General features: G+C 55.8%; 32 protein-coding genes and 1 pseudogene. 15 read left to right on the top strand and 18 right to left on the bottom strand.

The window, feature by feature from the left end; all coding sequences use genetic code 11:
- Positions 1–267 precede the first annotated feature (267 nt).
- From G497_RS0108655 to G497_RS0108590, 11 genes are all read right to left on the bottom strand, one after another.
- Positions 268–1,374 (bottom strand): pyridoxal-phosphate-dependent aminotransferase family protein, encoded by a 1,107-nt coding sequence (locus G497_RS0108655; RefSeq protein ID WP_027187850.1) that lies wholly within the window; start codon positions 1,372–1,374, stop codon positions 268–270.
- A 345-nt stretch (positions 1,375–1,719) separates the two neighbouring features.
- A complete protein-coding gene (locus G497_RS19175; protein WP_051257986.1) occupies positions 1,720–2,541 on the bottom strand; it encodes a L,D-transpeptidase family protein in 822 nt (273 codons plus the stop codon).
- A 62-nt stretch (positions 2,542–2,603) separates the two neighbouring features.
- A complete protein-coding gene (gene mutY, locus G497_RS0108635; RefSeq protein WP_051257985.1) occupies positions 2,604–3,755 on the bottom strand; it encodes an A/G-specific adenine glycosylase in 1,152 nt (383 codons plus the stop codon).
- Between the two features lie 169 nt (positions 3,756–3,924).
- Positions 3,925–4,821: a glycosyltransferase gene (locus G497_RS19170; protein WP_027187846.1), complete on the bottom strand. Its 897-nt coding sequence runs from the start codon at positions 4,819–4,821 to the stop codon at positions 3,925–3,927.
- A 38-nt stretch (positions 4,822–4,859) separates the two neighbouring features.
- Positions 4,860–5,810, bottom strand: a complete 951-nt coding sequence (locus G497_RS0108625; protein WP_027187845.1) for an NAD-dependent epimerase/dehydratase family protein — start codon at positions 5,808–5,810, stop codon at positions 4,860–4,862.
- 151 nt (positions 5,811–5,961) lie between these two features.
- Positions 5,962–6,432: a hypothetical protein gene (locus G497_RS20130; protein ID WP_156908013.1), complete on the bottom strand. Its 471-nt coding sequence runs from the start codon at positions 6,430–6,432 to the stop codon at positions 5,962–5,964.
- Between the two features lie 220 nt (positions 6,433–6,652).
- Positions 6,653–8,014, bottom strand: coding sequence for a phosphohexomutase domain-containing protein (locus G497_RS0108615; protein WP_027187843.1), 1,362 nt, complete (start codon positions 8,012–8,014; stop codon positions 6,653–6,655).
- Positions 8,004–9,437: a mannose-1-phosphate guanylyltransferase/mannose-6-phosphate isomerase gene (locus G497_RS0108610; RefSeq protein ID WP_027187842.1), complete on the bottom strand. Its 1,434-nt coding sequence runs from the start codon at positions 9,435–9,437 to the stop codon at positions 8,004–8,006. Before G497_RS0108610 ends, G497_RS0108615 begins: the two co-directional genes overlap by 11 nt.
- A 163-nt stretch (positions 9,438–9,600) precedes the next feature.
- Positions 9,601–12,297, bottom strand: coding sequence for a carbamoyltransferase HypF (locus G497_RS17440; protein WP_051257984.1), 2,697 nt, complete (start codon positions 12,295–12,297; stop codon positions 9,601–9,603).
- A 101-nt stretch (positions 12,298–12,398) separates the two neighbouring features.
- The gene (locus G497_RS0108595) at positions 12,399–13,325 is read right to left on the bottom strand and encodes a dihydroorotate dehydrogenase (protein WP_027187841.1); all 927 of its coding nucleotides are present in this window, start codon (positions 13,323–13,325) and stop codon (positions 12,399–12,401) included.
- 10 nt (positions 13,326–13,335) lie between these two features.
- A complete protein-coding gene (locus G497_RS0108590; protein ID WP_027187840.1) occupies positions 13,336–14,172 on the bottom strand; it encodes an iron-sulfur cluster-binding protein in 837 nt (278 codons plus the stop codon).
- Between the two features lie 238 nt (positions 14,173–14,410).
- Between G497_RS0108590 and G497_RS0108580 the strand changes: the two genes are divergently transcribed.
- From G497_RS0108580 to G497_RS0108555, 6 genes and pseudogenes are all read left to right on the top strand, one after another.
- Positions 14,411–16,675 carry a peptidase U32 family protein gene (locus G497_RS0108580; protein WP_245576369.1) on the top strand — a complete coding sequence of 755 codons (2,265 nt, stop codon included), beginning with the start codon at positions 14,411–14,413 and terminating at the stop codon, positions 16,673–16,675.
- A gap of 234 nt (positions 16,676–16,909) precedes the next feature.
- Positions 16,910–18,994, top strand: a complete 2,085-nt coding sequence (locus G497_RS0108575) for a methyl-accepting chemotaxis protein (RefSeq protein ID WP_027187837.1) — start codon at positions 16,910–16,912, stop codon at positions 18,992–18,994.
- Positions 18,995–19,145: 151 nt separating this feature from the next.
- Positions 19,146–19,316 (top strand): annotated as a pseudogene (locus tag G497_RS20615) (IS1595 family transposase); the annotation flags it as partial.
- A 135-nt stretch (positions 19,317–19,451) separates the two neighbouring features.
- Positions 19,452–19,826, top strand: coding sequence for a hypothetical protein (locus G497_RS0108565; protein ID WP_027187836.1), 375 nt, complete (start codon positions 19,452–19,454; stop codon positions 19,824–19,826).
- Between the two features lie 119 nt (positions 19,827–19,945).
- Positions 19,946–21,166 (top strand): transporter, encoded by a 1,221-nt coding sequence (locus G497_RS0108560; protein WP_169726989.1) that lies wholly within the window; start codon positions 19,946–19,948, stop codon positions 21,164–21,166.
- Positions 21,167–21,169: 3 nt separating this feature from the next.
- Positions 21,170–21,874, top strand: a complete 705-nt coding sequence (locus G497_RS0108555) for a C39 family peptidase (RefSeq protein ID WP_084516144.1) — start codon at positions 21,170–21,172, stop codon at positions 21,872–21,874.
- Between the two features lie 30 nt (positions 21,875–21,904).
- Here G497_RS0108555 and G497_RS0108550 read toward each other — a convergent pair whose 3' ends face one another.
- Positions 21,905–22,585, bottom strand: coding sequence for a hypothetical protein (locus G497_RS0108550; protein WP_027187833.1), 681 nt, complete (start codon positions 22,583–22,585; stop codon positions 21,905–21,907).
- A 249-nt stretch (positions 22,586–22,834) separates the two neighbouring features.
- Here G497_RS0108550 and G497_RS0108545 point away from each other — a divergent pair, with 249 nt between their 5' ends.
- Positions 22,835–23,131 carry a hypothetical protein gene (locus G497_RS0108545; protein ID WP_027187832.1) on the top strand — a complete coding sequence of 99 codons (297 nt, stop codon included), beginning with the start codon at positions 22,835–22,837 and terminating at the stop codon, positions 23,129–23,131.
- Positions 23,132–23,370: 239 nt separating this feature from the next.
- Here the strand turns inward: G497_RS0108545 and G497_RS0108540 are convergent, their stop codons facing one another.
- The 5 genes from G497_RS0108540 to G497_RS0108515 all read right to left on the bottom strand — a co-directional run bounded on the left by G497_RS0108540 (position 23,371) and on the right by G497_RS0108515 (position 29,893).
- On the bottom strand, positions 23,371–24,264 hold the full coding sequence (locus tag G497_RS0108540) for a tRNA (adenine-N1)-methyltransferase (RefSeq protein ID WP_027187831.1): 894 nt from the start codon (positions 24,262–24,264) through the stop codon (positions 23,371–23,373).
- Positions 24,265–24,813: 549 nt separating this feature from the next.
- Positions 24,814–26,481, bottom strand: coding sequence for a dihydroxy-acid dehydratase (gene ilvD, locus G497_RS0108530; RefSeq protein ID WP_027187830.1), 1,668 nt, complete (start codon positions 26,479–26,481; stop codon positions 24,814–24,816).
- 297 nt (positions 26,482–26,778) lie between these two features.
- Entirely contained in the window at positions 26,779–27,687 is a 909-nt protein-coding gene (locus tag G497_RS0108525; RefSeq protein WP_027187829.1) for a cell division protein FtsX, read from the bottom strand.
- Positions 27,684–28,436, bottom strand: a complete 753-nt coding sequence (gene ftsE, locus G497_RS17435; protein ID WP_084516142.1) for a cell division ATP-binding protein FtsE — start codon at positions 28,434–28,436, stop codon at positions 27,684–27,686. Before ftsE ends, G497_RS0108525 begins: the two co-directional genes overlap by 4 nt.
- Before the next feature lie 191 nt (positions 28,437–28,627).
- Positions 28,628–29,893, bottom strand: a complete 1,266-nt coding sequence (locus G497_RS0108515; protein WP_051257983.1) for a uracil-xanthine permease family protein — start codon at positions 29,891–29,893, stop codon at positions 28,628–28,630.
- Between the two features lie 600 nt (positions 29,894–30,493).
- Here G497_RS0108515 and flgF point away from each other — a divergent pair.
- From flgF to G497_RS0108485, 4 genes are all read left to right on the top strand, one after another.
- Complete coding sequence (gene flgF, locus G497_RS0108505; protein ID WP_027187826.1) at positions 30,494–31,273, top strand: flagellar basal-body rod protein FlgF; 780 nt, start codon at positions 30,494–30,496, stop codon at positions 31,271–31,273.
- Positions 31,274–31,504: 231 nt separating this feature from the next.
- Positions 31,505–32,293, top strand: coding sequence for a flagellar basal-body rod protein FlgG (flgG, locus tag G497_RS0108495; RefSeq protein ID WP_027187824.1), 789 nt, complete (start codon positions 31,505–31,507; stop codon positions 32,291–32,293).
- A gap of 55 nt (positions 32,294–32,348) precedes the next feature.
- Positions 32,349–33,368, top strand: coding sequence for a flagellar basal body P-ring formation chaperone FlgA (gene flgA / locus G497_RS17430; RefSeq protein ID WP_084516140.1), 1,020 nt, complete (start codon positions 32,349–32,351; stop codon positions 33,366–33,368).
- A 211-nt stretch (positions 33,369–33,579) separates the two neighbouring features.
- Entirely contained in the window at positions 33,580–34,296 is a 717-nt protein-coding gene (locus tag G497_RS0108485; RefSeq protein WP_027187823.1) for a flagellar basal body L-ring protein FlgH, read from the top strand.
- A gap of 236 nt (positions 34,297–34,532) precedes the next feature.
- Here the strand turns inward: G497_RS0108485 and G497_RS0108475 are convergent, their stop codons facing one another.
- Positions 34,533–35,156 carry a peroxiredoxin gene (locus G497_RS0108475; protein WP_027187822.1) on the bottom strand — a complete coding sequence of 208 codons (624 nt, stop codon included), beginning with the start codon at positions 35,154–35,156 and terminating at the stop codon, positions 34,533–34,535.
- Between the two features lie 296 nt (positions 35,157–35,452).
- Here G497_RS0108475 and G497_RS0108470 point away from each other — a divergent pair, with 296 nt between their 5' ends.
- The 4 genes from G497_RS0108470 (at position 35,453) to G497_RS0108455 (ending at position 40,374) form a co-directional block, all read left to right on the top strand.
- Entirely contained in the window at positions 35,453–36,436 is a 984-nt protein-coding gene (locus G497_RS0108470; RefSeq protein WP_027187821.1) for a KpsF/GutQ family sugar-phosphate isomerase, read from the top strand.
- Positions 36,437–36,492: 56 nt separating this feature from the next.
- Entirely contained in the window at positions 36,493–37,434 is a 942-nt protein-coding gene (locus G497_RS19165) for an acyl-CoA thioesterase (RefSeq protein ID WP_051257982.1), read from the top strand.
- Positions 37,435–37,664: 230 nt separating this feature from the next.
- On the top strand, positions 37,665–39,188 hold the full coding sequence (gene der, locus G497_RS0108460) for a ribosome biogenesis GTPase Der (protein ID WP_027187820.1): 1,524 nt from the start codon (positions 37,665–37,667) through the stop codon (positions 39,186–39,188).
- Between the two features lie 166 nt (positions 39,189–39,354).
- Positions 39,355–40,374, top strand: coding sequence for an asparaginase (locus G497_RS0108455; protein ID WP_027187819.1), 1,020 nt, complete (start codon positions 39,355–39,357; stop codon positions 40,372–40,374).
- The last annotated feature ends 472 nt before the right edge of the window (positions 40,375–40,846 follow it).

Below are 40,846 nucleotides of genomic sequence, written 5' to 3'. Positions count from 1 at the left end.
CTTCGGCTCCCGCCCTGCGGGCGGTTCCCAATTCCGCTTTCCTGCGGAATTGTCACTCCTGCTTCAAAAAAAGCTCGCGCCTTGCCAAACGAAATAACTGCGCGTTTCCAAAATGCTATGTAATCAGTGCTTCCCTTGGTGCTTGCCACGCCAGAATGGGGCAGAAGCAGGTTCCCTTCACGGTGCATGTGTTTGCCTGCACCGTGAAGGCCTGAAACAATAGGTTACCCCGTAATTACAGCGTGTTGTGTGTGCACTTTGGGAGCATTACAAGGTGCTGGCAATAATGCCCAGCGCCTGTTCCATCAGCGCATCATCTGCCTGTGTGCCCATGTGCCCAAGGCGGAACACTTTGCTTTGGTACGCGCCCACGGTGTCTGTAATAACAAGGCCTTTGGCCCGCAGTTCTTTCTGCCAGGCAGGCCATGTTTTCCCTTTGGGCAGGAATGCGGCGGTGACAGTGGGGGAAGCGATAGCCCCGGCCTGCGGGAACAGGCTGATGCCAAGCTCTTCAAGCCCTGCGCGGCAGCGGGCTGCCACCCGTGCATGGCGGGCGAATACGTTTTCCGGCCCTTCCGCCAGCAGGGCATTTACCGCTGCATGGGTGGCGGCGGTGCCGCTCCAGTCTGGCGTGTATGGGAAGGCCCCGGTGGTGCCTACGTTTTCAAACGGGCGCAGGGCGTCGTACCCCTGGTAGCCCACGGTGCGGGCAATTTCCCAGGCCGCAGGGCTAACGCCCACGGCAGTGACACTGGCTGGGGCGGAAAGGCATTTTTGCCCGCCAGTGAGCAGAAAATCAATGTTCCAGGCGTCCATGTGCACAGGGGTGCCCCCTACGCTGGAAACCGCATCCACATACAACAGGGGCACACCCAGGCGCTTTTTCAGCGCGCCCAGTTCTTCCAGGGGGTTCAGGGTGCCGCAGGGCGTTTCACAATGCACCACGGAAATCATTTTGGGCTTGTGCTTGAGTATGGCCTGTTCAATCTGCTCCATATAGCCGGGCAGGTTGATGGTGCTTTGCTCCGGAAAGGCCACCATTTGGGGGATGCCGCCAACGCTTTGCACCATGCCTTCCATCCAGTACCCAAAGGGGCCAGTGCCAATGCACAGCACTGTTTCACCGGGGCGGATAGCACTTTTCAGCGCTCCCCACAGGGCTACCATGGGTTCGCCTGTCATAAGGCACACCTGGTTGCTGGTGCCCAGCAGGCGGGCAATGCCCTGGCACGTTTCGTTGTACAGGGGCAGGTAGGATTCTTCCAGAAAGCCGGAACCATAGTCTTTGGCAAGGGCTGCCAGGGCTGCGGGGTGCAGGCTGGTGGGGCCGGGAACCATGGGGACAAGGGCGTAAGGATTGGGGCAGAGTGGCATTGGGTTTTCCTTATTTGGGAAAGCGCTGAGTTTTCCGTTTGGCGGCGTTGCTGCACTCGTTTTGCGAGGGGGCAGGGCCAAAGAGCCCACCCCCCCGCAAAACAAGCTTGCGCCTTGCCAAACGAAAAAACTCAGCGCTTTCCGCGTTTCGTTGCATTGGCTAGGTGTGTTTGCCTATAAAACCTGACACAGGCAGAACAAAAAAGGACTTATGCACAGGATTGCTGAGGATTTTTTTGCTTCTGCCAAGGAAGGGAAGTTCTGTGCGGGGCGATGTGTATATGGACATACATGAGCGTCGTACAGAACGAACCTGACGCAGGCAGAACAAAAAAAGACCAGCAATCACTTTTCGAGGTGCACGGGAACGCCCAGGGGGGTGCGCTCAAACAGTTCGTCAATCTCTTCATTACTCAGGGCAATGCCGCCGTCTGTCCAGTCGGAAGCGCGGTGGGCAAGGCCGAGAAAGGCGGTGTCTTTGGTCAGGCCGTGTATGCCCACAGGCCCGGCAATGGGGCGGCCTTCTACCTGGGCATTGAGCAGGTCTTGGGCGTTGGGAAAAGAAAGTTCCAGGGTTTTGTGGTAGGGGCTGGCATCCTCTTTACGCCGAATGGCATAAATGCCTTCAGGCGTTTTTTTATCCCCAGGGACTTTGCGCTGGCCTTGCGGGTTTTGGCTCAGGGCCACCGGGTATACCCGCAGCACTTTTTCGCGGTAATAGGCATACAGGCGGTGTTCCTTTTTTTTCAACACCAGCCTGTCAAAGGTGGCTTTGGGGGCCAGGGGGCCGTTGGGGTAGGCCTCTGCTTCTGTGAGCGGTTGCAGCCGTTGGGCCACGTCTTTAGGCAGGTTCGCGGGCAATTTTTTGGGGGGCTGGGCCACGGCTGCGGGGGGTGTGCTTTGCGGGGGCAGGCCCGGTGCCCTGGTTGGCACGGGTGCCACAGGTGCCGCAGGGGGCACAGGCAGGCTTTCCGGCGTATTTCTGGCCTGTGTGGTTGCTGCTGGCGTGGTGGTTGCCTGTGTGTTTAGGGCAGGTTGTGGGGTAGGGGGTTGTTTATCCCACAACCACAGCGCAAACCACATGGCACCAGCCAACAGGCAAAAGGCAGCCACCAATTTGGTGCTGCGGCGGCGGGCGGGAAAACGGGTGCGCGGGTAGCGGGCCATAGGGAATTGTTCTCGGTTATTGCGTTATGCTTTTTATGGAAACGCTGAGTTATTCCGTAATTTCACAGTGCTTCTGTACCAGCGTTATGCAGTGCTTGTATGATATGTGTCTTCTTTGTGTCCAGCAGTTTTCTGTGCCCGGCAGGAAAGGCCAGGGCATCCATTTCTTCCAGGGTGGCCCAGCGGCATTCTGTGGCGGCGTGCAGGGCCGTGGCAAGGAAGCCCTGTGGGTTGCCGGGCAGGGTGCATACAAAGGCGTGCAGGGTAATGCGGTAGCGGGTGTAAGCATGGCGCACCGTGCCCAGGGGGTGCAGTATTTGCGGGGTGTAGTCAGTTTCTTCGCTAAATTCGCGTAGCACGCCCTGTTCCGGGGTTTCCCCTTCTTCCAGGCTGCCACCGGGAAATTCCCACAGCCCAGCCCATGCGCCGTGGTCCAGGCGTTTTTGCACAAACACCCGGCCCCGGTGCACCAGCACCCCGGTCACAATTTGCAGGGGCACATACACCATTTTAGCCCCGGTAATGGGGCGTTCAAACGTAAGGTCCAGGTAGCTGGCTTGGCAAAACCTTTCCAGGGGGCAAGCGCTGCATTTAGCGCGTTTGCCGCATACCAGTGCCCCAAGTTCCATAAGGGCCTGGTTAAAGTGCCGGGCTTGCCCTTGTGGAATGGCGTTCTGGGCGGTTTGCCAGAAAAAGGCTTGGGCTTCTTTACTTTTGGCTGGGGCGTCTACATCAAACAGGCGGGCAAACACCCGCTCTACGTTGGCGTCCACCGCAGGCACGGGCAGGTTGTGGGCAATGGAACACACCGCCCCGGCGGTGTAGCGCCCAACCCCTGGCAAGGCAACCATGCCTTCTGGTGTGCTTGGCAACACCCCCCCAAGGTTATGTTGTACGTGGCGGGCGGCGGCGTGCAGGTTTTTGGCGCGGGAATAGTAGCCAAGGCCTTCCCATGCTTTCAGTACGTCGTCCAAAGGGGCGCTGGCAAGGCTTGCCAGGGTGGGGAAGCGCTGCATCCATTGCGCAAAATAGGCAACGCCCCGCTCCATTTGGGTTTGCTGGAGCATGATTTCTGAAATCCATACCCGGTAGGCGTCCGGCGCTTCCCGCCAGGGCAGGGGGCGCTGGTGCGCGTTGTACCATTCCAGCAGGGCCGTGGCAAAGGGCAGGCACTCTTCTGGCGTGGGAATGTGGGGGTAGGCGGGTAGTAACATATGCGGCACAAGAAACGCTGATTTATTCCGTTTGGCGGCGTTACTTCACTTTTTTTGAAACAGTCGAGGACGGAAGAGTCCACTCCTGTTTCAAAAAAAGCTCGTGCCTTGCCAAACGAAATAACTGAGCGTTTCCAAAACTCCATTTAGTAAATGTATTCATAGGTGGCTATTTCTTAGTATGTCTTTGGCGTTCAAGCATAATCCGTTCCCATAGGATGGGGTTGGTGAACAGCCGCACGGGGGCCAGGCGCACAGCCTGCCACAAAATGCTGCGGCCTTGCGCATTCTGGTGCAGGGCAAAGTGGGCAAAGGCCAGTCGCACAAGGCCAGCTTGGCGGGCGGCACGGGAAAGGCCGGGCAGGGCCAGGGTGGCCTTGGCAAGGCGCAGGGTATCTTCTGCCCGTGCTTTTTTTTGGGCCGGGTCTTTGGTGGCTTGGGCCGGGTGCACCCGAATGGAAGCCAAAGGCTGGGGCAGGCTGGCAACCCGGCTGCCTGCCTGAATCATGGCAAGCCACAGGGCCAGGTCTTGGGCATAGGGACTGGTGGTGGGGTAGCCGCCAACGGCCTTGGCCTTTGCCGTGCGGAACATGCAGGCCGCGTGGGCAAACTGGTTGTAAAGGGGCAGGCGGTTGCACAGGGCTTCATGTTCCGGGGGGAACTGCTGGCTGCCTGTGCGTTCCCCTTGGGCGTTAATGGTCACAATATCGCTGCCCACAAGGTCTACACCGGGGTTTTGCTGCATGAAGTCGCGCTGCAATTCCAGGCGGCGGGGTGCGGCAATGTCGTCGGCATCAATAATGGCTACCAGTTCGGTGGTGACCATGCTCAGGGCCATATTCAGCACCTCAGTGCGGCTTATGGTGGCGGGCAGGCGTACAAGGTGCAGGCGTGGGTCGGTAACGGTTTCCAGCCATTGGCCGCTGCCGTCAGTGGAGCCATTGTCCAGCACCAGAAAGGTAAAGTCGTGCATGGTTTGGCCCAAAATGCTGTGCACGGCTTCCTGCAAATAGGGCATGCCATTGTACACAGTGAGCAGCACGGTTAACGAGGGAGAGGAGTTCATAACAAAAGCCTTGGGTGAAAGTAGAAAATGCGGCGTTATTATTTGCCGTTGCACAGGGCAAGAATGGCCCGAATTGCTTGTTCCATGCTGCCTGTGGGGGTAAAGCCTGTGGCCTTGTGCAGGGCCGTTGCCCGCACCTGAAGGCGTGGGCAGGGGCTTGGGGCTGTTTTGTAGTGAATGGGCACAGGCGTGCCCAGCATTTGCTGGGCTGTGCTGGCAATCAGTTCGGCCACTTCGCCGAGGGAAACGGTGCGCTGCGCGGCAGCAACAAACGTTTGGCCTGCCAAATCGCGCCGGGGCAGGAGCAGCTCAAAGCACCGGGCAATGTCCCCCAGCCATAAAAAGTCGCGCTCAATGGCTGGGTTGGCGTTGAGGGTAAGGCTGCCTTGTTCCACGGCCTGTTTGCACAGGTCATTAATAATCAGGTGCCATTTGTCGAAACCAGGGGAAACAGGTGCGCCATAGCCGTTGGTCAGGCGCACGGTAATGCATGGCATTCCGGCGGTATGCCCGAACATGCGGCAGTACTGCTCTGCAAACAGGTGGGTGAGGGCATAGTCGTTTTTGGGGTCTGGCGGGGTGAATTCGGTAATTTCCCCTTCACTTTTGCCGTACACATGGAACGTGCTGCAATACACCACCACGGGCAGGGGCGCTGCCCCTTGGGCTTTGTGGGCAAGTACCAGTGCCTCTAATACATTGCGCGTGCCAAGGGCATTGGCCAGCAGGGCTTCACGCGGGTAGCCCGGCAGGAATGCCTCATTCAGGCTGGCGGCATGTACAATGCCATGCAGCCCTTGTGGCAGCACCGCGGCGATTTCTTCCGGGCTTTGCCCGGCAAGGTCTGCCTGCACCAGTGTATACGGCACGCCAAGGTCGGGCTTGCCTGCCTTGCGCGACATGGCGAAGACCGTGTGCCCGGCTTGGGCCAGGTGGCGCACAGCCCAGGAGCCCACGTACCCCAGGCCGCCTGTAACAAGGTAATTCATGCGGTTTCCTTATCTAACCTTGTTTGAAAAAAGTGAGCAGGTTGCCATATCAAAAAATGAGTGAACAAACCATTCAAGGTAAATGGGCTTCCCCTAAAACATGTACGGCGGCTCGATGGGCCACCGGACATGGAGAAATGTCTACTTTCGGTTAGGCTTTTCCCGTCTCAATTTCTTTTTTAAGTGTTTTGATGGCGTTAATTTCTTTTATCCGTTTAAATATTTCCCATGGGCCAATAATAAAGCCTGCCAGAATGGCAAGCATCAGCTTTATTCCCGCGTATATTATGAAGCCAGCACCTGAAGTCAGGATGATAGGTGTAGGAATGCGGTTCAGGAATTGCCAGCCCCAATAGGCCCCGGCTAACATTAACCCGAGCACAATACCGCCACTTTTGTTCACCTCAGCATGGTAAGCCACAAGAGCCGCCACACCAAGAAAGATAAACACAGTAACAGCAAGATCAATATATAATCTTTGCGCTACAGAGGCATTATGCGCGAGCAAGCACGGTTCACAATGAGGGGGTACAAACCTGTTTACGCAAGAAGAGCAGAGAGCTTTACCACAGTGTTGGCAACTTCCCGCTGCGGGTGTGCCAGGGTGATTAATGCATTCCATAGGTTCCTCGGGGCGACGTGTTAGATGTAGAGGCAATGAGGTCAGCCCATTCAAAGGCTTGGGTCTTGGCACGATGCAATAACCCTTCAAAGAAGCGCAGCTTGAAGGAACAAATTAACGTAACAGGTATTATTTTACAAGCCCACTATCTAATGCACTATAGGGCTAAAATTTTGAGGAAAGGGGTTTTCCCCCTTCCCCGCAAGTCTTCCCTTCTTTCTTATTCAATAAGCGCCAAAATGGCTTTGGTTTTTTCTTCCAGCAGGGCGGGGTTGGCGCGTGTTTCCACGTTGAGTCGCAGCAGCGGTTCTGTGTTAGACATACGTATGTTGCAGCGCCAGTCGGGGAACTCCATGGAAACGCCGTCCACAAAGGTGGTGGCAATGGCGTCTTTTTCAAACGCGGCGCGCACCTTTTGGATGGCGGCTTCGGCGTTTTCCACCTTGCGGTTAATTTCGCCGCTCACGGGGTAGCGGGCCATGCGTTTGCCCACCAGTTGGGAAAGGGGCAGGCCTGTGCGGCTCATAAGCTGGTACACCAGCAGCCATACAATCATGCCGCTGTCGCAAAAGGCAAAGTTCTTGAAGTAATGGTGGGCGCTCATTTCCCCGCCGTACAGGGCATTTTCCTGGCGCATGCGGTCTTTCATGAAGGCGTGGCCCGTGCGGGTTTCAATGGGTGTTCCGCCAGCGGCAGTAACCACCTCACGGGTGTTCCAGGTAAGGCGCGGGTCGTGCAGAATGCTGGCACCGGGGTGGGTGGCAAGCAGCGCTTCTGCCAGCAGGCCCACCACATAATAGCCTTCCACAAATTCGCCGTGCTCGTCAAAAAAGAAACAGCGGTCAAAGTCGCCGTCCCAGGCAATGCCCAGGCTGGCCTTGTTTTCCAGCACGGCCTTGCGGGTAAGTTCACGGTTTTCCGGCAGCAGGGGGTTGGGCACGCCGTGGGGGAAGGTGCCGTCTGGCTCTGCATAAATGGGCACAATGGTGCAGGGCAGGTGCTTGGCCAGCTCTGCCACCACTGGCCCGGCACAGCCGTTGCCAGGGTTGGCTACAATGGTGAGGGGGGCAAGGTTTTTGACCCCTTGTGGCCCAAGGTATTCCAGCAAATGAGCAATGTAGGCTTCCCGGTAACTTTCATGACGGCTGGCGCCCCTGCGTTCAGCTATCGGCAAGTTACTGGTAAGTATGCGTTGCTCCAGCTTTTGCAGGCCATTGCCGGAGTGAATGGGGGTGGCCCCTTTGCCCACCAGCTTCAGGCCGTTCCAGTCTTTGGGGTTGTGGCTGGCGGTTACCATAATGCCGCCATCAAAACCCTGGCTGAAGGTGGCAAAATATACTTCTTCCGTGCCGCACTGCCCAAGGTCTACCACGTCCACCCCGCCGTCTTGCAGGGCAGCAATAAGCACCTTGGCAAAGTCTGGGCTGGAAAGGCGAATGTCGTAGCCAACGCATACGGTTTTGGGGGCAAATTCCGCAGCATAGGCAAGGCCAATGTGGCGCACCAGTTCAAGGTTCAGGTCTTGGGGCACCCTGCCGCGAATGTCGTATGCCTTGAAGCAGGCAAGTCCTTTAGCGTCCATAAATATCCTCCAGGCGAACAATGTCGTCTTCACCCAAATAGCTGCCGGTTTGAATTTCAATAATTTCCAGGGGCAACTTGCCCTGGTTGGAAAGCCGATGTACTGCCCCAATGGGAATGTAGGTAGATTCGTCTTCTTTCAGCAACAGTTCCTGGGTGTTTACGGTAACCGTGGCGGTGCCGCGCACAACAACCCAGTGTTCTGCCCTGTGGTAGTGCTTTTGCAGGGAAAGGTGCTGCCCTGGCAACACAACAATACGCTTTACCTGAAAACGGTCGCCCATGATGAGCGATTCATAACTGCCCCAGGGACGGTACACGCGGGCGTGGTTTTCCGCTTCCGGGCGTTTGTGCTTTTTCAAAAGCTGCACCATGGCTTTTACTTCCTGGTCGCGCCCGCGCTGGGCCACCATAACGGCGTCCGGTGTTTCCACCACCACCAGGCCGGAAAGGCCAATGCCTGCCACCAGGCGGGACTGGGAAAACACAAAGCTTTCCTTGCAGTCGTGCAGCAGCACGTCCCCTTCTGTGGCATTTTCGTTCTCATCGTGGGGGGCGGTTTCATACAGGCTTCCCCAGGAGCCAAGGTCGCTCCACTGGGTGTGCAGGGGCACCACGCAGGCGTGGCTGGTGTGTTCAAACACGGCGTAGTCAATGGAATCGGCAGGGCAGGCAGCGAATTCCTCGGCATCTACCCGCAAAAAGTCCATGTCTGTGCTGCGGGCGGCAAAGGCTTTGGTGCATGCTTCATAAATGGCAGGGGCAAAGCGTTCCAGTTCCTGCAGGTAGCGTTCCGGGGTGAACAAGAACATGCCGCTGTTCCATAAATACCCGCCCTGGGCCAGAAACTGGCGGGCGCGGTCTTCTTGCGGCTTTTCCACAAATTGGGCCACCTTGAACAGGTTTTCCCCCAGGGCTGGGCCTTGCTGAATGTAGCCGTACCCGGTTTCCGGTGCTGTGGGCACTACCCCGAAGGTAATAAGAGCCCCTTCCCGCGCAGCAGGCATGGCAGCGCTAATGGCTTGGGCCAGGCTTTCAGGCTGGGAAATGTTGTGGTCTGCGGGCAGCACCAGCATGACACTGCCGGAATTTAGCAGTTGCAATGCGGCCAGGGCAATAGCCGGGGCCGTGTTTTTGCCCACGGGCTCCAGCAGCAGGTTTCCCTTCAAGCCGTTGGCGGGGTGGGCACTTTCCGCTGGCAGTTCTGCCAGTGCTTCCTGCAACTGGCTGGCAGCAAGAAAGCGGTGGTTGTGGTTGCACACCACCAGGGGGGAAAGGGCACCGGGCATGGCCGCGGCACGGGTAACAGCCTGCTTGAACAGGGTGGAACCGCGCAAGGGCATGAACTGCTTGGGCAAGTCTTTGCGGGAAGCGGGCCACAAGCGGGTGCCGTCGCCGCCGCACAGAATAACGGGTTGGAGCATGGTTGTCCTCACGTGAGTATAGCAATAGGAAATAGTGTATTATGATATGCCATTTCAGGGGGAAAAGCAATTTGTGCGGGGGGGGGCACGTGGTGGCGGGTTCCAAGTTGGCAGCGGCTAGGGGCTTTGCTGGGCACAGCCATGGCTTGCAGCCGCATGGGGCCTATGCGCTGTGAGCCTGCCCACGCCTGCACAGGGCATAAAACGCCTGCCCAAGGGCAATGCTGCCGTCGTTGGGGGGAAGCTGGGTGTGGTAGAGCGGGGTAAGCCCCTGGGTGCGAAGCTGGCTGCATAGCAGGCGAAGCAAGGTGGCGTTTTGCAAACATCCCCCCGCAAGCCCCACATGCTGCACACTGTGCTGCTTTGCCAGAGTACCAGCCACACTAGCAAGGCCATGGGCCAGTTGGCTATGGAACAGTGCTGCCACCTGGGCTGGCGTGCTTCCCTGCTCCAGGGCCTGCACACAGGAATGGAACAGGGCGCGGGTATTGAAGCGGGGAACATCGTGGGCATGGGCCGGGGGAAGCAGCAGGGGGGCCACGGTATGGGGGAACGGCGAGCTATGAATGGTGTTTTCATTTATTGGGGGACGCTGTCCCCCAGTTCCTGCAAAGGGCGTGACGCCCCTTGACCCTCTCTTTGCGGACTCCACGGGTATAGTCTTTAACTGTACTTCCTCTTCCGGCCATTGCGCTTCTTCCAGCCGAATGGCCGCCTGCCCTTCATAGGTAACGTGCAGGCACAGGCCGAGCAAGGCTGCCACGGCATCAAACCATCTGCCCAGGCTGGAACTGGTGGGGCATTGGATATTCTTTTGCAGCATGGCCCCCAGCAGGCGCAGGGCCGCAGGCGTAGCGGCGGGGAAAGTCCTAGGGCCAAGACCTTCAGCTACAGGCAGGCACCAGGGCAAGGGATAGCCCCCGGTGGTGTGGGTGGCTTCCGGGCAGGCAAGGCAGCCTAGGTCCAGGAGCAGGGCATGGGCAATGCGCCAGGGTTCGCGTATGGCGGCTTCCCCGCCGGGCAGGGCCAAGGGGGTAAGGCTTGCCAGCCGGGTACAAACACCATTGGCAGGGTGGCACAGCAGCATTTCCCCGCCCCACAGGGTGCCGTCGTCACTATAGCCTGTGCCATCAAGGGTAAGGGCCAAGGCCGGGGCACTGTGTCCGTTTTCTGCCAGCACGGCAAAGGCATGGGCCGTGTGGTGCTGCACCCGCAGCAGGGGCACGCCGTGCTCTGCGCTCCAACCTTCCATGTGGGCAGAACTGGCATAGCCGGGGTGGGCGTCTGCCACGGCAAGGGTGGGGGTAACCCCCAGCAGGCTGGTAAGGTGGGTGTGAATTTCCCCATGGAACAGGGCGTTTTCCAGGCTGTCCATGTCGCCTATGTGCTGGCTGACAAAAGCAATGGGGCCTTTGGTAAGGCACAGGGTATTTTTCAGGTCTGCCCCGGCAGCCACAATGCAGGGTAGTGCAAGTGGCTGAACGCTCTCTTGCCCTTCGGCTTGGGGCAGGGGCAAGGCCGTTGGCTGGGGAACAAAGCCCCTGGCCCGGCGGTAAAACAGGGGGCCGCACCCCGGCACATGGCGCACCACCGAATCGTCCACCCGAATGAGAATGTCGCGGTTGTGCAGTAAAAAACCTTCTGCCAATGGAGCAAGGCGCTGCAATGCTTCCCGGTTGCCAAGGCAAATGGGCTGGCCTTGAGGGTTGCCGGAGGTCATAACCAGAGCAAGGGGCACGTTATGGGGTAAAGCGAGTGATGTGTTTGATTGCTCAAGCCGTTGCTGCACAGCCTGAAACAACACAAAATGCAAGGGCGTATACGGCAGCATAATGCCAATGTGGGGGGTGTCTGGCGAAATGCCAGCAAGCAGCGGGCGCAATGCAGGGCGCAGGCGGCACAGCACAATGGGGCGCTCAATGGAACACAGCAGGGCTTCTTCTTCTGCACTGACATGGGCAAGGGTCTGGGCAGCGTGCAGGTGGGGCACCATAACGGCAAAGGGCTTGTGTGGGCGGTTTTTGCGCTGGCGGAGGCGGCCTACGGCAGGGGCACAAAAGGCATGGCAGGCAAGGTGGAAGCCACCAAGGCCTTTCAGGGCGAGGATGCCCCCCCCAGCCAGCAGGGCGGCGGCCTGTTCCATGGCCTGCGCCCCTTGCAGGGCAGCGTTTTCCGGGTGGGTGCCTGGGTGAGTGTTTGGGTGAGTGTTTGGTTGAATGCCAGCGTGTTGCTGCGGTGCGTTGTGGGGTGTGCCCACATACCACACTTTTGGGCCGCACACCGGGCAGGCGTTGGGCTGGGCGTGAAAGCGGCGGTTTAGCGGATTTCCGTATTCTTGCTGGCAGGCCGGGCACATGGGAAAGCAGGCCATGCTGGTGGTGTGCCTGTCGTAGGGCATGTGGCGGGTAATGGAATAGCGGGGGCCGCAGTTGGTGCAGTTGGTAAAGGCATAGCCAAAGCGCCTGTTGTGCGGCTGGGAAATGTCGTTGCCGCAGGCTTCGCACATGCCGGTATCCGGGCTGATAAGCACATTGTGGGTGCTGGCGTCCTGGCTTTGGGCAATACAAAAGCCCGCTTCGTGCGGCACAACAGGGAGTTGTTCCTGAAGGCACTGCGTGATACGGGCAAGCGGGGGGAGGCTGTGGTGCAGGGCGTGGCGGAAGCGTTCCAGGCTGGTGGGGGGGCCTTGCACTTCAATGTTCACGCCTTGGGGGGTGTTGCCCACCAGGCCGGAAAGGCCAAGCTCTGCTGCCTGCACGAAGACGAAGGGACGGAAGCCCACGCCCTGCACTTGCCCTTGCACCGTGAAGCGCCACCGGGCCGTGGGGGCAGGGGGGGAAGTGGGAGGGTAAGCTGCCATGACTTCTCTTGTATTTTGTTTTGGGCGTGTGACCTTCTCCGCTCGGGCTTCGTGGAGATGTGCGGGCAGCAAAGCTACCCGCACCCTCTCAGCTCTTCCCTCTAAATCTTTAACCCCCCCCGTAATTCATCCAAACTACTAATTCCATACTTGTGCATGGTGTGGGGCAAGGCTTCGGCAATGCGGAAGGCAGCATCTGGCAGGGCAATGTTGGCGGTGCCCACCTGCACGGCGCTGGCCCCCACAAGAATGAATTCCAGCACATCTTCCGGGGTGCTAATGCCACCAATGCCAATAACCGGAATGGACACGGCGCGGGTTACTTCCCACACGCAGCGCAAGGCAATGGGCTTAATGGCCGGGCCGGAAAGCCCCCCAATGACGTTGGCAAGCAAGGGGCGTTTGCTTTGCAGGTCAACCCCCATGCCCGTAACGGTATTGATGCAGGAAAGGGCAGTGGCCCCGGCCCCTTCACAGGCTTTGGCAATTTCCGTAATGGAAGTGACATTGGGGGAAAGCTTTACCAGCACAGGCAGGGTGCCGGAAGCATTCACAACCGCTTCTGTCACTTTGGCAGCCATGGTGGCGCTTTGCCCAAAGCTTGAGCCGCCTTCCTTGACATTGGGGCAGGAAATGTTCACTTCCAGGGCGGCAATGCCTTCCGTGGCGGCCAGTTTCCCTGCCAGTTCTGCAAATTCCGCCGGGGAAGTGGCGTACAGGTTCACAATAACCGGCACGTCTTTGTGGGGTAATTTGGGGAGTTTGCGTTTAACAAACTCGTCAAAGCCACAGTTTTGCAGGCCCACGGCGTTCAGCATACCGGAAGGTGTTTCCGCAATGCGGGGCATGGGGTTGCCCTGGCGTGGCAGCAGGGAAAGGCCTTTGGCCACAATGCCGCCAAGGCTGGCAAGGTTGCCAAAGGGGGTATATTCCAGGCCATAGCCAAACGTGCCAGAGGCAGTAAGCACCGGGTTGTTCAACACCAGGGTGCGGCCGTTGCCGGAAAGGGTAATACGTTGTTTGCCCATTTCTGGCTCCTTACAGCTTTACCTGGTGCGCCCAAAAATTGGGGCCACAGGTGCATGTTTGCAGGTTGTGGTATTCTTCACCCTTGCACACCGGGCTATCCGCCGGGGGAATAAGCGATGCCTTTAACGCCACTTGTACCACGCACCCAAGGCAGGCACCAACGCCGCAACCCATGCGGGTTTCCAGCGCTAGCTGTGTTCTTACCTTGTGTTTTAGGGCGAATGTTTGTACGGTGCGTAGGAAGGGTGTAGGCCCACATGCCAGCACAAGGCCTTTGGCCTTGGCATGTTCCTGCATACGTTTTTCCATCAGGGCAATAAAGCGGTCTCTGTCTTCCACCGTATTTTCCCGGTGGGGAGCCGCATCAATTTTTTCATTCAGGCTGTCAAAGGGGTAACAGTCCAGCGGCAGGCGGTGCCCAAATTCCATGGAAAGGTTCCATGGGGCAGGGTGGGTGTGGGCATATTCTACAAAGGGAGCAATGCCAATGCCCCCTGCCAGCAGCAGGGTGGGGGTGTCTTTTTCCACCCGCAACGAGTTGCCAAGCGGGCCCCACACGTCTATAACGTCGCCCGGACGCAATTTTGCCATTTCTTTGGTAACGCGGCCCCGTGCCTGGAAAAATATAACCAGATCACGCGGCGTTACCCGGCAAATGGAAAAGGGACGGCCCCAAATGTGGTTGCCGTGGTTGCCGCTAAGGCGCAACATAACAAATTGGCCTGGGGCTATTTCCTTCCATGCAGGGGGGGAAAGCCGCAAGGCCAGGAACTCGGCTTCCTGACCGGAGTTGCCAAAGGGCACAAGGTCAAGCACCGTTTCTTTGGACAGTATTGGGTATGACATGGTGTGTATCCATTAGTCCTGAAGCAGGACGGTTGTATTTACATGGAAACGCTGATTTATTTCGTCTTTACTAAACGAAAACACAATATTTCCAAACGCTCTGTAGTCAGTGTTTTTTTGTGAAAAGGCGCACACAGGGTGGTGTTCGCACCCCCCTTCTACCGCGTAGTCTGTTTTTGCACAAGCCACTGCAACACGCAATTTCTGTATCCCATCCTTAAACCACCAAGAGTCCTTCATGCCTCCAGCATCATCACATAAAAAGAAAAAGGCTTCTGCCTCTTCCCGGCCCGGCAAAACTGTGCGCGGGGGAAAATCTCCCCGGCAAGAACATTCCCCAAGGCGGGGGAAACCATCAATGCCCCAAGGGGAAAGGCAAGACATTCAGGTTTTGTCTGCCCCGCAACTTTTGCCCAGCCCCGCGCTTGTCACTACCCCGCAGCTTGTAACTTCCCCCGGCCCCAGTACCCCGCCAGAAATTTTGGCCCCGGCAGGGGACATGCCTTCCGCCCTGGCAGCCTTTGCCGCAGGGGCAGACGCTGTGTTCCTTGGGCTGAAGCTGTTTTCTGCCCGCATGCTGGCGGAAAACTTCTCCTCTTCCGACGTTTCCCGCCTTGTGCACCTTGCCCAAAAAGAAAACCGCAAGGTGTATGTGGCCATGAACACGTTCATGAAGCCAGGGGAACTTGCCAAGGCCCTGCGCCTTATTCGCCGCCTGGTGCTGGAAATACAGCCCCATGCCCTTATTGTGCAAGACCCCGGCTTTTTTCCCCTGGCCCGCGAAGCTGGCTTTACCGGGGAACTGCACCTTTCCACCCTGGCCAACGTTACCCACCAGAAAGGCCTGCTGGCAGCCCAGGCTGCCGGGGCGGCGCGGGTAATTTTGCCGCGTGAACTTTCCTTGGCAGAAGTGGCCCAAATGCATGAAGCCTGCCCCCCCGGCCTTAGCCTTGAGCTGTTTGTGCACGGGGCGCTGTGCTATTGCGTTTCCGGCAGGTGCTGGTGGTCCAGTTACATGGGGGGCAAAAGTGGCTTGCGCGGGCGCTGCGTGCAGCCATGCCGCCGGGTGTACACCCAAAAAGGCAAGGAAGGGCGCTTTTTCTCCTGCCTGGACCTTTCCCTGGATAGCATGGTGCGCGGCTTGCTGCCCCTGACCAACGTGCGTTCCTGGAAAATTGAAGGCCGCCGCAAGGGGCCGCACTATGTGTACCACGTGGTGAAGGCCTACCAGCTTCTGCGCGACGCAGGGGGCGAGGTTGAGGCACGCAAGGAAGCGGAAGAGCTGCTGCGTTTTGCCTTGGGCCGCCCTGGTACGCGGGCGCTGTTCTCCATTCCGGCAGAAGGGGCAGGCAAAGGCGCACTGCGGGAAGCTTCCCCCCTGGCCGTGCTGCAGGGCAAGCGCATGCAAACGTCTTCCGGCCTTTTGTGCGGACAAATGGACCAAAATGCCGAAAACCAGTGGGCCTTCAGGCCCAAGTTTGCCCTGCACGTGGGCGATTACCTGCGGGTGGGGTATGAAGATGAACCGTGGCACACCATGGTTTCCATGAAAAAGGCGGCCCCGGCGGGCACCCCCCACGTGGTGCGGTTTGAGCGGGGCAGGTTTCCCAAACCCGGCACCCCAGTATTTTTGCTAGACCGTAAAGAGCCTGCCTTGATGACAGCGCTGAAAACATGGCAAACCAAGCTGGAAGCCAGCAAGATGAACGCCCCGGCCGGGGATGAAATAAACAACCTGTACCCCCCCGTGTTTGCCAGCAAAGGCAAGCCTGCTGGCGGCAAAACGCATATTATGCTGCGTAGTTCTTTGCCCCAGGGCAAGGAAGGCAAGGCATTTTTGCGCCCAGGTGCCATGCAGGGGTTGTGGATAACCCCCCGTGCGGTGGAGCAGGTTTCCCGCACCTTGTTCGACCGTATTTCCTGGTGGCTGCCCCCCGTAATATGGCCGGATGAAGAAGCCGCAATGGTACGCCTGCTGCACGACGCCCAGCGCAAGGGCGCACGCTCGTTTGTGTGCAACGCCCCGTGGCAGGCAGGCTTTTTTGGCGAACCCGGCCCGCGTTTCCCCCGCCTTACGGCAGGACCATTTTGCAACATTACCAATGCCGCAGCGGTGCATACCCTGGCAGGCATGGGCTTTGCCGACGTTATTATCAGCCCGGAACTGGGGCGTGAAGATGCCCTTTCCCTGCCGGGGCAAAGCCCCCTGCCCCTTGGCATTGTGCTGGACGGTTTTTGGCCCATGGGTATTTCACGCCACGCCCCCATGCCTTTGGACGAGCGCGAAGGCTTTCAAAGCCCCAAGCGCGAAAGCTTCTGGATGCGCAAATACGGGCAGAACACCTGGATTTACCCCGCATGGCCCCTGGACCTTTCTCCCCATGCCGCAGCCCTGACCAGGGCCGGGTACAGCACCTTTGTTTCCATGCAGGAACACCCCCCCAAAGCCGTTGGGGAAGTGGAACGCACCAGCCCGTTTAACTGGGAACTGGATGTGTTGTAATGGAATGCTGTTTTTAGCGTTGTTATTTGGCATAATATGTTGCCATGCAGTAAAATTGTATGTTTGATGGGATAAGAACTGTGTTTATTTGGCGTAGTATGTTGTCTTTTTCTCTTAATCTTTTTATTATAAAGACGATAAGACACAATGAGCAACTTATGGCAATGTGGGTTAAACAATAAAATGCATTGCTAATAGTAATAACAGAATGAATTTTAAGATACAGGTGGTTCTATGAGTATTCGTATCAAAATGATGCTTGCCATTCTTACGGCTGTGGTGGTTACCCTGGCCGGGGTAACGCTTACGGTATCGCAAAAGTTGCAAACTGCACTAACAGAAAATTTTGCTGTAACAAGCCAGGCCCAACTGGACAGGGTAAGTGCATTTGTAGACAGTTTTTTCGCCAGAACCATGAGCGATATTCGCTTTATGGCATCTATGCCCCAGGTGCGTGAAAACCTGGGCAATATGACGGTATATAAAAACCTGGGCGTAGACGTTACTCCGGTGGGGTTGCAGCTTCCCCCTAAGGAACGTGAGCTGTTTCAGTTGTTTTCCTCTTGGCAGGCCAACAACCCATGGTACTTGCTTGTGTACCTGGGGGACAGCCAGGGTGGCTTTGTGCAAGCCCCGGACGACCCCTTAAGTGCAGGCTACGACCCTGCAAGCCGCCCCTGGTTTGCTGAAGCGCAGCGCGCAGGCAAGGCCGTGGTGACGGAAGCCTACATTTCTGATACAGGCACAGTTGTTTCAACCGTTGCAGTTCCTGTAACGGGCAATAGCGGTGTGCAGGGCGTGCTTGGCATTGATATTAGCTTGGAAAGCCTAACCAAGGAACTGGGGCGCATTCGCATTGGCAAAACAGGGAGTATTCTGCTGCTTGACCACACCGGGCAGGTGCTGGTGGCTGAAGATAAAACCTGGCTGGGCAAGGCCCTTACCGACTTGCCCGCCGAGGCCGGCAAGGTGCTTGGTGCCTTGCGTGCGCAAAGGCAGGGTGTTTCAGAAACCGTGCTGAGTAACACAACGTGGCTTGCCGGGGTACACACCACCAGTGATAACTGGACTCTTATTTTGCTACAGGACAAGGACGAAATTTTTGCCGACGCCATGGCCCTGACCATGAGTATTTTCATTGTGGGCCTTGGTATTTTGGCGGTTATGGCCGGGGTTGCCTATGTGCTTTCCAAAAGCATTGTGGGCCCGTTGGAAGTGTTGGCTTCGGCTGCTCAGTCTGTGGCAGAAGGTAACCTGGATGCCATTCCGGCAGAAGGTAAGGGCTTTACGGCGGAACTTGGGCTGCTGCACCGCAGTTTGCAGGGCATGGTCACCACGCTGGCCGCCCTTATTGCAGAAGGCAAGGGCAAAGTGCGTGAAGCAGAAGATGCCCTGGAACAGGCCCGGCATTCCGCTGCCGCAGCGGAAGAAGCCAAAATTGCAGGGGAACAGGCCCGGCGTGACGGTATTTTGGAAACGGCGGAGCAGCTTAGCGCTGTGGTGCAGCAAATTACCGGGGCAGCAGGGCAACTTTCCAGCGAGGTAACCGCCACCGCTGATAGCGTGGCAACCCAGCAGCACCGGGTAGGGGAAATTGCCACAGCCATTTCCCAAATGACTGTGGTGCTTACGGAAATGGCTGATAACATCAGCAGCACTTCCGGCCTTGCCGACGCTGCCCGTGCACAGAGTGTTGATGGGAAAAAATTGGTGCACGACATGGTAGCCAGCATTGCCCAGGTTGAAAAAGAAAGTATTGTTATGGGCAAAAGCCTGGAAGCGCTGGGCACACAGGCCAAAGACATTGGCGAAATTATGGGCGTAATTAACGACATTGCCGACCAGACCAACCTGCTGGCCCTGAACGCCGCCATTGAAGCGGCCCGTGCCGGGGAAGCCGGGCGCGGGTTTGCCGTGGTAGCCGATGAAGTGCGCAAACTGGCGGAAAAAACCATGCAGGCCACCCAGCAGGTGGGCAGCGCCATTACCAGCATTCAGCGGGGCACGGATGAAAGCCTGCGGGCCATGCAGAATTCTTCCGGCATTGTCACCCATTCGGCCGAACTGGCAGGCCAGGCCGGGGCAGCCCTTGACCGCATTGAAGGCATGGTGGACAAAACTGCCGACCAGGTGCGCACCATTGCCGCAGCCACAGAAGAGCAGTCTGCCACGGCAGAAGAGGTGAACAACAGCACTGGTGCAGTGCGGCAGGCGGCAGATAGCGTGAGCAGCGCAGCCTTGCGCTCCCGCGAGGCAGTGGCAGCCCTGCTGGGGCTGGCAAAGCACCTGGAGTCTATTATTACCAGCCTGCGTAAATAAGCCTGCGGGCATTTATGCCTGCCGTTTTGTAGAAGTGGCCGTTACAGTGTTCCTGTAGCGGCCACTTTTTTGCGCCTCAGGGAGAACTCCCTATGCAGTTTTCTGCAGGGGTGAAAGCTTCATGGCAGCAAGAATTAGTACAAGTGCCACCACGTACAGGGCCATCAGCACCAAACACGCGCCGCGCTGCCTGTCCTCATTTGCGTATCGCTTCAATCGAAGATTCCACTTGCCGGATCTGTTTACCCGCTTGGCCTATGTTGCCATAAGGACTCCACCTATGCCCTACAGGTTACTGAAGTGGGCTGAGGGCGATGTGTGATTATGTTATTTAATATAAAAAACTATTAATAAAAAATTCATATGTGATAATAAATTGACTATATTCATAAAGTAATATATTTGTAATTTGCGTATACGTGTTGACCTTTAATTGTTCTAACAAATGAGGTTTTTCATGAAGAAATTCTTAATGACTTTTTGCTGCTTGGGCGCACTTGCATTTGCCGGAGCCGCGTGTGCGGAAGAACCCGCTATCTTGGCCGACCTTGGGCAAAGCCAGGCGGTAGCTATGGCTGATGATGCCACCTTGGATGCAGCCCAAGGGGCAAATATCACGGAGTATTCCGTGATATTTAGCTATGGTGCCAATTTTAGGACTGACGCTCGCAGCAAAACATTTAGCAATTGGAGATTATCCAGCGGGCCGCGTTCTCTCTATACCAACTATTTTGGAACATGGTATGTCAGCGATAGTAGGGTTCACGGCTATCCTATGGTTATTTGGAATCAGAGTAACAGCCCTGTCTCGGCCTGGGCTACTCGCCGCTAACGTGTTATAGACTTGTCAACAAGGAAAGCTGCCATATAGGCAGCTTTCCTCCTTTTATATTGATAAAATGTCGGGAAGATGTACATATGAAAATTTGCTCTATACTAGCGATTAGTTGCATGTCTTTTTTTATATCATCAACTGCCGTTGCGGATACAGTATCTTTAGTAAATGGCGAAAAATTGAATGGCATTTTTTTTCGATATTCACAGTATGCTGTAGAAATATACGCGCATGGAGAAAAAAGGACAATAAATACAAGCGATATTAAATCAATTGAAACATCATCACATGTGAAACTCATCCTTGATAGTGGTGAGACTGTTATTGGGATGCTGCTTTATAATGGTCAAGAGGCGGTTATTAATTCTGAAAAATTTGGTATAATAAGTTCTAGAAAAGATACTATATCATCCATTTCATCTACGATGAATGAAAATAAAATTATTGCACAGTTAAATTCACCCAAAAATGTGGCCGCAAAGACAACAAATAAAACTGTCGGAGAAGACTCTGAGTCACCTCCTAAAGAATATTTGAGAGGTTCAACTGTAATCAGAAAGCCGGGCGAAGTTGAACTTGCTCTGACACTTTCATACGATAGAAGCCGCTACGACAACCCCGTGATTTCAACAATGTTTGGTGTTGTTGCAAACGAAACACGAAATAGATTTACTGCCGACATCGCAACAACGGTTGGTATAACAGAACGCCTTGAAGCATGGTTAAACGTGCCTTTCCAGTACGCAACTTTTGATAGAACAGAGGGGATATATCAAAGCAAAAAGGACGGAGGCGGCATAGGCGACCTTTCCGCTGGAGTTCGTTTTCTCGCAATCGGGGAAGGAATACAAACCCCTTCGGTAACGTTTTCTCTTGATGCCATTGCACCAACAGGCGAGGCTCCCTATACGAGTAACCAACTTGATGCCGCTATCGCATCGGGTAGGGGGAACTGGGCCATCCGCCCAGGTGCACACTTTGTCACAACAACTGACCCACTTACTTTTTTTTATGGAACTAGCTATCAATATGAGTTTTCAGCAACACATGAGGGCACAGACTATAAACGTGGGGACAGAATCGGCTATTACGGCGGTGTAGGCTTTGCGGTTAATGACCAAGCTAGCCTGAGCGCGAGATTATCAGGAGAACATGTTTTTGAGCTAAAAAAAGCCGGTGTAGAACAGTATGGAACTTCTTTAGACCCTGTAAGCATCGGACTTGGATTGAGCTATCGAACGTTAAGTCATTTGATAATAAACCCATTTGTAAACTTTGGATTAAATGATGATGCGTCTGATTTTGTTCTTGGGCTATCTTTAGCAAGATCGTTTTAAATCATGAGTAAGAATATTATATTGATGCTACTAACCATTTGTACACTATATAATTATGGATGTACTCCATTAGAAAAAAATAAGAAAGAAGTGTCATCATGGCAAAAAATAAAATGGCAGAATGTTAATCGCCAGATATACGATTACTCTTGTGGTGCTGGCGCATTATCCACTTTAATAGAATATTATTTTCATGACCCCGCACCGGAACCATTTATTTTAGATGATATGTTCAACAGAATCCCCCCTGACGAACTAAAGGCAAGGCTAGCTCGCGGCTTCTCAATGCAAGACCTCAAAATACAGGCGCAAAGCATGGGATATGTTGCAGCGGGAGTAGAACTGTCGCCGGAAATGCTTGAAAAATTAAAAGGGCCGGTAATCGTGCTTTTGGAAGGAAAAGAAATTAACCATTTTGTTATTGTGAAGGGAATCGGACAAGGGCGAGTCTATCTGGCAGACCCCTCGCGTGGAAATATATGGATCAGGCATGATGATTTTATTTCTCAATGGAAAGGCGGGCTAGCCCTTGTCCTTGGGAAGGCGGGTTTTGGATTGCCTACTGACCATCTGCTTGCTCTGAACCAAGAATTATCTCCTGAATGGAAAGACCCACAAGTGGAAATGTTGAGGAACCAGCATAGACAGTTCCAGAATATACCAGATAAATTTTTTAGGATTATTTTTCCTGTTGAAACAATTAATTAAAGCCCCTCTCGCAAGAGAAGGGCTTTGCAGTTACTGACCCTCTTTAAGAAACCCGGGCAATAATCGTTCCCTCTTTAAACGGACTTCCTCTTCTTCGCTAGGAGCAAAATTCTTTTGGGCCAGTGATACGAGTGATTCTCCTGATGCGGGTGGTTGCCCGTTATTAAAAGAGCCCTCTCCAGCCAACCATGCAGTCGTGCCGGGTAAGTCATGTTCCCATCTATCCATAGCACTATAAAGCGCATCACGTGCCTTGCCCATATCACTGTCTGAGAGAACCTGCTGCCCCCCTATAGCATCAAGAGTCATAAGCTCATACGTGTTGCGATTTAGTTTTCTATTCGCGTCAGTGAAAGAGGTGTTTGAGGCCGCCTGCCATAACACATCACGCTCTTTTAACAACTGCTGACGTCTCGCTTGATTTTCCGGAGGCCACGCCGAGTAATCCGGTTCATCTACCATCCCCATATTTTTACGAAAGTCATCATACCAATCAGAAATTTTGGCAGCGACATCTCCAGAGGTAGTGGAACCATTTTCTCCCGCCTGGTTGGCGTTTTTCATGGCAAAGTATTTTTCTATTGCCTCACTGGAGATATTGACTGTGCATGCCACCCCAAAGGACTGAGAAGGTTGTGGACTGGTTTTACGGACTTTTTCATTAAAAAAAGTGTCCATACCTCTTGTTTGACCGATAGCATTGATACTCATTGATGCACCTCCTTGGGTGAAAATTTTTCCTTGCTATATACAAAAGCAAATAATATGCCAACGGGCTAGCTTTCAATAGTAAATGACACCCTTTCCTATAATAGAAAGAGTGTCGAATTTTCTGAAAACGTTATTTTTTGTAACGCCAGCAGTAATGTCTCCTTGCAATCAGCGTATCCGAGCCAACCGCAGAAATCGCTTTTTTCGTCACGGCGGTTTTTCATCTGCTTATCGCAAACGGGGCAAGTTTTGCCGCTTATGCCCGTAAGCCTGGAAAAAGACAATAGCGGCTTAGACTCTACTTTTGAGGCTACTAAAAATGGGGAGATTACCGGCAAAAGCCTGATGAATTTTGAAGCCCAGCGTACCCTGGGGGCACCTCTATTTGGCAGGCAAAATGACGTACTGGGGGCGCTTGTGCTGCTTGGGGCGGAAAAGCCCTTCCCCCAAAGCCGTATACCTGCCCTTGGTGAACAACTGTGCGTGGCTGCCAACACCGTGAGTATTCAGTGTGGGCATCTTGATCATGAGCATCATTTTTTTTGACCGTTCGGGCTTCGTGGAAATGGGCTGGCAGCAAAGCTGCCCGCAGCCTTCGTCTTCCTACTCCCCAAAAGTAGAATGCTCGCGGCGGCACACCGCATGAAACTTTGTGTTTCCTCTCTTACACAGGCGACTATTTTGCAATAGTTTCAGTCGCTACAACAAAAAACCGCCGGGGCATGTACACTGCTGCATGCCCCGGCGGTTTATTTATGGCGTTGTCAGAACGTTATGGAATGAAACTATTCGTCAGAGGAATCATCTGCGCCAAAGTCAGCATCCCCCAGCCCTTGTTCTTCCAGGCGGGCTTGCAGGGCTTTTTGCTGTTTGCGTTCCCGTGTGCCCAAGGGTTTGAGTTTTTCAAATTCCTGCGAGCGTTCCTGAATGCGGGCAAATACCAGAAAGCCCGTGTGGGCTACCATGCGGTCGTTGGGGCGCAGGCGGTCTGCCACGGCCTTCCAGCCGCGCACAAGTACTTCTTCCACTTCCACGTCGTCAAAGGGGCCAGTTTCCAGGCCGCGCAGCAATTGGGAAACCTGGTCCACTGTGGGCACCAGAAAGGCCAAAGCCCCGCCGGGGCGCACAGCCTTGGCCACGTGCCCCAGGTATTCCCACGGGGTGCGCACATCAAGGAACAGGGCGTCGGCATCGGTCTGGTCAAAGCCGTCTTTCACGTCGCGCAGGTGCTGGGTAACGTTTTGCCCCACGCCTGCCCATTCCAGGTTGCGCTTGCACAGCTCGTAAAATTCTTCCCGCGCTTCATAGGTATACACGTGGCCGCGCGCGCCGGAAAACCAGGACATGGCCACGGTAAGGCTGCCGGAGCCGGAACCGGCTTCAATAACCCGCGTGCCGTTGCCAATGCCAAGGCGCATGCAAATGTAGCCAATGTCCTTTGGGTAAATAATTTGGGTTTGGCGGCGCACGCCCCGCACCAAATCATACAGCGTAGGCTTTTTAATGCGGTAAGGCACCCCTTGCAGGGTTTTTACTTCTGTGCCGAAATCGGCTGCTGCAACAGTGGCTGCTGGCAGCACACCGTCGGAACCGTGAATGTCTTGGCCTTCCATGAGGCGGCGGAGGCTCCGCTTGCCTTTGGCACTTGCCAGTATAAAAAGCTCGCCGTATTTCGGCATGTATCTATCCTTGTTGCTGGGGAAACGCTGATTTTTCCGTTTGGCGGCGTTGCTTGCTTTTTTTGAAGCGGGGCAGGGCCGAAGAGCCCAGCACCCACTTCCAAAAAAGCTCGCGCCTTGCCAAACGAAAAACTTAGCGTTTCTTAATGGTTAAAACTAACCTTCCTGGGAAGGCAATCCTTAGTAGCGCCACCGTTGGCAGTGGCAGCGTATAGTTAACGAAGAAAGGTAAGGTGGGCCAAGGAAAGGCTGAGTTTTTTCGTTTGGCAAGGCGCAAGCGTATTTTGCGAGGGGGGTGACAATTCCGCAGGGAAGCGGAATTGGGAACCGCCTGCAGGGCGGGAGCCGAAGGCCGAGGCCCAGGACGGGCCGAGTCAACTCTTTGGCCCTGCCCGGTCCTTTTCTCCGCTCGGGCTTCGTGGAGATGTGCGGGTCAGCAAAGCTGCCCGCACCCTCCGCCCTCACTCCACGGCTCGCTGTGCTCACGACTGCCGTCGGCTTTAGAGAATGACTTTCCCGCCAACGCCACCAAACGGAAAAAGACAGCCTTTACTTTTTATAGACAGCGCCCGTAGAGGCAGACGTCACCTGCGCAGCATAGCGCCGCAGGAAGGAAGAAGCTATGGGCTTTTCCACAGGCACAAAGCTCGCGCGGCGGCGGGCAATTTCCGCTTCGTCCACCAAAAGTTCCAGTCTGCGGGCTGGAATATCAATGGCAATTTTGTCGCCGTCCTGCACCAGGGCAATCAGGCCGCCTTCGGCTGCTTCCGGGGAAATGTGCCCAATGGCTGCCCCGCGTGAACCGCCGGAAAAGCGGCCGTCGGTAATCAGGGCCACGTCGCCGTCCAGCCCCATGCCAGCAATGGCCGAGGTGGGGGTGAGCATTTCACGCATACCAGGGCCGCCTTTGGGGCCTTCGTAGCGAATAACTACGGCATCGTCTGCCTTAATGAGCCCGCCAAGAATGGCTGCCACGGCGTCTTCTTCAGAATTGTACACCTTGGCGGTCACGGTGCGCTGCATCATGGAAGGCAGCACGGCAAACTGCTTTACCACAGCGCCTTCCGGGGCCAGGTTGCCGCGTAAAATGGCAATGCCGCCTTCTTTGGAGTGGGGCTGGTCCACAGGGCGAATCACGCGTGGGTTTTCATTGCGGGCTTTCAGGGCCGTAATGTTTTCGGCAATGGTGGCCCCGGTGGTGGTCATGGCGCTGCCATCAATCATGCCTGCTGCCAGCAGTTCCGCCATAACAGCCTGAATGCCGCCAGCTTCATGCAGGTCCACAATGTGGTGTGGCCCGGCAGGGGAAAGCTTGCACAGGTTGGGGGTTTTGCGGCTAACGGCGTCAAAAATGTCCAGGGTCAGGTCCAGGCCTGCTTCGGCAAAAATGGCAGGCAGGTGCAGCACGGTGTTGGAAGAGCCACCAAGGGCCATGTCCACTGCCACAGCGTTTTGCACGGCTTTTTCCGTTACGATGTCGCGCGGGGCAATGTTCTTTTCCAGCAGGCGCATTACCTGCATGCCTGCCTTTTTGGCAAGGCGAATGCGCGCAGCAGAAACGGCAGGAATGGTGCCGTTGCCGGGCAGGGCAAGGCCAATGGCCTCTGAAAGGCAGTTCATGGAGTTGGCCGTGAACATACCCGCGCAGGAGCCGCAACCAGGGCAGGCGTTTTCTGTCAAATCTTCCAGCTCATCCTCTGTCATGGTGCCGCCGCGTACACGGCCCACGCCTTCAAACACGGTAATAAGGTCGGCTTTTTCGTCGCCCTTGCGGCCCGGCAGCATAGGGCCGCCGCTTACCAGCACGGAAGGCACGTTCAGGCGTAGCATGGCCATGAGCATGGCAGGCACGCACTTGTCGCAGTTGGGAATAAACACCATGGCGTCAAAGGGGTGGGCTGTGGCCATAATCTCAATGGAGTCGGCAATAATTTCACGGCTTGGCAGGGAAAAGCGCATGCCTTCATGGTTCATGGCAAGGCCGTCGCACACGGCAATGGCCGGAAATTCCATGGGGGTGCCGCCAGCCATGCGCACGCCAGCCTTTACGGCTTCAGCAATTTTGCCCAGGTGAATGTGGCCGGGAACAACTTCGTTAGCGGCGTTCACCACGCCCACCAGGGGGCGGCTCATTTCTTCACGTGTCATGCCAAGGGCATACAGCAGGGAACGGTGGGGGGCTTTTTCCGGGCCTTTGGTCATTTTTTCGCTTCGCATGGTGTGTGTCCTTTTATATTCGTATGGGTCTTTAGTTCTAGATGTAGAGCTCGCAATAGAAACGCTGGTTACAGTGCATTTTGAAAACGCTCAGTTATTTCGTTTGGCAAGGCATGAGCTTTTTTTGAAGCAGGAGTGGACTCTTTCTCCTTTGCCAGTATCTTTAAAGCCGACGGCAGTCGCGAGCGTAGCGAGCCGTGGAGAGAGGGCGGAGGGAACAGACAGCTTTGCTGGCTGTTCATCTCCACGACGCCTGAGCGGAAAAACGTAGCCAAACGGAATAAATCAGCGTTTTCCTCACATGGTGCGGGAAGGGTCCCCACGCACCGCAAGATAACTTGCCGCCATGCCCGTAAGAGTGGGCAGGGCCACCAGGGCAAGGCATAGTTCCAGGGGCAGAAAACGTATTTCCATAAACAGGGGGGGGAACTGCAACAGGCTGTGCACCTGCAAAAAGGTAAAGCGCAGCAGCACCAGGGCAAGGCAGCCGCCCAATAGCCCCACAGTGGCCCCATTCACCAGCAGTGGCAGGCGAACGTACCAGTTGGGTGCCCCCACCAGTTGCAAAATTTCAATTTCATGCGCCCTGGCAAACAGGGAAAGGCGCACCGTGTTGCCCACCACAAGGCCCAGGAGCAGCCCTAAAAAGGCCAGGGTGGGCCACATAACATAGCGCCCGGCCTTGCGCCAGGCCTGGCCCAGTTCGTCGCGCAGGGGGGTTGCCAGCACCCGCTCCACGCCGGGCAGGTTTTGCAGGTATTCCCCGGTTTCTTTCAGCCAGCGTTCGGTGTCTTCCTCATTGGGGGCAAAGGAAACAAGGGCTGTGGCTGGCAGCGGGTTTTTGCCTGTAAGAAAGGGGAACAGCTTTTCAGAGGAAGCTTTTTTGCCGTGCAGGCGTGTGCCCAATTCTTCCAACGCTTGTTGGGGGGTAAACGTTTTCAGCCCGGTAAACCAGGGCAGGTTTTTCAAACGGCCCCACTGTTCTTCCACAAGGGCCATTTCAGAGCCTGCCCGCCAATACACCTGAAAGGCGGTTTCCCCTTTAACGGCACCCAGTTCGTGGTTCAGGGTGACCAGGGTAATAAGGAACAGGCCGGAAAGAAATACCATAAGGGTAACGGCCGCAAGGGTACATACCTGCACCCAGGGGTACAGGCCCATGTCTGCAAAGCCCTGGCGTACCAAGCGCATCATGGTACGCATCATAGCCTGCCCCCTTCAGTGTCTGGCGGGGGCAAGGTAATGCCGTGTTCTCTTTCCCGGTGGCGGGGGGCTTTTAAAATGCGGGCTCCGGGCCAGTTGGCATCACGTACGGCGCCGTCTTCCAGCCATAAAATTTTGGCCTGTGGGTGGCGCTTCATCAGTTCTTTACTGTGGGTAGCAAAAATAACCGTGGCCCCGTAAGCCTGAAATTGCTTGAACAGCTCCATAAGCCGGAAGGAAAGGTGCGTGTCCAGGTTGCCAGTGGGTTCGTCGGCCAGCAGCACTTGCGGGTTCATAACAAAGGCGCGGGCAATGGCCACACGTTGCTGTTCCCCGCCGGAAAGGGCACCGCAAGGGGTTTCCAGGTGGTTTTCCAGGCCCAGGGCACGGGCCACGGCACGCACCCGGCGTACCACCTGCTGGGGGGCAAGGCCGCGTACTTCCAGGGGCAGGGCAATATTTTCATTCACCGTGCGTATGGGCAAAATCTTGAAATCTTGAAACACAACACCCACCTTGCGGCGCAAAGCCGGAAGCTGGCGGTGCTTTAAGGTGTGCAGGGGCATGTCTGCTACGCTGGCTTCACCGCGCTGCACGGGCAACGCGCCATAGAGCAGGCGCAGCAACGTGCTTTTGCCAGCCCCGGAAGGGCCGGAAAGGAAGAGGAAATCGCCCTTTTCCAGGGAAAAGGTGCAATCTTTCAGCGCCCAGTAGGAGCCGAAGGTGTGGGAGAGATGGCGCACGTGTATCATAATGTGGGGCAACTATACGGAATAGGGCTACAGAAAACAAGGGAAACGCTGATTTATTCCGTTTGGCGCTGTTGCTTTCTTTTTTTTCAGCGGGGCAGGGCCAAAGAGCCCAGCACCCGCCTCAAAAAAAGTTCGCGCCTTGCCAAACGAAATAACTACGCGTTTCCCAAATATCCCTTGGTAAATGTACCTTACGCCTCTGTCCCCTTGGGCAGAATCAAATTCAAAATAAGCCCGGTAAGCCCGGCAAGGCCAATGCCTTTGGCGGAAAAGGCCCCGGCCTGCAATTCCATGCCCCCAAGGCCGAACACCAGCACCACCGCCACAATGGCAAGGTTGCGCGGCTTCATCAAATCTTCCCCTGCCCGCACAAGGCTGTTCATGCCTACCACTACAATGGCCCCAAACAGCAGCACCATAATGCCCCCCATAACCTGGGTGGGAATGGTGGTGAGCAGCGCGCCCAGCTTGCCCACAAAGGCAAGGCATATGGCGGAAAGTGCCGTCCAGGTCATAACGCCGGGGTTGAAGGCGCGGGTAAGGGCTACGCCGCCGCTTACTTCAGAATAGGTGGTGTTGGGCGGGCCGCCTACCAGGGAAGCCACCATGGTGGCAACGCCGTCGCCCAGCAGGGTGCGGTGCAGGCCGGGGTCTTTCATGTAGTCGCGCCCGGTAATGGAGCCAATGGCCGCAATGTTCCCCACGTGCTCAATGGTGGGGGCAATGGCAATGGGCACAATATAAAGGATAGCTTCCAGGTTCCAGGTGGGGAACACAAACTTGGGCATGGCAAACCACGGGGCATTGGACACCGGGGAAAAGTCCACCACGCCATAGAAAAGGGCTACAGCATAGCCAGTGGCAATGCCGCACAAAATGGGAATAAGCTTGAGCATACCGCGCCCCAGCAACGAAACACCCACCGTGGCGGCCAGGGCAGACATGGAAATAATCAGCGCATCGGGGCGGGGCAGGGTAATGCCCGCCTTGGTGGTGAGCTCTGTTGCCATGCTAATGGCCACCGGGGCCAGGGAAAGGCCAATAACCATAATAACAGGCCCGGTCACAATGGGGGGCAGCAGGCGGTTTACCACACCAATGCCCCGGTAATACACCAGGGTGCTGATAAGAAAGTACAGCAGCCCCGCAGCCACCAGCCCGCACAAGGTGCCGGGCAGGCCCCAGGTTTGCACCCCAAACTGAATGGGGGCAATAAAGGCAAAGGACGATGCCAGGAAAATGGGCACCCGGCCTTTGGTAATTATTTGGAAAATTAGGGTGCCTACCCCGGCGGTGAACATGGCAATGCTGGCGTCCATGCCTGTGAGCAGGGGCACAAGCACCAGGGCCCCAAAGGCCACAAAAAACATTTGAGCACCCACAAGGGCGTGGCGCGGCTCAAAGGAATAGTCGAGCTGGGAAATGGAGGATGATGATGAAGATGGTGATTTGGTCATTGTGCAGTTCTCCGTGGCGGCTAATTGCCCCGTGGGTGCGCCATGCGGCTTCGCCGTTCGCCAATAAGAGGTATAGAATGCTGCGCACCAGCACCCTTGAGCTACCTTTTTTTGGGGCAGAGGGCAAGAAAAAGAGTTTCCTTTGGGGAAACGCTGATTTGTTTCGTTTGGCGGTGTTACACGCTTTTTTTGATGCGGGGCAGGATCGAAGAGTCCAGCGCCCACCTCAAAAAAAGCTCGTGCCTTGCCAAACGAAAAACTGAGCGTTTCCCAGGTGCTATGTAATCCGTAGTTTCCGAACACAGCACACAGGCGGCTGCCACCCCCAAAACACACGGCACCAAGCCTGCCATAAGTTTGACCAAAGGGAAATGCATTGGGTGGTGCATGTGTGTATTTAGTTGCAAATACTGCTAAAATTGATGGTGGCACTGTAAATGCATAAGCAACTGCACCTTGCCCTATGCCGGGCGGGTGGCTTTGCCGCAACAGCGGGCCCATAACCGGGCCAGCCAAAAGAACACCGGGAAAGCCCATACGTTGCGTACCGCACAGGGTACGGGTGAACAACGCCCCCCCTGTGTACCGGAAGGAGGACCTATGCAAGAAGCCATGTACACCGCGCTGTTCGGGGCGCTCAGTAACGAGCACCGCATGAACAGCATTGCCAACAACCTGGCCAACGTCAACACCACAGGCTACAAACGTGACCTTTTGGCCTTTGAAGACACGTTTGCCATGTATGCCCATGACCAGATCATGGAGCCTGTAACCAACCTGCGTGCCAAGCCCATGTTCCCTGAGCCACAACATATGGCCCGTGTGCGGCTTGCCGTTTCACACACCGACTTTGAGCAGGGCGGCCTGAAGATAACGGGCGCACCGTTTGACGTTGCCATTAGCGGCGATGGTTTTTTGAAAGTGCAAACCCCTAACGGCGAACTTTTGACGCGCAACGGGCATTTCCGCCTGAATGCTGAAGGCCAGATGATTACGGAGCAGGGCTTTCCTGTGCTGGGTGGCGGCGACGCCATTACCCTTTCTGCTGGCTTTAAAGATATTGTTATTGCCGAAGATGGCCGCATTTTTGCCGACAACGCACTGGTGGGCCAGCTTGATGTTGTTTCAGTGGACGACCCAAGCATGCTGGAAAAAGCGGGGAACAACCTGTTCCGCCCACGTGAAGGGGTAACCGTAGGTGAACAGCCCGCCCAGGGTGTGTTGGTGCAAGGCTTTTTGGAAGCGCCAAACGTGGACGCCGTGTATGAAATGGTGAACATGATTGAAGCCCAACGCCAGTTTGAAGCCTATACAAAAGTAATGCAAACGGCTGAAGCGCTGGATAAGGCCAGTATTCAGCAAGTGGGCAAAGGTAGGTAAGGCCATGCGTTTTGAACCAATAAAAATTTCGTCCAGTCGGCCAAAGCAGGCCTGGCAGGCCGCCTTGGCCGTGCCCCTGGAGCGCACCCTGCGCCTGTGCCGGCGTGCCGTGTTTACCCGGCCCATAATTGTTGGGGTGGAATGCCTACCCCCTGAATTGAATACTGCATCGGCACCCAGTTATGGGCCGCTGCACACTACAAAACCCGGATTTGTCACAAGGAGCCTACCATGATGCGTTCCCTTTGGACGGCCGCCACTGGTATGGTGGCCCAACAACTGAACATTGACGTTATTTCCAACAACCTTGCCAACGTGAACACCACGGGCTTTAAAAAAGGCCGTGCCGAATTTGAAGACCTTATTTACCAGAACCTGCGTATTGCAGGCAGCATCACCGGGGCCGGGGGCGACCAGCGCATTCCCACGGGTATTCAGGTGGGTCTTGGTGTGCGCCCCACAACGGTGCATAAATTCTTTTCCCAGGGCGACTACCAGAACACAAGTAACCCCCTGGATATGGCCATTGAAGGCGACGGCTTCTTCCAGGTGCTGGTGAACGGCGAACCTGCTTACACCCGTGCGGGTGCGTTTAAGCTGAACCAGGACGGAACCGTGGTTACGGCCAACGGCTACATTTTGCAGCCTGAGTTTACCGTGCCTGCGGAAACAAAAAATATTGTGGTGACGGAAAACGGGCATATTGCCGCCCTGGATGCAGCGGGGCAGGAACTGGCCGCCGCGGATATTCCGCTGTACACCTTTATTAACCCGGCAGGGTTGGAAGCCAAGGGGCGCAATCTGTATAACCCTTCAGAAGCTTCGGGTGAAGCACAGGAAGGCGTGCCGGGCGAAGAAAACGTGGGTACCATTGCCCAGGGCTTTCTGGAAATGTCCAACGTGGAAGTGGTGGACGAAATGGTGAACATGATTGTGGGCCAGCGTGCTTACGAAATGAACTCCAAAGCCATTCAAACCTCTGATTCCATGTTGCAAATAGCAGTACAGTTGAAACGGTAAGAGTACCAGGCGCTGGCTTGCCAGCGCCTGGTACCCCTCGCAAAAGGAATATGTCATGTCAGGTTTCTTCACACGCTACGCCTTGCACCCTGTGGTGTTTGCCCTGTGCCTGCTGTTGGCTTTTGCCAGCAGTGCGGTTGCCGCGCAAGAAACCACGCAGGGGCAGGAAGTGCCCTGGCGCATCCGTTTTTTTGAAGCGGCAGTGGTACAGGGGCCAAAGGTAACTTTGGGTGAAGTGGCGGCCCCGGTGGGTGATATGCCTGCGGAGTTGTGGCGTGAATATGCCCTGCGTGAATTGTGGCCTTCCCCGGCGGAAGGCAAGGGCGCTGTGAACATGACGCGCCCCCGCTTGCAGGAAGCGGTTGTGGCCACCATGCGCGACCTTGCGCCTTACTGCCTGTTTCCCGGTTCCATGGCGTTACAGCGCGGCGGGGTTGCCCTGAATAAAACCCAGGTGCAGCAGCTTGTTGTCAAGGAACTGACACCCATGCTCAATTCCATGCCGGGGGAAAATACCTTGAGCGATTTTCGCCTGCCAGGGGCCATTTTCATGCAGCACCCAGGGCAAACCCTTGGGCTTGAACAGCCCAAGCGCCTGCAACCGGGCAGGGTAAGCCTGCGCATTGTGGTGCATGAACTGGACGGCAAAGCCGTGCAAAAGTTTACTGGTTCCGTGTTTGTGGATTCATGGATGGAAGTGCCCAGCGCGGCAACGCCTTTGAACCGCGACGACCTGTTGGAGCCGGACAAGGTGACCTTTATGCGCACGAACCTTGCCCACCTGCGCGGTGCCCCCTGGGACGGCAGGGGCGGCCCCTGGCGCATGCTGCGCCCGGTGGGGGTGGACCAGGTAATTTATCAACACGACCTGGCATATATACCCACAGTCCGCAAAGGGTCGCAGGTCACCATTGTGTATATCAGCCGCAACGTAACCCTTTCTGCACGGGGTGAAGCCCTGGCAGATGCGGGTATTGGCGAAAGCGTGACCGTGCGCAACAGCCAAAGCAAGAAGGAAGTGACAGCGGTGGTGAAAGACGCTGCTACTGTCGAGATTCGGGCTCCGGGGCAATAACTGAGCGTTTCCTAAAAGCTTTGTATCCAGTGCTGCCTTACTTGCCTCTGGAGGGGGGTACGTGGTGGTGGCAACAGGAATGATTTTGAGAGTACCAGGAATATCTGCGGGAGAGGGATCATACATAGTATTGGAACAACAGGCCCGTGCCAGCCGGGCCGTGGAACAAGGCAAGCAACCCGCGCAAGCGGCATATGAGAAGGAAAACACCATGCGAAATATTACACGCTGTATGCTTATTGTCTCAGGCATTGGCTTAGCGGGTTGCGCCCCGCAAAAGCATACATCCACCCCCATGCCCCCCATTACCCAGGCTCAGGTGTATACGGAGCCGGACCAACGTGTGGCAAACCCCGGTTCGCTGTTCAGCGCTTCGGAAAACGTAGACATGTATGCGGACAACCGCGCCCGCCACGTGGGCGACATTGTGCTTATCAAGATTGTGGAAAACTCCAAGTCTAAAAGCAAGGCTGACACCGACGCTTCCCGCACTTCCGGTATGAGTGTGGACGTAACCAGCGCCCTTGGAGAGAAAACCGTTGGCCCGTTGTGGGGTGCCAGTAGCCTGTTAAGCGGCAAGGTGGGGGAAAACCCACTGCTTGCCAGCCAATATGGTTCCAACATGCAGGCCAAAGGGGAAACCAAGCGGGAAAACTACGTAACCGCCACCATTGGGGCGCGGGTGCTGCAAGTGCTGCCTGGCGGGGTGCTGCAAATTCAGGGCGCACGGGAAGTGCGCGTGAATGAAGAAACCCAGTACATGGTGGTAAGTGGGCTTGTGCGCTCGCGGGACATCGCTTCGGATAACTCGGTGGATTCCACCCAACTTGCGGATTCCAAGGTGGAATACTACGGCGAAGGCGTGCTGGGCGACAAGCAGAAGTCTGGCTGGTTGAGCCGGTTGCTTGATAACGTGTGGCCGCTGTAAGTTAGTTTTTTGGTACAGAGGGTAAAAAGATGTCCCTTGCCTTTTTGGAAAAAGAGGCGGGGGACTTTTTTGTTGGGGAATGTGGGATTATTGTGGTGCAAGCGCCACAGTAATCTTAGCGAGAGGCAAACTAAATAAGAAAAGAGGAATGGGGCGGTGGCAAGCCGCACATCCACTAAAAACACAAAGCCCGCACACGCGGGCTTTGCAGCAAGTGGAGCCTACCAAGCGGAGGGCTATTTGTTGTGAAGATGTTCGTACACGTTCCCCACCATTGCTTCGGAGGGGGTAAGCGTGGGGGAACCTTCAACCCACCCCGCCGGGCACGCTTGGTCTGGCGCGTCGCGCAGGTAGGTCATAGCGCGCATTTTGCGCAGTAATTCGGCAGCATTACGCCCAACATTCACGGCATTTATTTCTGCCCCAACCAAAAGGCCGTCAGGGTTAATAATAAATGTTCCCCGCAAGGCGGTGCCTGTGGTGTCGTCATACACGCCGAAAAATTTGGCTGCTTCCCCTGTTGGGTCTGAAGCCATAAGGAATTTTACATTTTGCAGCAGCCTTTCCGCCTTGCACCAGGCAAGGTGAGAAAACTGTGTGTCTGTAGAAATAGAAATTACTTCAATGCCCATGCGTTGCATTTCAGCCTGGTGGCTGGCAAGGTCGGCAAGTTCGGTGGGGCACACAAAGGTAAAGTCTGCCGGGTAAAAGAATAGAATAATCCACTTCTTTTCCATGAGCAGCTTTGCAAGGCTGCATTCTTCAAACCGGTCATCACGCGGGTTGTACGTGCTGAACACAAAAGGGTGAACTTTATCACCTATTTTGATGGGGTGGGTAGTGGAAACCGCAGCTGCCATATGGCCTCCTCGTATGCTTAATTCATTCATAGGAATAATAGGCCGCTATACAGGAATCGTCAAGAGAAAGCGGTTTAGCCCGCCACATACGTGGGGAAACTGGCATACTAAAGTACGGCGCGTTTGTCTTTTTCTTGACCCCGTTGCCCCTTATGCCCTACAACGCTCACAGGCATGAGTATGCCTATTGTGCCTTGCCAAACGAAATAACTGAGCGTTTCGCAAATGCCAATGAACAGTGGTTCATGGTATATACCCAACTACCAGCTACCAATTGCATAAAAGGTTACCTATATATGAGCGCTTCACAAACGCATTGGGCCGAACGAGGCCGCGAAGTTTTTGCCATAGAAATTGAAGCCCTGCACCATGTGCAGGCAAACCTTGGGGCGGCCTTCCACCAGGCGGTGCAGCTTTTGGGGGCCTGTGCCGGGCGCGTTGTTGTTACCGGGCTGGGCAAATCTGGCCTGGTGGGGCGCAAGCTTGCTGCCACATTTTCTTCCACAGGAACGCCTTCCTTCTTTTTACATGCTGTGGAAGGTGCCCACGGCGACCTTGGTTCCATTCGGGCAGACGATGTGGTTATTGCCATTTCCTATTCCGGAAAAAGTGAAGAGCTCAACGCCATTATCCCTTCCCTGAAGCGCATTGGCACCCCAATAATTGCCATTACTTCCGGCCTTGCCACCCCCTTTGCTTCCATGGCAGACGTGGTGCTGGATTCCGGCATCCCGCGTGAAGCGTGCCCCATGAACCTGGCCCCCACCAGCAGCACCACGGCAACCCTTGCCCTGGGCGACGCCCTTGCCGTGTGCCTTATGGACATGAAGGCCTTTACCCCCAATGACTTTAAAAAATACCACCCCGCTGGCGACCTTGGCAGGCGCCTTGGGCTTGCCATTGCCGATATGATGCATACAATTGTTCCCAGCGTTACGGAAGATGCCCCCATGCAAGCAGCCCTAACGGCCCTGGATGCAGGCGGCCTTGGCGGCGTTGTGGTAACAAACGCAAAGCACAATGTACTGGGCATTTTGACAGATGGCGATATACGCCGTATCGTATGCCAAGGGCGTTATGTGCCAGAAGCAGCCGTTGCCGGGTTTATGACCCGCAACCCAAGAAGTTGCCAGCCAGGCAACAGCGCTGCGGAAGTACTGGACATGATGGAAGAAAAAGCCATAACACTTTTGCCCGTTACAGGTGCCCAGGGCACGCTGGTGGGGGTGGTGCATTTGCACGACCTTTTGGGCAAGGGTAAAGTAAAATTTGCGGGCTAGTCACAGTAACGCCAAAGGCACTGTGCATTTTTGTTCCGTATACATAAGGTTACACCATGCAAGGAAAAAAGGTTAGCGCCAGCCGGGCTACCATACAGCATCAGGTAATGCCCCACCATACCAACAATGCAGGTAAAATGCATGGTGGGGAACTTTTGCGCATGCTCGATTCTGCCGGGGCCATTTGTGCCTTTCGCCATGCACGCGGCACGCTGGTAACAGCGGCCATTGCCCACATGGAATTTATTGCCCCGGTCCACCCCGGCGATATTATTATGTTCCACTGCTCCGTAAACACGGTGGCACGTAGCAGCATGGAAGTGGGTGTACGCATTGAAGCAGAAGATTACCTGACGGGTGAAGTACGCCATGTTTCCACAGGTTATCTGATTTTTGTGGGTATTGATGCCCAGGGCAACCCCCGCACCTTGCCACCCCTTCTTGCCGAAACAGAGGAAGACAGGCGGCGCATGGCAGACGGCACCCGGCGCATGGCTATTTCACGCCTTACCCGGCGCACCGCAGGCAGTTATACCCAGTATTTCCGCCTGAAGGAATTGCCAGGAATGTTCACCCTGTATCAGGTGCCGCCACAAAGCCCGCTCCCCCAGGTGCCAGCCCAAGATTTGCTGGGCATTGTGCGCACTGCGGAAGGACTTTTTTGCGCAGTGAATGAAGCATGCGCCCTGGCATTTGAAGAAGAGCCAGCCCTTACCTTGCGTGACTATTTTTGCCTGGCTATTAATGAAAGCATGAAGCAAAGCAGCATGGAAAACCCGGATGCCTTGCAGGAATACGAAGGAGTACGCCCAGGCAGCGTGGGGGTGCTGGCAAGCATTACCTCTGTGCTGGCAGCCGCCCGCATTCCCGTACTCATCCTTTCTACCCTTACCAACAGCCTGCTGCTTTTGCCACTTGCCCTGCGTGACCATGCCTTCAAAAGCCTGGAAGCCGTTGGCCACCGCATTGAAAAAAACGAGGACGACCCCTGCCAGTAGATCCCGTTTTTTGGGGGACGCTGTCCCCCAAACCCCCTGCAAGGGACGTGACGCCCCTTGACCCCCATTTGCGTTCAGCTTTTCGCGTAGCGAAAAACTGAACGCCGATGCGGGGTTCCAAGGGCATCATGCCCTTGGCGGAGGGGTATGGGGAGGCAGAGCCTCACCATTTGTTGATTCAATGGCAGCCGCCTTGGGTTGCCACACACCTTTTTGCTTAGGTACACGCTATGTCATCCGCTTATCTTCCCCAAGTTGCCCTGCTGGGCCGCCCCAACGTGGGCAAATCCACCCTGTTCAACCGCCTTATTCGCAGCAACCGGGCCATTACCCACGACAGGGCAGGTATTACCCGCGACCGCATGGAAGGGGTAGTGAAGCGCCGTGGCCGCGAACCTTTTATTCTGGTTGATACTGGCGGCGTTACCCTGGACGCTGCGGCAAAAGCCTCGCAAGGGCCGGTGCTGCTGCGCGGGTTTGAAGAGGACATTCTGCGCCAAGCCAAGGAAGCCGTGGCAGAAGCCAGCCTGCTGTGCCTTGTGGTAGATGGCAGAGACGGCCTTACCCCCCTGGACAGGCACCTGGCAGACTTCTTGCGCAAGGTGGGCAAACCCCTGTTGCTGGTGGTGAACAAAATTGATGGGGCAGAAAAGGCCGACATTCTGCTGGCAGAATTCCATAACCTTGGCATGGAGCTGGTGCCCTGCTCCGCAGCCCACGGCTTTAACATGATGGAACTGGAAGAATTCATGCGCGAGCGTGTGTTCCCCGACGGCGACGAAATTCCCGAGCCAGAAGACAAGGCAGAAGGCGAAGCTGAAGAGGAAGCAGAAAACGCGCATATTGCCCTGGTGGCAAGTGAAGACGAACTGGAAATTTTGGACGGCGAAGAAGACGAAGAAGGCACTGCTGACGCCGCAGCGGAAAGCGAAGAAGTGGAAGGGGAACCCGGCTACCTGCGCCTTGCCCTGTTGGGGCGGCCCAATGCGGGCAAATCTTCCCTGGTGAATGCCCTTACTGGCCGCCAGCGCATGATTGTGAGCGACACCCCTGGCACCACCCGCGACAGCGTGGACGTGCACACCATGATTGACGGCGAGCCCTGCACCTTTGTGGACACTGCCGGGGTGCGCCGCCGTTCCAAAATTGCCGACACGGTGGAACGCTACAGCGTAAACTCTTCCATTAAAAGCACCACCAAGGCCCACGTGACCCTGATGGTGGTGGGGGCCGATGAAGGGCTGACCCAGCAGGACAAGCGCCTTATTGACCTGTTGGTGGAACGCCGCACCCCCTTCATGCTGCTGGTAAACAAGTGGGACCTTGTAGACCCTGCCGCACGTAAGGAAAAAGAAAAAGATTACCGCCAGGCCCTGGTGTTTTGCCCCCACGTGCCGCTGCTGTTCATTTCCGCTGCCAAAGACAAAAACCTGCAAAAAATTGTGCCCCTTGCCAAGCGCATTTTCCAGGAATGTTCCTTGCGTATCGGCACCGGGGTGCTGAACCGTTCCCTGGAAACAGTGCTGCAAACCCACCAGGCCCCCATGGTTAAAGGGGTGCGCCCCAAGTTCTTTTATATGACACAGGCGGAAACTTCCCCGCCTACCTTCGTGTTTTTTGTGAACAATGCAGACCTTATTAACGATGCGTACAGCCGTTACCTGGAGCGCGGCCTGCGCAAAATGTTTGGCATTGAGCATGCCCCCATGCGTATGCATTTTCGCTCTTCGCACAAGAAGAAGGCCAAAAAATAGCGGTAGAGCAATTTCACTTTGCAATTGCTCGGTGGCAGCAACCCTGCCACCCGCGGAGCGTGTCGTTTTATTATATTACAACAGATGGCTACATTGAAAAAACCAATGCGCTGCATGGTAAGCCAATGTATACTTTCAAAGTGAAAATGCACGAGCAGGAACCACCATGCACGCCCCACGCAACATTGCCATATTCTTTACTGGCGGCACCATTGGCATGCAGCAAAGTGCTGATGGTGCCGTGCGCCCAGCCCTGCACCTTGCCGACCTGCTGGCAGAACTGCCGGGGGCCGCAGTAAAAAACGCACCCCTGGGGCCGGAACATATTTTGCCTGTAGAATGGGCCGACCTGCCCAGCCCCCACATGACCCCGGCCCTTATGTTCCAGCTTGCCATGGACGTGAAGGCCATGCTGGAACGCGAGGACGTTGCCGGGGCCGTGGTCACCCACGGTACCGACGTGATGGAAGAAACGGCCTTTCTGCTGGACCTTGTAGTGCCCTCCCCCAAGCCCATTGTGGTAACAGGGGCCATGCGTTCCCACGACGAGGCAGGCTATGACGGCCTGCGCAACCTGGCGGCTGCCATTCGCTTATGCCTGTATCCTGTGCCGCCAGATTTGGGCACCGTGGTGCTTATGGCAGATAAGATTTACGCCGCACGGGAAGTGACCAAAGTGCATTCCCTGGCGGTGAATTCCTTTGATGCCCCCGGCGCAGGCCCCATTGGCACCTGCGTGGCAGGTGGGGTACAGCTTTTCCGCACGCCATTGCCGCGCAAAGCCCTTACCCCGCAAGCCATTGAAACAGCCGTGGACGTGGTAAGCCTTGCCCCTGGCATGGATGGCCGCTTTTTGGCCTGTGCCCGCCAGTGCGGGGCGCAAGGCATTGTGGTGGAAGGGTTTGGTGCGGGCAACGTGCCCCCCGGCGTGCTGGAAGAAATACGCGCAGCCGTGGCAGCGCATATTCCTGTGGTGCTAACTTCCCGCTGTATTGAAGGCGGGGTGTGGCCCCTGTATGGCTATAAGGGCGGCGCCAACGAACTGCGCGACCTTGGCGTTATTCTGGGCGGTAGCCTGCGGGCCCCCAAGGCCAGGATATTGCTTATGGCGGCCTTGGGCATGGCCCGTGGCCTGAGCGGATTGGCCAAGATGGAGGCGGTTCGCGCTGCGTTTCAAGCCTACTAGAAACGCCCTGTCTTTCTGTTTGGTTTTGGGCGTGGCACGTTGGTAAAACTAGCCTTTTTCGCGCATACTTCGTTGGCGGCGAATTTTTCGTCAGGGCAGACCGTGAGGTCAGCCCCTTGAAAAATCCGCCGCCGCCTTGTCTGCACAAAAAATTCTATCTTTTCACCAACGCCCCGCCCAAGCACAGCCCCCTGCTCGCGCATGGATGCACCTACGGTGCCTCCACTCGCTCGCAGGAGCTTGGAATGCTTCCCCACACCGTAGTGTTGGTAACACAACCTTACGCCAAAGCCTTCCCTAAAGCCGACGGCAGTCGCGAGCGTAGCGAGCCATGGAGTGACAAGGCGAGGCGCAGGCGGCTACGCCGCCGAAGCATCTTGCTCGCCGCAGGAGCGGAGAAATGACACCCGAACGGAAGCATAGATAGACGATGATAGCGTTATGTGTTATGGAATTTTTCCACGTATACTGA

It is taken from the genome of Desulfovibrio cuneatus DSM 11391, assembly GCF_000430005.1.
GTDB lineage: Bacteria > Desulfobacterota > Desulfovibrionia > Desulfovibrionales > Desulfovibrionaceae > Frigididesulfovibrio > Frigididesulfovibrio cuneatus.
Note: the sequence above shows the minus strand (reverse complement) of the source record. Positions and strands in the feature narration are given on the sequence as shown.

Excerpts from the sequence above, each read along its gene's own strand:
- G497_RS17440 (WP_051257984.1), bottom strand. The coding sequence starts at position 12,297 with ATGGCAGCTTACCCTCCCACTTCCCCCCCTGCCCCCACGGCCCGGTGG.
- G497_RS0108555 (WP_084516144.1), top strand. The coding sequence starts at position 21,170 with ATGAGTAAGAATATTATATTGATGCTACTAACCATTTGTACACTATAT.
- ftsE (WP_084516142.1), bottom strand. The coding sequence starts at position 28,436 with ATGATACACGTGCGCCATCTCTCCCACACCTTCGGCTCCTACTGGGCG.
- G497_RS0108550 (WP_027187833.1), bottom strand. The coding sequence starts at position 22,585 with ATGAGTATCAATGCTATCGGTCAAACAAGAGGTATGGACACTTTTTTT.
- G497_RS19175 (WP_051257986.1), bottom strand. The coding sequence starts at position 2,541 with ATGGCCCGCTACCCGCGCACCCGTTTTCCCGCCCGCCGCCGCAGCACC.
- flgF (WP_027187826.1), top strand. The coding sequence starts at position 30,494 with ATGCAAGAAGCCATGTACACCGCGCTGTTCGGGGCGCTCAGTAACGAG.
- G497_RS19170 (WP_027187846.1), bottom strand. The coding sequence starts at position 4,821 with ATGAACTCCTCTCCCTCGTTAACCGTGCTGCTCACTGTGTACAATGGC.
- flgA (WP_084516140.1), top strand. The coding sequence starts at position 32,349 with ATGTCAGGTTTCTTCACACGCTACGCCTTGCACCCTGTGGTGTTTGCC.
- G497_RS0108580 (WP_245576369.1), top strand. The coding sequence starts at position 14,411 with ATGCCTCCAGCATCATCACATAAAAAGAAAAAGGCTTCTGCCTCTTCC.
- G497_RS0108470 (WP_027187821.1), top strand. The coding sequence starts at position 35,453 with ATGAGCGCTTCACAAACGCATTGGGCCGAACGAGGCCGCGAAGTTTTT.
- G497_RS0108595 (WP_027187841.1), bottom strand. The coding sequence starts at position 13,325 with ATGGGCAAACAACGTATTACCCTTTCCGGCAACGGCCGCACCCTGGTG.
- G497_RS0108610 (WP_027187842.1), bottom strand. The coding sequence starts at position 9,437 with ATGCTCCAACCCGTTATTCTGTGCGGCGGCGACGGCACCCGCTTGTGG.
- flgG (WP_027187824.1), top strand. The coding sequence starts at position 31,505 with ATGATGCGTTCCCTTTGGACGGCCGCCACTGGTATGGTGGCCCAACAA.
- G497_RS0108655 (WP_027187850.1), bottom strand. The coding sequence starts at position 1,374 with ATGCCACTCTGCCCCAATCCTTACGCCCTTGTCCCCATGGTTCCCGGC.
- G497_RS20130 (WP_156908013.1), bottom strand. The coding sequence starts at position 6,432 with ATGGAATGCATTAATCACCCTGGCACACCCGCAGCGGGAAGTTGCCAA.
- G497_RS0108485 (WP_027187823.1), top strand. The coding sequence starts at position 33,580 with ATGCGAAATATTACACGCTGTATGCTTATTGTCTCAGGCATTGGCTTA.
- G497_RS0108565 (WP_027187836.1), top strand. The coding sequence starts at position 19,452 with ATGAAGAAATTCTTAATGACTTTTTGCTGCTTGGGCGCACTTGCATTT.
- G497_RS0108515 (WP_051257983.1), bottom strand. The coding sequence starts at position 29,893 with ATGACCAAATCACCATCTTCATCATCATCCTCCATTTCCCAGCTCGAC.
- der (WP_027187820.1), top strand. The coding sequence starts at position 37,665 with ATGTCATCCGCTTATCTTCCCCAAGTTGCCCTGCTGGGCCGCCCCAAC.
- G497_RS0108455 (WP_027187819.1), top strand. The coding sequence starts at position 39,355 with ATGCACGCCCCACGCAACATTGCCATATTCTTTACTGGCGGCACCATT.
- G497_RS0108540 (WP_027187831.1), bottom strand. The coding sequence starts at position 24,264 with ATGCCGAAATACGGCGAGCTTTTTATACTGGCAAGTGCCAAAGGCAAG.
- G497_RS0108475 (WP_027187822.1), bottom strand. The coding sequence starts at position 35,156 with ATGGCAGCTGCGGTTTCCACTACCCACCCCATCAAAATAGGTGATAAA.
- ilvD (WP_027187830.1), bottom strand. The coding sequence starts at position 26,481 with ATGCGAAGCGAAAAAATGACCAAAGGCCCGGAAAAAGCCCCCCACCGT.
- G497_RS0108590 (WP_027187840.1), bottom strand. The coding sequence starts at position 14,172 with ATGTCATACCCAATACTGTCCAAAGAAACGGTGCTTGACCTTGTGCCC.
- G497_RS0108615 (WP_027187843.1), bottom strand. The coding sequence starts at position 8,014 with ATGGACGCTAAAGGACTTGCCTGCTTCAAGGCATACGACATTCGCGGC.
- mutY (WP_051257985.1), bottom strand. The coding sequence starts at position 3,755 with ATGTTACTACCCGCCTACCCCCACATTCCCACGCCAGAAGAGTGCCTG.
- G497_RS19165 (WP_051257982.1), top strand. The coding sequence starts at position 36,493 with ATGCAAGGAAAAAAGGTTAGCGCCAGCCGGGCTACCATACAGCATCAG.
- G497_RS0108560 (WP_169726989.1), top strand. The coding sequence starts at position 19,946 with ATGTCTTTTTTTATATCATCAACTGCCGTTGCGGATACAGTATCTTTA.
- G497_RS0108625 (WP_027187845.1), bottom strand. The coding sequence starts at position 5,810 with ATGAATTACCTTGTTACAGGCGGCCTGGGGTACGTGGGCTCCTGGGCT.
- G497_RS0108575 (WP_027187837.1), top strand. The coding sequence starts at position 16,910 with ATGAGTATTCGTATCAAAATGATGCTTGCCATTCTTACGGCTGTGGTG.
- G497_RS0108525 (WP_027187829.1), bottom strand. The coding sequence starts at position 27,687 with ATGATGCGTACCATGATGCGCTTGGTACGCCAGGGCTTTGCAGACATG.